We start from the raw sequence: 55,594 nt of genomic DNA on the forward strand, positions 1-55,594 counted from the left end.
CCCTCGACGGACCGCGGCGCGGCTTTTCGGCAGGCACTACCAGGCACTACCAGGTGTTACCGGGTGTCAGCGGCGGCTGGTCACACCCGCTGCCAGAGCGCCGGGACGTTCGACGGCTCCCAGCCGATCTGCGCGGTGTGGCCCTGGAGGCAGCGGTAGCTGACCCCGTTGTAGGTCACCACGTCACCGGCCTGGTAGGTGGTGCCGGCGGCCCAGGTGCCACCCGGGTTCGGGTTGCCGGCGCCGACCGTCAGGCTGTACTGGGCGGTGTGGGTGGTGGAGCCGGCGGTGCCGGTCACGGTGATCTGGTAGGTCCCGGAGGCCGCCGCGGAGGAGGCCGAGAGGGTCAGGGTCGCGGACGAACCCGCCTGCACCGACGAGGGGTTGAAGCTCGCGGTGACGCCCGACGGCAGGCCGGAGGCGGTCAGGCTGACGCTCTGCGCGGTGCCCGAGGTGACGGTGGTGTTCACCGTCGCCGTGGTCGAGGCGCCGGTCTGGACGGAGCCGGAGCCCGGGTTGAGCGAGAGCGAGAAGTCGTTGCTGCCCGGGTTCGGGTTGCCGGAGCAGGTCGGGTCACCGGCCTGGGCGGGCACGCTGACCGCGTCCCAGGCGGCCTTCGTCTGGTTGAACAGGCCGCAGGTCGGGTCGAGGCTCTTGGCGGCCGTCAGGGTGGTGGTGCGGTAGCGCTTGTAGGTCATGCCGCTGGTCTTGAGCAGCATGCCGCCGTAGAAGACCTGGCCGGCCTGCTTGACGCCGATGCCGGTGACGGAGGAGCTGTTGCAGGTCGGGCTGGAGGGCTTGCCGCCGCCCGGGTTGGAGCCCAGGGACAGCAGGTAGAACCAGTGGTTCAGCGGGCCGGCGGCCGCGTGCACCTCGGTGCTGGGGATGGAGGAGGAGTAGCAGTTGGGGTTGTTGCTCACCAGCGAGGGGTTGTACATGTTGCGGATCGGGCCGTTGCCGACCAGGTTGATCTGGCGGCCGACCAGGTAGTCCGGGTAGTCGTAGGGCGCGGGCTGGTTGCTGTACTCCTTGGTCAGCGCGCCGAAGATGTCGCCGGTGCCCTCGCCGAGGCCGTTCTCGTTGTTGGCGCCGCCGGGGGTGTACTGGTCTATGCCGTGGCCGAACTCGTGGCCGACGACGTCCTGGGAGCCGATCCACTCGCCGGCCTGGCTGTGGCCGATCGACACGGAGCTGCCGTCCCAGTAGGCGTTGACGTCGTTGAGGCCGACCTTGATCGGCCAGCTGCCGCCGTTGCCGTCGTGCCCGTTGCGGCCGAGCCAGTCGCGGAGCATGTTCCACTCCTGCTGGGCGGCGTACATGGCGTCGCCGCAGCCGGTCTCCTTGCTGGAGGGGCTGCCGTTGCCCCAGGAGTCGGAGCTCTTGGAGAAGACCTGGCCGGTGCTGTTGTCGGAACAGCTCAGGCCCGGGCGGCTGGGGTCGCGCAGCGAGTAGGAGCCGCCGGAGTTGGTGGTGCTGATGGTGAGCGGGCCGGGGCCGTTCCACTTGCTGTTCACGGTGCCGGCGCGGGAGTCGTCGTAGCTGTCGACGATCTCGCCGGTGGTCGCGTCCACGAAGACGTGCACCCGGCTGGGGGCGCTGCCGTCGTGCCCGGTGAGGACGGTCTCCCAGGCGAGGCGGCTGGTGTCGTCCTTGACCCGGACGACCAGGCGGCGGGACTCCACCGAGTCGACGGCGGCCAGCTTGGTGCGGGCGGTCTTCTCCGCCTTGTCCGCGCCGATCTTCGCCTTGGTGGGCGCGTTGACCGGGCCGCGGGCGGCCGACTGGAGACCGCGGACCTTGCCCTGCCCGTCGGAGAGCACGACGGCGTCGCCGCCGACCACGGGCAGGCCGTGGTAGCTGCGCTCGTACGAGACGGAGTAGAGGCCGCCGAGGAACGGGGTGACGGCCTTGCGCTCGTACGTCTCGTCCTGGCCCTTGGCCAGCGCGTCCAGCCCGCTCGCGGCCGCGGCGTCGGCGGCGTTCACGGCGGCGGCCAGGGCGCTCGGCGCCGGGGCCGGGGTGGGCGCGGCGGTGGCCGGCCCGGCGGTGGCGGCGATCATGCCGGCCAACACGGTCAGGGTGGTCGCAGCGGTCAGCAACCGGCCGGCGGAAACTCTGTGTTGCATCGAGGCTCCTTGCATGTGGGGGTTCCTCGACGCGGACGGCATGGCTGGTGGCACACCGCAGGGCCGTGTTGTGGGGACGGCCGTGCGGGCCGTCCGCGCTCGGGTTCCCGAACACTCACACGACGTCATGACCGGGTCAATGGTTTGGACCTCTGGGGCCCGGCGTTGGCAAGTTCTGTCAAGTCCGCAGGGTCGGCTCCGCGCCGAGCTGGGCTTTCCTTCGAGTGGTTGAGACCACGTCAGAGGTGGGAGAGCGGCGGCGGGTCCACCGGCCACCCGTCGGCGGTCAAGGCGGCGGTCAAGGCGGCGGTCAAGGCCGGCCCGATGTCGGGACGGAGCGAACAGCCGCGCGGACGGAGCGTCATCCCACCATCTGACAAAGCGATCAACCTATCCGTGGCGGCACAAGGGCGCTAGGCTGCGGGCTTCCGAGCCGGCACCTGACAGTCCGCGCCCGGCTGGTGCTTCGGGCAGCCCCTCACCCGGATCCCGCCAGCCCCGGTGCGTCCCGTCCTCTTTGGTGCCGGGGACTGTGAAGGGATCTGAAGGAGGGGCGGATGGAGTCGCATTTCGCACGGGCGGTGCGGTCGGGCAGACGCCGGACCGAGGCTTTCTCCCGCGGCTACCGGCGGGTGGCCCCCGCGGTCCTGCGGATCAGCGTGGGGCTGGTGTACCTCTGGTTCGGGCTGCTCAAGTTCGTCCCCGGGGCCAGCCCCGCCGAGGACCTCGCCACCCGCTGCATGAGCGTGATGACCTTCGACCTGGTGCCACCCGGCGTCTCACGGCCGCTGCTGGCGCTCATGGAGGTCCTCATCGGGGCCGGCCTGGTCACCGGGCTGCTGCTGCCCCTCACCCTGGCCGTGTTCTTCGTGCACATGGCCGGGGTGTTCGCGACGCTCGCCCTGCTGCCCGACGACGTGTGGGTGGACGGCGTCCCGCCCGTCCCGACGATGGACGGGCAGTACATCCTCAAGAACATCGTGCTGATCGCGGCCTGTCTGACCGTCGCCACCCGGGGAGCCGAGCGGGCCGAGCCCGCCAAGCCCACCGAGCGCGCCGGGCCGACCCCCGGCGAACCCGCCGCCGCGGCCCCCGACCCGGCGCGGCCTCCGGTCGGACACCGGCTGGCGGTCGGGCACCGCCCGTCACCGTAGAGCGGCGCGGGCGGGCGGGCGGCGCGGAAGGTACGGGCCGGACCGGGGCGGCTACTTGACGGTCTTCGCCAGCGGCACCGCCAGCTGCATGATGTTCGGCAGCCGGCCCAGGATGTCGTCGCCGCTGAGGAACAGCGCCTTGTCCCCGATCCGGGTCACGACGATCTCCGAGCTGCTGTACGGGCCGGTGGGCACCCGCTTCATGTCGAAGGCCTCGTCACCGAGCCCCGGTACGGGCTTCAGCGTCACGGTCATCGGGATCGAGATGCCGTCCACGCTCTTGCCGGTGAAGGTCTTGCAGCGCTCCGCGTACGCCCGCAGGTCGGTGAGCAGCTGGGCCGCGTCGCCGGGGCGGTAGGCGCCCAGGTAGACCTGGACCATGTGCTTGTCGTCGTAGACCTCGTTCATCGCGCCCGAGAGCATGTAGCCCTGGGAGAAGATGGTCCCGGCGAGCCGCATCTGGTTGCACGGCTCCTTGATCTGCGGCGGGTCGCCCCGGTAGTCGTTGATGGCGGTGCCGGTGTCGTGCTCGTTGCCGTCGCCCTTGATCGTCCACCCGGCGGGCAGGACCGCGGCGGTCGGCAGGAACGCCTTCAGGTCCACCCCGGTGAGCGGCGGCGGGCCGCTGGGCGTGCTGCTGGGGGTGCCGAACGCCGGGGCGCCGGAGGTCCCGAGCGTCGGTGCGGCGGCCGGGCCGGTGCCCGTGGAGGTGCTCGGGGCGGCCGTCGGGGAGGTGGGGCCGGCCGCGGTCCCGGTCGGGATGTCGTAGATCGACCCCGAGCTGGAGGAGCATCCCGTGACGGCGGCCGCGGCCATCGCGGCCGCGCCCACCGCGAGCGGGATCCTGACGGTGGATCGGACCATGGACACAAGGACCCCCGTGGGTTCGTAGTCGAATGCGGTGTTTCGTACACAGGGGTGTCACCCCCCGGCAGTGACCATACCGTCGGCCCGGCGCGACGCCCGACCGGGTTTCCGCCCCGGCGCCCTGACGGGCCGCCATCTCCCGGCCCGGCCACCGGACAGCCGTGTGCACGGTGGGAATCGTGCCCGATCCACCCGGCCGACGACATGAGTATCCGTACTCAACCCGCTTCCGGGGCTGGGCCGGGCAGAGCGCCCGGACCCGCGGCAGGCGCCCCTGTTAGCCTGATTGGCATGTTCAGGAGGGGATCCGTACGGCAGGCGGGCGGCGGGGCGGGTACCGGACCGCAGCGAGCGCTGATCATCGCCACTTTCGTCAGCAGGGTCGGCAACGGTCTCTTCAACACCGCCGCCATCCTCTACTTCACGCTCGTGGTGCACCTGCCCGCCGCCCAGGTGGGAGCGGGCCTGACGATCGCCGGTCTCTGCGGCCTGGCGGCCGGGGTGCCGGCGGGGAACCTGGCCGACCGGTACGGGCCGCGCGCGGTCTGTCTGACGGCCCAGAGCCTGCAGGCCGTCACCACGGCGGCGTTCGTCCTCATCGACAGCTGGTCCGCCTTCGCGCTGGTCGCCACCCTGGACCGGCTGGCGGCCACGGCGGGCAGCGCCGCGGGCGGCGCGCTCATCGCCAGGGTCGGCAGCGAGAACCCGGCCGCCTTCCGGGCCAGACTCCGGACCTTCGTCAACCTCGGCTTCGTCGTGGGCTCCCTGGGCGCGGCCCTCGCCATCCAGATCGACACCCGCGCCGCCTACAGCGCGCTGATCCTCGCCAACGCCGCCAGCTTCGCCGGCGCCGCCATGGTCGCCTTCCTGGGCATCCCGCGCTACCGACCGCTGGAGCGGCCCGAGGAACACCGCCAGTGGGCCGTCCTGACCGACCGGCCGTACGTGTCCTTCGTCGCCCTCTACGGCGCCATGGGCCTGCAGTACCAGAGCATCTCCCTGCTGCTGCCGCTCTGGCTCAGCGCCCACACCGGCGCGCCGCGCTGGACGGTGGCCGCGGTCTACGCGGTCAACAGCGCCGTCTGCGTGCTGCTCCAGAGCAGGCTCGGCTCCACGGTGGAGACCCCCCTGGAGGGCGGGCGCGCCCTGCGCCTCGCCGGGATCCTGTTCCTCGTCAGCTGCCCGCTGATGGCGCTGACCGCCGACGTTCCCACCTGGGTCGCGCCGGTGCTCGCCGTCCTCGCCGTGGGCGTCCACAGCGTCGGCGAGGTGTGGGAGTCCTCGGGCGGCTACGCGCTCGGCTTCGGGCTCGCCCCCGGCCACGCCCAGGGGCAGTACCAGGGTTTCCTCGGCATCGGCTTCGACGCGGGCCAGGCCCTCGCCCCCGTGATCCTGACCGGCGTCGTCCTCGCGCTCGGCCACACCGGGTGGCTGCTCCTCGGCGTGTTCTTCGCCGCGCTGGGCGCGGCCGGCCCTGCGGTGGCCGCCTGGGGCGAACGCACCCGGCCCGGGGAACCCTCGGCCGCCGTGACGGCCCGGAAGTAGGCGGCGGATTGTCGATTCGTGGTCGAAGTTGCCATGGAATTATCGATAGGTATGTTGATCTCCAGCCGGTATCCGGTACGACAGACCGGCACCGATGAACGGGAGATTTGGTGAGCAGCGCAATGGAATGGCTTGAGGAGGTGTTCGACAACGGTTTCTCCGTGACCTTCGCGGAGGGCCTGGAGGCGCGGGAACTCCTGCTCAGGCTGGGCTGTGACGCCGAGAGCCTGGAGATGATCGACCAGGAGGACGCCGAGGAGCGGCAGCTCGAGGACGACGACGTCACGATGATCCGGGCCGGGGTGCACGACGGGTGGGCGTTCGCGGTGCAGGCCTGGGGGGCGCGGGTGTTCGGCGACGGGGTCCTGGAGAAGGTCTCCGCCGGGACGCGCGCTCTCGCGGTGGTGAGCACGGCGAGCATTCCGTGGTTCACGTACTGCGAGGACACGGACGAGGTGTGCGGCTTCGATCCGGGCATGCCGTGGATCCGTCACGGCAGTGACCCCGACCGGTTCGACTCCGTGATGGCGGAGGTCGGTCTGAACCCCTCCGCGCAGACGCCCGAGCCCGGGTCGGTCGCCGGGATGCTGAAGCTCGCCGAGCGGGCGTTCGGGGTCGGCCTGCCGTACGAGGACGTGGTCACCGAGGAGCTCCTCGGCGGGGTGGTCCCCGAGTAGGGGCGCGCCCCGAAGCGGTCGTGCGGGCGGGAGTCGGGCCCCCGCCGGGTCAGGCCTGCCGCTCTCACGGAAACGGGCGAATGGGAACTCGTCGCACGACGGGTTGTTCTCCTTGCCCGCGACACCCGCCGGGTACGCGACGAACGAACTGTCGCAGATCCTCCTGCGGTTCAGCTCGAAGACGGTGGGGTCGGACACCCGATGGAGCGGGCTGTTGTGCCGCTTGCTGCCGGGGTAACTGTCGAGCTTCTCCTGGAGGACCCAGTAGAAGACGCACCCCGAGTCGGGAATAACGCTCGAATATCCTTCGTAATCCAATCATGTGTCAGTCCCATCAAATTTCGGGGCACTTACCCCTCCGGACGGCATGGATCGAGCGTGTACGGATGATGAGCAGGTAAAGAAGCCTTCGGACGCCGCCGCCTGGCGGCCGCCGTCGACCAGCCGCTCGGCCTACGGGGGCCGCGGACGCCGGCCACGGCGGTGGGCGGCCCGGCCCGCGAGAGGCCCGCACTCCCGCCGAACCGTCACCTCGCGACCTCCCGGCCGACCTTGACACCCTCCCGCCGCCAAGACCATGATTCCATTAATTGACTAGTGGAATTGAGGGTGTGCGCATGTCAGACGCATTCGCTCCGCACAGCTCGCCCGGCGCCTGGGCCCTGGAGGCCCGAAGCCTGGGGAAGCGCTACCGCCGCGGCTGGGCGCTGCGCGACTGCTCGTTCCGGCTGCCGGCCGGGCGCATCTGTGGACTCGTCGGCCCCAACGGGGCGGGGAAGAGCACCCTGCTGGGGCTCGCCACCCAGCAGATCCGGCCGACGGAGGGCGAGCTGCTGGTCTTCGGGGTTCCGGCGGGCGACGCGGCGACGAGGCCGAGGATCGCGTTCCTCGGTCAGGACAAACCGCTGTTCAAGGGGTTCACCGTGGCGGAGACGCTGCGCCTGGGCGCCGAGCTCAACCCCGCCTGGGACACGGCCTCGGCCGAGCGGATCGTCCGGGCCGGCCAGGTGCCGATGGACGCCCGGATCGGTACCCTCTCGGGCGGCCAGCACACCCGCGTCGCGTTCGCGCTCGCCTTCGGCAAACGGCCCGACCTGCTGATGCTGGACGAGCCGATGGCCGATCTGGACCCCCTGGCCCGCCACGACCTGAGCTCCCTGCTGATGGCGGAGGCCGCCGAGCGCGGCATCACCGTCGTGATGTCCTCGCACCTGCTGGCCGAACTGGAGGACATGTGCGACTACCTGCTGGTCCTCGCCGGGGGCCGGGTCCGGCTGGCGGGTGACACGGAGGCACTCGTCCCGGCCCACGCGCTGGTGACGGGACTGGTCACCGACGGGGACCCGCTCGCCCCGCTCGCCCCGCACACCGTCGTCGAACACCGCGTCCAGGGACGGCAGTTCCAGGCGCTGATCCGGCCCAACGGCCCGCTGCGCCCCGAGTGGGAGGCTGTCGAGCCGACCCTGGAGGAAGTGCTGCTGGCACACCTGCGCTCGCCGGACGCGCCCGCCCTGTACACACCCGGCGCCCGCCACGAGGCCGAAGGGACCCGCGCCGCATGAACACCACCCTGACCGACACCCCCCTGACCGACACCCCCCGGACGGCCGTCCGGCGCCCCGGACGCCGACTGCTGGGCGGGGTGAACTGGCTGGTCGTGCGCCAGCACCGCGCGGCCCTGCTCACCGTGGCCGCCGCGGTCGTGCTCGGTTCCGCCTGGATCGTCTACCAGCGCGACCGCATGGCCGGAAACCTCGCGGCGATCGGCTGGCCGGACAAGCAGCCACCGCTGCCGCTGCCCGGCGCGCAGGACATCAACCTCACCATCACCGCGCTGGGCACGCTGCCGATCCTCCTCGGCGTCTTCCTCGGCGCCCCGCTGATCGCAAGCGACCACGAACGCGGCACCCTGCAACTGGTCACCACCCAGTCGGTGTCCCGCCGCCGGTGGCTCGCGGCCAAACTCGGCTGGAGCTACACGGCGGCCCTGCTGGCCGGCGCGGTGCTCTCGGCGTTCTTCACCTGGTGGTGGAAGCCCTACCGCGCCGTGTTCCCGAGGCCGTGGTACGAGGGAGGCATCTTCGACCACACCGGACCGATGCTCCCCGCGATGTGCCTCTTCCTCGCCGCGGCCGGGATCGCCATCGGCACGCTGACGCGCCGGGTCATCCCGGCGATGGCGGTCACCTTCGGGTTCTCCATGGCCGTCCAGATCGTCTGGGACCGGCTGTACACGCACCTCGCGCCGGCACGGATGTTCAGCTCTCCCTACGGTGGATCCATCCACGAGAAACTGGACGCTCCGATCGAACTCGACCGCTGGGTCGGTACCGCCGACGGCCGCCTCTACGGCTGGGGAACGTGCGCGAAGGAGACGGCGGCGGCGTCCGACGCCTGCCTGAAGGACCACGGGATCGTCAACGACGTCATCAAGTACCTCGACTTCGGCCAGATGCCGGCGATGCAGTGGACCGGGGCGGGCATCCTGCTCGCGGCCACCGCGGTCGTCACCGTCGGCACGGTGTGGTGGGTGTCCAGGAAGCTGTAGGGGCACGGCACCGTGCGTGACACGCGTATCGTTTCCACAGCACGAGACAGGGGGTGAGACGAGTGGTCATGTTCCGCATCAACAAGCGCAGCGGAGTGGCGACGTACCTCCAGATCGTGCGCCAGGTCGAACAGGCGCTGCGGATGGGCGCCCTGGAACCCGGGGACCGGCTGCCGACGGCCGCCCAGGTCGCGGCGGACACCAAGGTCAACCCGAACACGACCCTCAAGGCGTACCGCGAGCTGGAGCGCGCGGGGCTCGCCGAGGTCAGACAGGGGGCGGGCACCTTCATCACCCGCTCCCTGGCACCCGCGCAGGAGGGCCCCGCCTCGCCGCTGCGGGCCTCGCTGGCCGCGTGGATGGACGAGGCGCGGTCCCAGGGGCTCGGCGGCGAGGAGGTCACCGCCCTGTTCCTGGCGGCGCACGCGGCGGCCTTCCCCGCCGGGACGGACGGCTGACAGCCGGGGCGGCCCCGGGAGCCCGGGCCGTCGGAGCACGGGCTGTCGGAGCACGGGTCGCCCGGCCCGGTCAGCAGGCCCTGGTGCTGCGCCGACGGCGCAGCACCAGGCGCAGGGCGAAGCGCAGCCGGCCGGTGGTGGGACGGCCCGCGAGGACGGCCTCGAAACGGCGCTGGTCACGGGCCGCGCGCAGCACCGCGACGTCGTGGGTGCCGGGGGCGGGCGGGGCGGGCTCGTCGCGCTGGGCGGCCCGGTAGCTGTCGAAGAGGTGCTGCTGCAGTGCGTTCATGCGCTCACCTTCCACCGGGGCCGCCACGCCGGTCCCGTCGATTGACGGCCCTCGTCAAACGGCGTGCGAGCTCCCCCGCCCGGCCCGGCATCATTGGGGAGTGAGCGTGACCATCGACATCACCGGACTGCCGCACGAGCGGATCACCTTCTGCCCCTCGCCGCTGGCCGAGCTCGGCAACGCGCTGCACGCGCTCGCCGAACCCGCCCACCACGCCAGGCTGCACGCCTGGACGACGGCGACCTCCGCCGCGCTCGAAGCGGAGCTGGCCGACCGGCTGCTGGAAGCCGACTTCATGTGGCGCTCGACACGCTCCGACTTCCTGATGCCCGCCCAGCCGCGGGACACCCTCGCCGAGGAGCTGGACGACCTCGACCGCATGGACGACGAGAGGTTCGTCGGCGCGGCCCTGGAGATCTCGTGCAGCACCAGCCACTACCCCAAGGGCCTGCCGTCGCCGCTGGTCGACGCGTGGGCACGGCGCCGCGCGCTCGACCTCGCGGCGGCCCGCGGCCCGCGTCAGGCGGCGTTCGTCGAGCGGATGCTCGCCGAGCCCACCGCCACCCGCGCCTGGATACGGCGCCTGCTGGAGGACTGCGACCAGGCGTTCTTCGCCGACACCTGGCGCCGGGTCGGCGTCCAGCTCGCCGCCGACGCCCGGCACAAGACCGAGCTGCTGCGCCGCAAGGGCCTGGCCGAGGCCCTCGCGGCGGCGTCCTCGGCGCTGAGCCTGGAGGAGGACGGGAACGGCAGCCGCATCGTCGTCGACAAGCTGGTGCACGGGCGCACCGATGCCCGCGACACCGCCGTCACCCTGCTGCCGACGGTCTTCGGCTGGCCGCACCTCTTCTCCCTGTACTCGCCGGGCTGGCAGCCCGTGATCCAGTACCCCGTCGCCTCCCACGAGGTCGGCGGCACCGAGCCGGTGGAGACGGTCAGGCTGCGCCTGGAGGCGCTGACCCACCCGATGCGGATGAGCATGTGCCGCAACCTGGCGCGCAGCGCGTACTCGACCAGCGAGCTGGCCGACGCGTACGGCATCACCGCCCCCGAGGTCTCCCGCCACCTCGCCGTCCTGCGGAAGGCCGGACTGCTGATCACCCGGCGCCGGGGCCGCTACGTCCTGCACCAGCTCGACCTCTCGGTGGTCGTACGGCTGGGCAGCGACTTCCTGGAGTCGGTGCTGCGGTAGGGGGCTGATCACACGGTGAGGCCGTCACCGTTCCCGCGCCCGGCCCCGGCACCGCCCGTACAGCAGCCCGCCGATCGGTGTACGGCGGGGCTGCTGTACGGGCGGTGGAGCCCCGGGGGTGTCAGCCCAGCGGCAGCTCCAGCCGGGCCTCACTCCCGCTCACGGAGCTGACCGTGGTGGTGGTGAGGGCGGGGAGGTCCGAACCCGCGTAGGAGTAGAGCGGGTCACGGCTGTTGACCACCAGGGCGAGCCGGTGCCCGACCGGCAGGTCGTAGGAGACGGCCTGGAGGAGCCAGGCGACGGTGGTGTTGACGTTCGGGGTCAGGTCGGTGGCCGTGTACGGCTCGTGGGTGATGATCCGGGCGGTGCCGTCCGGGGCGACGTCGTACAGGTAGGCGACCACCGTGGCGGCGTCGGTGCTGCTACGCACGGTGAGCCGCACCGTGGCGGCGCCCCGGATCCGGCGGGCCACCTCGCCGGATCCGGCCAGCGGGTCGGTCGACCAGACCAGCAGCTGGTCGCGCTCGAAGTTCGCCGGCTCGTACACCCTGGGGTTGCCGAACCACTCCTGCTGCCCGGTCTTGAGCAGCTCGCCCGCGACGGAGGAGGTGAGGGCGCCCGCCGCGAAGTCCCGCGACCATCCGACGGTCGGCTTGTCGGTCAGCGCGCCGTCACCGGTGTCGCCGGCGCCGGTGAGGTGCCAGTTCTCGCTGCCGGTGGTGACCTCCTGCCAGGCCTGGTACGTCTCGCGGCGCGCCGGGACGGTGATCAGCTTGGTGCCGCCCGGGATCGCGACCGTCTGGTAGGTGAACATGCTCTGGCTGCTCACCGCCGGCCAGTTCGGCACGTCGTTGTCCACGCCGAGCAGGTGGTGGTCCAGCCACTCGTAGGCCTCCCGCGTCGGCTCCGCCAGCCCGGGGAACGGCAGGCCGGTCACCAGCCCGGCCAGGCCGGGGCCCTCGGGGGCGCCGTGGTCGCCGATCCAGAGGTTCAGCCGCTTCGGCACGGTGAGCCGCTCGAAGAGGTCGAGCACCGGGTTGACCGGGAACAGCGTCTCGTGCCAGGTGTTCGAGATGAACGTCGGGATGCCCCGCGCGTTCGTCTGGTCGACGTAGGCCTGCGGGGAGCGTTCGGTGCCCCAGGCGACCACCTCGTCGAGGTTCCGGCCGTTCAGGAAGTCCTTGAGGAGCTGCTGCGTCTCCTCGTCGAACTTCTCCTCCAGCGGGCCGCCGGTGAAGTCGATCAGCGCCTGCACCGCCTCCAGGTGCCGGGTGCCGTTGTTGTACAGGCTGGTGGCGAGGTTCCCCCAGGTGCTCAGCGCGACCACGGCGTCGACCCGGCCGGCCGGGTCGTGCGCGGCGACCAGCTGGCTGATCCCGGAGCCGTAGGACTCGCCGAGGAAGCCGATCCGGCTGGGCTCCAGGGACTCCTGCGCGTAGTCGATCACGACCGAGCCGTCGGCCCAGTCGTTGGGCCCGGCCACGTCGATGAAACCCTCGGAGGTCGACGGCCAGCCCTTGATGCCGATGCCGCGCGGGGAGTAGGCCAGCACGTGGTAGCCGCGCTGCGCCAGCTTGAGGTATGCGTAGAGGAAGGGCAGCCAGCCGAACGGGTTCCAGCCGGCGGGCACGATCACCACGGGGTGCGGGGCGCCGTCGTTCAGCTTGATCGTGAACGACGACAGCCGGACACCGTCGTGCGAGACGATGCGGGGCAGTGCGATCGTGGCGATCCGCTGGACATCGGCCACCAGCTTCGAGAGCTCCGACGGAAGTTCGACGCCCTCCTCACCCTGGAGAGCAGCGAGCAGCGCCCGGGACACGTCGACGACAGCCTGGCTGACGCTGTGGCCTGGGCCCCAGACGCCGTTGGTGGCGATGTCGGTGAGCGTCGCTTCGGTGACCGACGGAGTCTGGTCACTGGTCATTCGGAACCACCTTCTCTGTGAACGGATGCCGACCGGAATCATGATCAGATCAGAGGAAGAACAGAACTGATACGCCATCAACATTCATCAGAACCAGTGATGTTGCTGCGATATCCACTCCCATCCGCCTCATCTGCGCTATGCACCGCGAAACCCGGCACCCCACTGCCTCGCCGCGCACAGCACACCCGCCCACTTGAACCGGGCGCTCGAACAGCGTCATCATCGGGATGCCGCCCGCCGGGCCGGCACTCCCGCGAACTCGGAGCCCGCGAGGGTGACTTGGGAGACATCGGAAGTGTCCGGCCGTGACGTCCGCCCGAGCGAACAAGGAGCAGCCCCGGTGATCGACTTCGACGTGCTGACCGACCTGGCCCTGCGCGAGGGCGTCGAGTGGATCGGCGTCGGCGTGGTCGTCCGTGACGCCTCCGGCCGGATCCTGATGATCCGCCGGGCCGCCCACGACGTCCTGCCCGGCCTGTGGGAGTACCCCGGCGGCGGCCGGGACGACGGCGAGGACGTGGTGGCCGGCGCCGCCCGCGAGCTGGCCGAGGAGACCGGGCTGAGCGGCCATCCGCTGGAGTACGTACGGCACCTGGACTTCACCGGCCACCACGGGACGCGCGGGCGGCAGTTCGTCTTCACCACCGTCGTCCCCGACGGCACCCCCGTCACCCTCTCCCCCGACCACGACGCCCACCGGTGGGCCGCCCCGGACCGGCTGCCGCCGACCGCGAACGACCGGCGCGAGGTGATCCGGTGGCTCACCGACCGCCTGGCGCGGCCCGGTTGGCGGCCGGCCGGCAACTACCTCACCGGCATCGCCCGGCCCAGCGCGTACGGCTGCTTCCTGGTCACCGACCCGCGGGGCCGCGTGCTGGGGATGCGTTCCGCCCTCGACCCGGACGTGTGGAACTTCCCGGGCGGCAACGTCGAACGCGGCGAGACCCCGTTCACCACCGCCCTGCGCGAGGCCGAGGAGGAACTGGGCCTCGACCTCGCCGCCGAGAACCCCGAGGCCGTCGCCCGCCGGCGCCTGGTCACCGTCGTCCACGAACAGGCCGGCGGCCCGTCCCCCGTCCCGGCCTGCGGCTACGTCTTCGACGGCGGCGCCCTCACCGAGGAGCAGCAGGCACGGATCCGCCTCGATCCGGCCGAGCACACCGAGTGGCGCTTCGAGAGCGCCCACGACTGGCGCTCCCTGATGACCCCCGACCGCTACCAGCGGCTCCGGCAGGTGCTGCGCGCCCACCGCTCCGGCGTCCCGCTCTACCTGGAGCGCCCCACCCAGGACGGCGACGACTTCGAGGGCGTTCTGGTCTTCGTCACCGACCGCGCGGGCCGGCTGCTGATGCACCAGCGCGAAAACCGGCCGGGCATGCCGTGGCCGGGCCACTGGACTCCGATCGGAGGCTGGCGCGAGGCCGACGAGACCGCCGAGGAGAGCGCGGTGCGCGAGGTCCGCGAGGAGGCCGGGATCGACATCAGCGGCCTGCGACCCCTCCCCGACCCGCACCACGACCTCGGCCTCCCGCTCACCCGCGTCCTGCACGCCGTCTGGGACGGCACCGAGAGCGAGCTGCGGCTCGGCGACGAGGGCCTGGCCGTGCGGATGGTCCCCCTCGACGACGTGCTCGACCTCAAGGTCCCTCCGTACCTGCGCCACTACCTGCCGCTGCTGGCCGAGGCCGCCCGGAGGCCCGCGTGAGCCCCGGCAGTCCAGCCCCCCAGGTCATCGGCGTGCACCTCGTCCTGGTCGAGGAGGGCAGGGTGCTGCTCGGGCACCGCAGGAACACCTCCTTCGCCGACAACCAGTGGCACACCCCGGCCGTTCACCAGGCAAGCCGCGTGTCGTGTCCGTTCCGATTCCGGGCTGGTAGGCGCGTCGGTCCGCCCAGCCGCATCCGGGCGTTCACCAGGGCTCGAGAGCGCTCCGGGACGAAGCGCCAACCGCCGCGTAACGAGAGCACGGAGGTCAGGTCGTCGACCGGACACGGTCAGGCCTGGACCAGGCGAAGCGATCGTGTTCTGTCTGGTTCATCCGGACCGGCCAGTGACCGGGCGGTTCCTCGGGGTGAAGAAGGACCCCCGAAGTCCGGCGCCACGTTGTCCAGCAGGTCGGCGGCCCGGGTGAAGCCCGGGACGTGGCGCATGTCCTGCCGGGCCCGCAGGGTGTCCGGGTCGTTGTCGCAGACCGCGACCAACTCGGCCCGGTTGGAGGCGAGCAGGCCGGGAAGGTGGTCTTCGAGTGCCTGGTGTCCGAGGCCGATGACCGCCGCGCGTCGTTTCATGGGCTGACTCCTTCCGCTTCGTGAGGGAGCTTGTCGATGCGTGTCGAGTACAGCGCCAACTTCGCTTTCCTGGAAAGGCATTGTCTGTAGTCCCGGGGTTGTCCCGCGCTCGCGCGCAGTAGGCTTCCTGTCACTGTCGATGATGGAATTGGCCCCGTGGACGACCCGATCCGGCACCCCCTCGCCTACGCCCGTGAACTGCGCGGGTGGTCGCAGAGCGACCTCGTCGTGTTCCTCGACCGGGCCGCCCGCAAGCGCGGGCTCCGCTCCGGCGCGGACAAGACGGCCGTCAGCCGGTGGGAGAACTGGCGCAAGCAGCCGAACCTGGACTCCCAGATCCTGATCGCGGAGGCCTTCGACGTTCCGATCGCCGACATGGAGCTGTTCGGGTGGCCCGATTGGCTGCCCGGCCGTGAGGTTCCACTGCCGCTGGGATCGGCGTACACCGTCCAAGCACTTCGAGATGCACAGAGAGCCGCCATGGACCGCCGCAGCTTCATGACCTTCAGCGCCGTCTCGCTGGCCGGCCTCGCCGCCCAGTGGGCCACGATCGAGCCCGATCGCCTGACTTCCGCCCTCGAGGGCAGGACGGCCGTGGACCCCGGGCTCGTGGACTGGCTGGAGGAAACCAGCGCGAAGCTGACGACGCTGCCCACCGAACAGCGCCAGCACACGATCAAGCTGATGGACTCTCATCTCGCCACCGTCACCGACCTGATCGAGGGCGGCGGCCACGCCGAGCCCGTCGCCAAGCGACTGCACCTCCTGACCGCGTCACTGGCCACCACCTGCGGCTGGTACCGCTTCGACCAGGGCAAGCACTTCGCTGCGGGAAAGCTCTGGGCAGCGGCCCTGCAAGCCGCCAACGCCGCAGGTGACCGCGACTTCGGCGCCGGTGTGCTCTCCGACTTCGCCTACCAGTCGAACTGGATCGGCCAACCGAACATCTCGGTGGACCAACTCGGCCACGCACTGTCCGGTACCAAGCACCCCACCGCCCGGTCGCTGCTGTTCCTCCGGCGGGCCAGGGCCTACGCCGCGCTCGGCGAACGCTCCGCGTGCTACCGCGACCTGTCCGACGCCGAGACTGCGCTGTCGACGCGGGCCACCGACCCCGCGCCAGGCTGGTGCGCGTGGATGAGCCCCGCGGACCTCGCGGTCGACTCCGGCCAGTGCCTGCTCGATCTCGGCCGGGCCGACGAGGCGCACGTCAGGATGGCCGAGGGCCTGGCCCTCCTACCCAAGGCCCGGGACAAGACGCGCGGCATCTTCCTGACCTACCAGGCCAAGGGCTTCCTGCAATCGAACGACGTCGAGCAGGCCCTCGCCGTCACCACCGAATCCCTCGATCTGGCCACCCGCATCGGCGCCGAGCGGTGCATCACCCTGGTCCGCGAACTCTCGCCGACGTTCAAGCCGTACCGCCAGGTTGACGGCGTCGCCGATCTCATCGAGCGTGTCCGGTCTGCGTGACGGACACTCATATCGGAGTCACAAGTGATCAGCGGCCCGGCGAGGATGATCCGAGCCGCCGTGGGGCCGCCGAGCGCCGATCTGCGAAGCCCGGCCCCATGCGTCCCCCTACCGGTCGGAGTACCGTCCATGGAGTCCCTGCGTCAGGCCGTCTGCGTCATCGTCCACGACGAGGCCGCGGCCCGGATCCTCTGCGTCCACTACGCGGCCAACGGCTGGCCCGTGACCCCGGCGTGGACGATGCCGGGCGGCAAGGTCGAGGAGGGCGAGCGCCTGGACGAGGCCGCCGCCCGCGAGCTGCGGGAGGAGAGCGGCCTCACCGTCGACCCCGAGGAGCTGCGGCTGGTCCACACCGTGCAGGTCAGGGCCGGCTGGGACGGCGTGACCCCGTTCCTGCTCTCCGCGTTCGCCACCACGCGCTGGCGCGGCGAGCCGGCCAACACCGAGCCGGACAAGCACCTCGCCGTGGAGTGGCGGGACGCCGACGCGCTGCCGACTCCGATGTTCCCCACCGCCCACGCCGCCCTCACCGCCTACCTGAACGGCGGCCGGGGCTTCTCCACCCACGGCTGGGAGCCCGGCACGGGCCCCACGGTCCCCACGGGACCCACCGTCCCCACGGAGCCGCGCGCCCTGGTCGGGCCCGTCGAGAACGCCGGGGCCTGACGTGCCCGGCCGCCACCGCCGCCCGCCCGCACCCGACCAGGCCCGCCTGCTGCCCGACACCGACCTGCGGCTGCGCGCCATCGCCGAGGGCCGCACCCTCACCGACGAAGGCGTCGCCGCCCTCCCCGGCGCCACCCACGCATACGCCTACCGCACCCTCTACCGGCCCGACGGCAGGGTGGACGAGATCCTGGAACGCCTCGCCCCCGGCCCGCTCCACCCACCACCCGGCCTCCACCCCACCGACTGAACCCGTCGGTTCGGTCGTCCGGTCAACGGTGCACCCAGTCCGGCACCCACACGTCGCGCGGGGTTCGCGGGCAATCGGAGCGGCTGTGAGGAGAGCACGCTCGACGGGCGGCTCCGGTCGAGCGGGCGGTGCGGAGGACCTACCCGTCTGCACGGGGGCGCGGAGGGCGTAGGTGATGAATCCGCCGCGCTCACCGGTCGGTTCGAAGCCGGTCTTGCGGAGGACGCGGCCGGAGGCGGGGTTGTCCGGGCGGTGCTTGGCGCGGACCTCCGGCAGGCCGAGGTGGCCGAAGGCCAGGGCGAGGATCCTGCGGACCCCCTCGGTGGCGTAGCCCCGGCCCCAGGCGTCCGCGCGCAGGATGTAGCTGACGGCGGCGACGGGGCGGTCGCGGTGGAGTTTGACGACGCCGAGGAGGTCTCCGTCGACGTCGAGGCCGAGCACGTACAGCGTGCGCGGCGACTGTGCCGCTGCCGCCGTGATGTCGCGCAGGCAGGAGCGGGCTTCGTCTGCGTCCATCGCTGCCCGGCCCAGGTGCCTGGTCGACTCCGCGCCGTAGATCCGCAGCAGGGCCTCGGCGTCACCGGAGCCGAGTTCACGTAGCTCGATCACCCGTCCACCGCTTCGATGAGCCTGGTCAGTTCGGCGGCGGTGGGCCGGTCGTCGGGGGCGGCCAGCAGGGCGTAGCGCAGTCGGGCCTGGAGGGCGGGCCAGGGCATCGCGGTGGACATAGGGATCGCGCGGTGTGCGATGGCTTTGCGGATCGCTTCCACGGGCGCGTCCTTGTCGAGGCCGGCGGTGTCGTAGTCCAGGGGCCACGTGCCGGTGGCGCAGGTCCACAGGGTTCCGGCGAGGGCGTAGACGTCGGCGGTCTGCGTGGTTTCGACGGGCTGGGGGCCGTTGATGATCCGGGCGGCGAGTTCGGGCGCGGTGAGGTGGATCATCGTGCCGCCGAACGTCGGCCACGGGGTGCTGTCGAGCCTGCGGGACCAGGCGAAGTCGAGGAGGCGCACCGTTCCGTCCTCGCCGTGGATGCCGTGCGCGGGCTGGAGGTCTCCGTGCACCCACCCGTCGGCGTGGAAGTCCGCGACGGCGCGGCACAGTCCGGCGGCGGCGGTGAGGGCTTCGCTCTTCCCGCCCTTGCCCTTGCGCAGGGGCCGGAAGACCTGCCAGGTGGACGGCCCGCTCAGCCATGGGGTGACGTACCAGACGCCGTCGGCGAAGCGGCCTGCGGTCACGGTGTAGCCGGGGAGCTGGTCGAGGACGGAGGCTTCGCGGGCGGTGACCTCGGCGGCCTCGCCGGTGCCGAGTTTGATGCTCGCCGCACCGTGCGGACCGGTGGCCTTCCATACCGCCGAGCCCCGGCGGTCACTGACCGGTGCCAGCGTCAGCGGGCCACAGATCGCCGTAGCGGCCTTCACCGCTTCTCGGGCCTCGGCAGGGAACTCGCCCATTCTCGAACCGCCTTCCATTCGCAAGGGATGTGCTCGAAGACGTCGCGGCCGTCGTCGGCCGAGACCGCCAGGGCCGCCGCGAGGTCGGGGGTGGTCTCCAGGAATCGCGGGTCCATCTGCCGGACGCCCGCTCGAACCGGGAGGAACGAGAAGGGCGGCGGCGGGATCCGCTGCCCGCGTCGGCCGGACTCGACGGTGCCCTGGGGGAACTTGCCGAACATGACCCCGACCGGGGCGTACAGGTGTTTCAACGCCCAGTGCGGCCAGGCCATCAGCTCCCCGTGGCCGGTGCCCTGGCAGTGCCCGCGCAGCACGACGTTCTCGCACACGAGGACGCCGAACGGCCGGCGCATCAGCGGGCGGACCCACTCCGCGGCCTGGACTCCGGCGTGGAACAACTCGGCTTCCACGGCGTACCGGTGGCTGCCCGGGGTGATCTCGTAGACCGTCCACCCGGTCATGCCGCGCGAGGTGGACGGGCGAAGGAACGGGCAGTGCCCGTACAGCCCGGCGAGGTAGGCGTCCACGTCCACGCTGACGGGGTTCTCCGTCCGGGCTTCGGTGAGGCGCAGCGCCCCGGCGGTCGGCCGGGACGCTCCGTCGGATTGTGCGGTGGTCACCGGGTGGTTACCGGTGGGGTCAGGTCGTCGCCGTCGCCGTCGCCGGGCTCGGGCGCGCAGTTCCACTCGGCCCACACCTCGCCGGTCTCGCGGTAGCGGGCCAGGGCCTCGGTGTCGAGCGTGCCGTCGGCGTTGGTGAACCAGATCTCGGGCAGGGGGCCGTAGGCCTCCTCGTACGCGCTCACCCAGGGGATGAAGCCGGTGCCGGCGCCCTCGGTGTGGGCCAGCCTGCGGCCGGCGTGCCGGAACGCGAACGCCTCGTACGCGGACGGGGTGGCGGTGAGCCGGTGCCACGCCGCGTCGACGGCGGTGGAGAACATCTGCGGCGCGGCCTGGCCCGCGTCGATCCGGCGCGCGGCGATCGTGAAGAACCTGCCCAGCTCGTCCAGCGCCGGCGCGGGGCCGGGCGTGGGGGTGATGCTCATGGGCTTCTCCCATCAGGGTTGGCGCTGCCTATCCGAACGGGGACGGGCAGCGGTGAGGGTGGTGCGGACCCGGCCCGCCATGACCCATTCCGAACGGGCCGGGAGTTCGTGGCGCGCAGCTCGGTAGGTGCTACGTCCGGGCGGGGGCGAGCGCGGCCCGCAGCGCGGCGCGGCGCTGGGGCGTCCGAGCGCGGGTGATGCAGTCGTGACAGATCAGGTGGCAGGTGCTCTGTTCGTCACCGGGGGCGTGAAGCACAGTGCCCGCGCAGACCAGCGTCTCGCGGCGGCAGACCCAGCAGGTCCCCTCGCGGTAGCCGTCGGGCCGGTCCACGGACGGGGCACTCGCGGCTGCGTCGGCCGCTCGGTAGTCCTTCAGCGGGCTCCAGCCGGCAGACAGCCGAGCCAGCTCGAACTTGGCCGGGCCGGTTACGACTTCGCGATACACCCGTGGGGTGGTGCGTCTCGCCATTGATCCTTCCTCCGACCCCGGGGCCGCCTCGGAGGGGGGCACCCGGAACTGCTGACTCTCTGTTGGGGGGTGAGGGCTGCCGCACCCGGTCTACGGCAGGCATCAAGGTTGTTCGCAGGAGACCAAGTGGGCACTAGGCTTCCGCTGTCACCGCCGATGCCGTAGTCATGAAGTTACGGCCGGTGAAACCAGGGTTCGACGGACTGCCAGTACGAGTTACCCGGACGATCGAGGCCAAGGGGGCCCGGAATGGCCGCTCGGACACCACCGAGGCGCACCGAAACACTGACTGGCAGTCAGCCCGAGCCCGCGCGGGTCCCGGAAGGGGTGATCTCCGGCTTCCTGTTCAAGGTCATCCGGGAGCAGATCCCGAGGACTCAGGACGAGCTGGCCGTGGACCTGGGCATGGACAAGAGCACCGTCCAGGGCTGGGAGTCCGGCCGCCGCCCGCTCTCCTCCACCAGGGCCGGGAACCTCGTGGTACTCCGCCGGAAGCTGATCCTGCTCGGCGCACCGACCGGACTGGTGGACCTGATCAGCCTCGCGATGGACGCGGACTTCGTCCTCGGCGAGATACTGCGGTCCCGGCCCGCGAAGGCCGACGTTCTGGAGCACCCGCTGGCCGGCTGGGTCCTGACCCGGGACACCACGCACATGATCGGCTGGGCCGTCAGCGGGGTTCTGCCCGGAGCGGTGGCCGCCGAGTTGAGCATCCCTGCCGCCCGACGCGGGCCGGTCTCCGCTGCGCCGCTCCTCGGGCAGGACGTGCGCTCGCGCTTCTTCGACAACCTCCGGCACACCGCCGATCTGGTGGAGGCCGGGGGCGAGGACACCGCCTTACTCCGGAGACAGGTCTGGTACCTGTCCTCCTACGACCGGACTCGCGACGTGGTCGAGTGGTTTGGTGGGATGCGGCGCCGAGGCCGAATTCCCTCAGTCGGTTCGGGGTGGTCACCCCGCTGGGCCGAGGCCCGGTCGGTCGCGGCAGCATTGGCGCGGCAGGGGGACCCCGAGCTACTCCGGGACTTCATCGCCCGCTCGATCACCGACAACGACGACTTCGAGACCGCGAACCTGAACTACTGGGCTCACTGGCTCGGGCTCGACTCACGTCCCCAGACCAGCGATGACTTCATGGCCGAGCAAGAACGCCCGGCGTGGGACGCCTCCTCGCTACTGCGGCAGTTCGCCATCCGGCTGGACCGCGCGGGCGAGTACACCGACCTGTACGTCCATTCGATCTGGGCGCTCATGCTCACCCGACGCGGCCTCGCCGATGCGGACCCCCGAACGGCCTGCGGCCTGGCGGCACGAGTGCGCACGTTGCTCGATGGTGACGGCCTTTCACAGCAGTCCCGTCGCGAGTTGGAGTCTGTGCACTACGGTCTGCGGGTAGGCGGCTACAGCAACAGTCGATCCAACAGTGAAGGACAGCAATGACGGACGACAAGCAGGCGAGGGGCACCGCGAGCTACCTGTTCGAGGCGGGAATGCTCAAGCGGGCGAAGCGGTCCGGCTGGTGGATCGCTGGGGTCAAAGACCCTGAGACGATCGCCGAGCACTCGTTCCGGACGGGCGTCGTCGGCGCGGTGCTCGCGATGATGGAGGGCGCCGACCCGGCCAAGGTCGCCCTGCTGTGCCTCTTCCACGACACCCAGGAGACCCGGGTCAGCGATATCCCGCACATCGGTCGGCGCTACCTCACCGCCTCCTCGAACGAACGCGTGACCGCCGACCAGGTCAGCGCCGCTCACCCGGCCGTCGTTGCCGGGGTGCAGGCCATCGTGGAAGAGTACGAGAACGCCGGGAGCCTGGAAGTCACCGTCGCCCATGACGCGGACAAACTGGAGTGCCTGATCCAGGCCGTGGAGTACCGCGAGCAGGGATACCAGAACGTCCAGCCGTGGATCGACAGCAGCCTCGGCAGTCTCAAGACCGAGTCGGCTCGCACCCTCGCGGAGGCAGCACTGACCATGACGTCCGTGGAGTGGCAGAAGATCTACCTCGCGTGACGCCACCCACGCGTGTCCTCGAGACCGCCCCCGAAGGCCCCCTGGCCTATCTCCACCTGGTTCGCTTCTCGTCTCCCCCCCCGTCCCTGTCGGAGGCGGGGGGGTATTTCGTTCCGGGGCCTCGTCACGCGTTCACGAGGAGGGGGCTGCTGCCGCCCGACGCCGACCTGCGGCTGCGCGCCATCGCCGAGGGCCGCACCCTCACCGACGAAGGCGTCGCCGCCCTCCCCGGCGCCAGGATCGGGACGGCCGCCGTGATCACCCAGGGAGTGACGGTCGGCGCCGGTGCGGTCGTCGCCGCGGGCGCGGTGGTCACTCGTGACGTTCCCCCCGGCACCGTGGTCGCGGGAGTGCCCGCCCGGGTGATCAAGACGACCGGCTGAGCCCGACCGGCGGTCAGTCCTGAAGGGCGCTCGGCAGGTGGAAGCCGACCTCGGCGCCGCCACCGGGGGCGGCGGTCGCGAAGACGGTGCCGTGGTCGGCGGCGACGAGGTCGTGGACGATGGCCAGGCCCAGCCCCGAGCCCGGGGTGGCCTGGGTGCCGGCGGCGCGGAAGAAGCGCTCGAAGACGGCCTCCCGGTCGCCGGGGGCGATGCCGGGCCCGTGGTCGCGCACGGACAGCCGGGTGCCGGTGACCCGGATCTCCACCGGGGTGCCGTCCGGGCTGAACTTGACGGCGTTGCCCACCAGGTTGTCCACGCAGCGTTGCAGTGCGCGCGGGCGGGCCAGCACCGGCACCGGGCCCTCGATGGTGACGGCGATCTCGCGGCCGGTACGGCGCTGGAAGCGCCGGGCGCTGTCCTCGGCGGCGGTCGGCAGGTCGAGCGGCTCCGGATCCTCCGCGGTCCACTGGTCGGTGGCCAACTCGACCAGCTCGCGCACGATTTCGTCGAGCGCGACGGTCTCGGTGACCAGGGTGGCGAGGATCTGCTCCTCGTCCTCGGGGGCGAGCCGGCCGCGGGCGCGCTGGAGGAGTTCGGCGCAGCCGCGTACCGAGGTCAGCGGGGTGCGCAGCTCGTGGCTGGCGTCCTGGACGAGGCGCTGCTGCTGCTCGCGGGAGCGGCGCAGCGCGCCGACCATCGACTCGAAGGCCCGGGTGAGGCCGCCGACCTCGTCGCGCCCGGCGGCGGGCAGCGGGGTGGCCAGGTCGCGGGTGGTGGTGATGTGCTCGGCGGCGCGGGCCAGGCGCCGCACCGGGCGCAGGATCCGGCCGATGACGAGCCAGCTGAGCAGGGCGCAGGAGGCCGCTGCCGCCGCGCTGGTGGCGGTGATCCGTCGCAGGAACGCCTCGTCGACCTCGGCGGCCCCGGCGTAGGTCTGGCCGACCATCACCGCCCCTTGCCCGTCGGGGCGGGCCTGGGTGAGGACGCCGTAGGGGGTGCCGTCGACGGTGACGTCCTCCTGGTGGGAGCCCTGTCCGGTGCGGGCCACCTCCAGGGCGCGGGCCGAGACCGGCAGGGCGGGGCCGTCCGGGGTCAGCGGGCGTGCGGTGCCGTCGGCGGGCAGCAGCTGTTCGACGGTGTCGGGCCTGGCGAGCGGGAGGCGGCCGAGGTCCAGGGCGTCGAGCACGGTGTGGGCCCGGTCCTGGAGGCTCCGGTCGAGCTGGTCGGAGACCAGGGTGCTGACGCCGCGGTAGGCGGCGGTGACGGGCACGGCGATGGCCAGCAGGACGGAGGCGAGGACCACGAGGCCGATCCTGGTGCGCAGCATCAGGCGGTCCTGACGGTGTAGCCGACGTTGCGCACGGTGTGGATCAGCCGGGGCTCGCCGTCCTCCTCGGTCTTGCGCCGCAGGTAGCCGACGTAGACGTCGAGCGAGCGCGAGTCGGTGTCGAAGTCGTAGCCCCAGATGCGCTGGTAGATCTGGTGGCGGGTCAGGACGGTGCCCTGGTTGCGCAGGAGCAGTTCCAGCAGGTCGAACTCGGTCTTGGTCAGGTCGAGCCGGCGGGTGCCGCGGTGGGCCAGCCGGGCGGCGGGGTCCAGGGTGAGGTCGGCGAGGCCGAGGCCGGCGCCTCCGGCGCCCTCGCCGTCCTCGGCGCGGGGCGGCTCGGTGCGGCGCAGCAGGGCGCGTATCCGGGCCAGCAGTTCCTCGGTGGCGAAGGGCTTGGCGAGGTAGTCGTCGGCGCCCGCGTCCAGCCCGGCGACCCGGTCGCCGAGCTGGTGGCGGGCGGTGAGGACCAGGACGGGCAGGCGGTCGCCGCGCCGGCGCAGCATCCGGCACAGCGCGAGGCCGTCGAGGCGGGGCATGACCACGTCCACCACGGCGAGGTCGGGGCGCCGGTGTTCCAGGAGCTCCAGGGCCTCCTGGCCGTCGGCGGTGGTGAGCACCTGGTAGCCCTCGAAGCGCAGCAGGTGGTCGAGGGTGCGGCGGACGCCGGGGTCGTCCTCGACGACCAGGATGGTGCGCCGGGCGGTGGTGGTGTGATCTGTCATGGCGTCATTTTCGCTGGTGGCGGGCGTGGTCATGCGGGTCGGGGGTGGCGGGTGAGCGGGTTCGCCGGTGCGCGGGTCGGCAGGTCACCGGTTCAGCGCGGGACGGGGACGACGGTGACCGGCGGGACCTGCGCCAGGCAGGAGGTGTCGCCGACCTCGCCGGTGCGGATGAAGCCGCTGGAGATCTCCAGCGCGCAGCCGGTGGACTCCATCTCCGGGAGGTGCCCGCTGTTGGGCACCGAGACGAAGGCGCTGTGGCGGAACTGGGCCGCCGACAGACGGGAGTTGACCTCGGGGGTGTTGGTGTCGAGGTCTCCGGACAGCACCAGGACGGGCACGTCGGGCAGGTTCTTCAGATCGGTCGGCTGCGGGCGGGCGGTGCCCCGGCGCGGCCAGTTCAGGCAGTTGTCCCCGCCGTCGGTCTGGCCCGCTGCCCAGCCCTCGGGGCTGAAGGCCCCGAAGTCGGCCGGGTTCGCGGCGGCCAGAGCGGCGCGGTACTGGCGGCGGCGCTCCGGCACCGGGGCGTCCGGGTCCCAGGTGCGGGCGTAGTCGTTGCAGGTGACGGCCAGGAACGAGGCCTGGTCCTCGGTGCCGGTGCTCTCCATCTCGCCGCGCACCAGGGCGGACAGCGGCTCCTCGTCGCCCACGGCGAAGGCGTGCAGGGCGGCGGGCAGGGCGCCGAGCAGCCCGGGCTCCCCGGGGTGCAGGCCGATGCCGCGGGTGGCCGGCTCGTACATCAGGTCGGCGAGCTTGTCCTCGGTGAACTGCACGGTGCGCCGCTCGCCGTCGACCGTGGCGGTCACCTTCAGCGGGCGGGTGCGCAGCCGCTCGGTGACGGCGGCGAGGTCGTGCACCACGGTGTCCGGGTCGCAGGCGCCGCTGCGCTCGCAGATCCGGCGCAGCGTCAGGGAGACCTGCTGGGCGCCGGGCCGGGCCAGGGAGTCGAAGGCGACCGGGTAGGCGCCGGACAGCACCATCTTCTCGACCCGCTCGGGGTGGCGGTCGGCGTAGACCGGCATCAGGTAGGTGCCGTACGACATGCCGTACAGCACCAGCTTGGGGGCGCCCAGGCGCTCGCGGGCGGCGTCGATGTCGTCGGCGGTGGCGGCACTGGTGTAGCCGCGGGCACGCGGGCCGAGCTCCTCGGCGCACTCGGCGACGGCCTCGCGCTGGCCGGCCCGCGGGGCCCAGCGGTACTCGGCCTCGGTGACGTCGCAGGGCAGCCGGCCGGAGCGGCCGGTGCCGCGCGGGTCCAGCAGCAGCACGTCGTAGTCGTCCAGCACCCCCTGCAGCGCGCCGGCCACCTGCTCGGCGCGGTCGATCAGGGTCTCACCGGGGCCGCCGGGGTTGAGCGCGATGGTGCCCAGCGCCGGGCCGGGGCGGCCGTGGCGCACCACCGCGTAGCTCACGTCGATGCCGCCCAGACGCGGCTCGTCGGCGACCAGCGGGCGGTGCATGGTCGTGCAGTCGACCCGGTGCCCGGGGACGTCCGGGCACCACGCGGGTCGGCCCTGGGTGTCGGCGGAGGAGGCCCGCGCGGCCGGGACGGCCTGGGCGGCCTGCGCGGCGGGGGCGGTGGTGAGGGGCAGCGCGGCCGCCAGGACGGCCAGGGCCGCGGCCGCCAGGGTGCTGCGCCTCTTCGCGCCGTTCGTGCCCGTGCTCGTACTCGTGCCCGTGTTCGTGCTCGTGCTCGTGCCCGTGTTCGTGCTGGTGCTGGTGCTGGTGCTGGTACTCGTCGTCATCGCCGTGCCCTCCGTACGTCCTGCGGTCCGTGTGGGTACGACTGTGCCGGGCGCCCGTCAGCCGCTCGGCAGAGCGACGGCAAAGACGTGTAAGAACCCGCGGGACGGACACGACCCCCGAGCCGGCTCCCCCGGCGGCTCTGCCCGTGGCGAATCTGCGGCGGGCAGAAACAGGGCCTCCGGAGGGCTTCCCGGGCCGACAGTGGAATCGACGGCAACCGCACCTCGACAAGGGAACGCCGATGACTCCACTCACCACACTCCAGCCCCGCGCGGGGGAGGGCGACACCGCGCCCAGCCCCTTCGACGACCACCTCGCGGCGCAGCTGCTCGCGCAGCGGATCGTCCTGCTCGGCACCCAGGTCGACGACGTGTCGGCGAACCGGGTGTGCGCGCAGCTTCTGCTGCTGTCGGCAGAGGACCCGCGCTCCGACATCGGCCTGTACATCAACAGCCCCGGCGGGTCGGTCACCGCGGGGCTGGCCATCTACGACACCATGCGGCTCGTCCCGAACGACGTCTCGACGCTGGCGATGGGATTCGCCGCCAGCATGGGCCAGTTCCTGCTCACCGTGGGGGCACCGGGCAAGCGGTTCGCGCTGCCGAACGCGCGGATCATGATGCACCAGCCCTCGGCGGGCATCGGCGGCACCGCCGCGGACATCGAGATCCAGGCGGAGAACCTGGAGTTCACCAAGCGGGCCATCGAGCGGATCACCACCGAGCACACCGGGCAGAGCGAGGAGACGATCGCGCGCGACGGCGACCGCGACCGCTGGTTCACGGCCGAACAGGCCAGGGAGTACGGGATGGTGGACCGGGTGGTGGATTCGGTCACCGACATCCGCCCGGCCTCCTCCCGCCGACGGATGGGGCTGTGACATGGGGTCGTACACGGTTCCCTACGTCGTCCAGCGCACCGCGCAGGGCGAGCGCTCCTACGACGTCTTCAGCCGGCTGCTGAACGAGCGGATCATCTTCCTCGGCACCGAGATCGACGACGGCGTCGCCAACGTGGTCATCGCGCAGCTCCTGCACCTGGAGTCGGAGAACCCGGAGCGCGAGATCTCGATCTACCTCAACTCGCCCGGCGGATCGTTCACTTCACTGATGGCGATCTACGACACCATGACCTTCGTGCACGCGCCGATCGCCACCTTCTGCGTCGGCCAGGCGGCCTCGACGGCGGCGGTGCTGCTGGCCGGCGGGGACCCGGGGCGGCGCTTCGTGCTCCGCCACGCCCGGGTGCTGCTCGGCCAGCCCGCCAGCGGCGGCAGGCGGGGGACGGTCTCCGACCTCAGCCTCGCGGCCAAGGAGATGGTCCGCGTCCGCTCGCAGGTGGAGGAGGTCCTGTCCCGGCACACCCACCACGAGGTGGCGGCGCTGCGCGCGGACATGGACCGGGACATGGTGCTCACCGCCGAGGAGGCCGTCGCGTACGGGATCGCCGACGAGGTGCTGAGCCGTCGGCACGCGTTCGCCTGACCCCGCGGCGGGGGCGGCGGGGCCGGGCATCCCCTGGAGGCGACCGCCGGGTTGGGTACGATGTGCCCTCCTTGACGCGGGAGTTGGGTGGGGCGAGTGGGATCCTTCATCGGGTACCGGGTCGGGCCGGCACCTCGGAGCGGCGGACGCCCCGAGGGCGGGCCCTCCTCCGACCGGCCCGGATGGGCCGAGTACTCCTACTTCACGGGCGCGGCGATCACCTTCCTCGCCGGTGTGCTGTCCGCGGCGGGCTGGCTGTGGTCCGCCACGGACGGCCGCTTCGACGACATGCCGCTGGGCAGGCTCCTGCTCGTCGCCGTCCTCCTCGTGCCCGCCGTGGCGGCGAGCTTCATCCTCGCCCTCGGCGGCGGCTTCCTCGCGATGACCGCCGTCACCTCCGTCCGTGCCGGCATCTCACCGGCCCGACGGGCCGGGCGGAGGAACGCCCGCACACCCGATTCCCAGGGGGTCGAACCGCACCCGTAGAGCGGTTCAGCCCTGCGGGCTCTCCCCGCGCCACCGCGCGCCGTACGGCCGCACGTCGGCAACGCTCGGGTGGCGGACGGCGTCCAGCCCGTCGTCGGCGAGGAGGTCGGCGATCAGGGCGGCGGGGCCGAAGACCTCGGTGGCGCTGAGGTCCCAGTCGGTCACGACGAACCACGATCCGTCCAGGGGCCACCAGTGGGCGGGGAACTGCGTCCCGGTGGTCCGACCCGGCCACGTGCACGCCTCGTGGTGGGCGGCCGCCTCGTCCAGCCGTCCCCGGCGGGCCGGGATCGGGCTGCCCAGGTCCTCGATCGCCGCCTGAGCCCAGTAGCACTCGGTACGCCGTCCCTCCGGACTGTGACGCGCGAGGACCTCGATCAGGCGGTCCAGGCTGTCGCGGTCGATCTCGCCCACGTCCGGCCGCTCGAAGCCCTCGGGCAGGTCCAGCCCCTCGAAGACCCGGAAGGAGGGGGTGTACAGCCAGTCCTCCAGGCGCTTCCCGGCACGGGCCAGCACGTCGTTCCACCGGACCCGCTCGCCGTCGACCCTGGCGGTGTGCAGGACCCAGCAGCGATCCGGGAAGCCGTCCTGCGGCTCGTGGCCCAGGACGGCCCCGTCCGCTTCCAGCACCGGACGCATTCCGCCCAGCACATCGTCGTCCGCCAACAACTCCACGACGGGCCCCCGACACTTCGCTCGTTCATGCGCGACCACCGCGACCAGGAGAGGTTAGACCAGGCCCCTGAGCCGACATCGGCTCACCAGCCCGCCGCCGCCAACCAAGCAGGGCGCGGGCGCCCTGGTCACCCGAGGTCGAAGGTGTTCGGCAGGCCGAGGCGGTAGCGGGCCTCGTCGGCCAGTTTGAGCGGCTCCAGCTCCGGGGGCCGGAACAGGTCCCAGATCCGGCAGCGCGCGGCGGGCGAGCCGTCGGCGTCCAGCAGGGCGTTGACGGCGCGGCGGGCGGATTCGTTGGCGCCCTCCATGGTGGCCAGGTCGACGTCGGTGCGGACGTAGTCGCCGGCCAGGAAGAAGTTGCCCACGGCGGTCGCGGCGGAGGGCCGGTGGTGGAGGGTTCCGACGGGGTGGACCAGCAGTTGCTCGCGGTTGGCGGGCGCCGGCCCGCCCAGGCCGGTGACGGCCGGGTCGAGGAACCAGGAGTGCACGTCCGCGTCCGCGGGCCAGTCGGCGCCCGGCCGGTCGAGGGCCCGCCGGCACTGTGCCCAGACCTCGCGGGCCACCTGCTCGGGGGTGCACTCCTTGGCCGTCCGGCCGTAGAGGATCCCGGGCCGGTCCCACTCGGAGACGCAGACCGAGAGGCAGTCGCGCACCGTTCCGTCGCCGTACGCGGCCGGGAAGTCCCGGTCCCAGAACTGCGCCTGGTTGACCGTGGTGAGCGACCACGGGGAGTCCAGGCAGACGGCGTGCCCGTGCACCAGCCGCGCCGGACGGCGCAGGTAGAACTGGATGCCCGTCATCCAGTCCGTCTCGATCGCGTCGCAGCGCGCCAGCTGGGGATCGGCGGCGCGCAGCCGCGGGCCCCAGGTGGCGCGGGCGTGCTCGACCGGCAGCGCGCTGAGGTAGTGGTCGGCCCGCACCGTCTCGTCGGCGCCGCCGCCGGCCGGCGCGACCCGGACCCCGGTGATCCGGCCCTCCGCGTACAGCACCTCCCGCACCTCGGTGCCGGTCCTGAACTCGACGCCCAGTGAGGACAGATGGGCCACCCACGGGTCGATCCAGGCCTCGCTGGTGGGACCGTTGAGCACCCGGTCCGGCTGCCCGTCGACACCGCGCCCGAGTGCCCCGTTCAGCAGGAAGGCCTCGACGACGGTCCGGGCGACCGTGCGGGTGCTCGCCTTCTCGGCCCGGGTCGCGACCAGGTCCCGGGTCAGCCCGACCCCGAGGAGGCGCTGGTAGTCGTGGGACATCCGCTCGGCCCTGATGAACTCCCACCAGGGAACCCGCTCCCACTGCCGCTCGCGGCGCAGGTCGCAGCTGGTCAGGTGGACCAGGAGGCGGTCGACGAAGTAGAGCAGTTCGTCGGCGGGCAGGTGCAGCACCTCGTCCAGCACGCCGGCCAGGGTCCGCCGCAGGGCGTCCGGGGCGAGGTCGCCCAGGTCGAGCGGGCGGGTGGTGAGGGTCCGGAACGGGAGCAGCAGGCCCGGGCGCGGGGCGTCGTAGGCCAGCAGCGCCTGGGTGGCGTCGCGCAGGTTGTCGTGGACGCCGCCGGGGTTGCCCGGGCACGGGATGCGGCGCAGGGTGTCCGGCAGGTTGCGGTAGAAGCCGGGGAAGAACCGGAAGCCGTGCTCGCCCGGCAGCGCCCGACGGCCGCCGGTCGCGCTGCCGGGCACGTCCATGCTCCGGGCCTTGCCGCCGAGTGCGTCGTAGTACTCGTAGACCGTCACCCGGTAGCCGCGCTCGGCCAGTTCGTGCGCCGCGCTCAGGCCGGAGACCCCGCCGCCGAGGACCGCCACGGTCCGCCCGGAGTCACGGCGGGTGCCGGTTCGACGTGAGCTCGCGACGGCGCCCGCCGCGGGCCCGAGGGCGAGCGCCCCGCCCAGTGCGGCGGCGCCGGCCAGGAAGCGGCGCCGGGCCGGGCCGCTTTCCGCTGTTCTCTTTGCCAACCCCATGCTGCGCACACCTCCGGCTCCCTGGTCCCCCGAGCGGTGAGGGCGACCCCCGGTGTGCAACGACCGGGACCGGTGTCGGTCACGCCGGTGCGACACCGGTTCGTCGGCTCCTCACCAGGCGACCGGCAGGACGAGCGGGCGGGTGAACAAGTTGTCCTCGTCCCACGGGAGTTCGTCCGCGGCGATCGCGAGGATGAGGGTCGGGAACCGGGTGAAGAGCGCCTCGAAGGCGATCCGCAGGTGCGCCCGGGCCAGGGAGGCGCCCAGGCAGAAGTGGGGCCCGGCACCGAAGGTCCTCGATCCGTCGGTGCGGCGGTGGATGTTGAACCGGTGGGGGTTCTTGTAGTGGTCGGGGTCCCAGGTCGCCGCGATCATCGGCGTGACGACCGACTCCCCCGCGCGGATCAGCACGCCGCGGATCTCGGTGTCCTCCAGCGCGACCCGCGGATTGGACAGGTAGCCGTTGTGGTGCAGCCGCAGGATCTCCTCCACGACCGCGGGCCACAGGCTCGGGTCGTCGCGGACGGCCCGCAGTTCGTCGGGGTGCCTGAGCAGGGTGACGATGCCGGTGGACACCGAGGAGACCAGCGGTTCGACCCCGGTGACGAGCAGGTAGCTGACGGTGCCGTGCAGCTCGTCGGAGGTGATCTCGTCGGCCTGGTGGGCCGCGATCAGCGCACCGATCGGTTCGGCCGGGTCGGGGGCGGACCACTTGTCCGCGATGATCTCGGCGGCCAGCGTGCCGATCCGCTCGGTGGCGGTCGAGACGTCCGCCCGGTCCGCGTTCTGGCTGGTCTGCTCGCGGAAGAAGCCGTGCAGTGCCGCGCGCCGGTCCGCCGGGATGCGCAGCAGGCCGCAGCTGACGCGCAGGGCGAGGGGCGCCGTGTAGGCGCCGACCAGGTCCGTGGGGTTGCTTCCGGCGGCCATGGCGGCCAGCAGGTCGTCGACGTGTGCCGCGATGTCGCCGGAACTCCGTTCGGCGGCCCCCCGGTTGAACAGGGGGTTGAGGATCTGCCGTACCCGGGTGTGCCGGGGCGGGTCGAGGTTGAAGATGCCCCCGGCCACGGAGTTGAAGTCCTCGCCGATCAGCCGTGGTGCGCCCGGGTAGACCAGGTTCCTGGAGAAGCGCGGGTCGGTGAGGACTTCGGTGATGTCGTCGTAGCGCGTCAGCAGCCACGTGGTGTGCCCGCTGGGCATGCGCAGCGGGCACACCGGCCGCTCCCGCCGCAGCGTGGCGTACAGCGGGGGCGGGGTGCCGTGCTCTCCGGCGGGCAGCGGCCATTGGAGGACGTCGGTGACGGTGTGCGGGAGGACGTCGGTGTCCGGCGGGGTCACTGCTGGGCTCCACTTCTGTCGGCGTTCGGCGTCGCGTTCGGCGTCGCGGTCGGCATCGCCACCGGCATCACCGCCGGCGTCGCGGTCGACGCCACAGCGGGCCCGGCGGCCAGCGCGACGGTGGCGAAGCCGTGGCCCGGCGCCGGCGCCAGTGCGGGGACCTCGCCGTTCCACAGGGCGAGTTGCAGGGGCCAGGGACGGTTGTAGAGGAGGACGGCGGTCCGGGTCCCCACGATGCCGGGCAGGTCCAGGACCAGCGGGAGTTCGGCGAGGACGTAGCCGAGGTTGAGTTCGGTCTGGGCCGGGGTCGGCTCGCCCCCGAGGACGGTCCGCAGGTAGCCGCGGGAGGCTTCCCGGCACAGTTCCCGCAGCCGGCTGTCCGAGCGGAAGACGCCGTCGACCTCGGCGCGCAGCTCGCGGTAGCGCCTGCGGGTGGTGAGCCGGGTCCAGCTGTTGACCCGGGCGTGCGGGTTCGGCCCGGAGGCGTCGAGGGCGCGCCGCGCCGTGGCGCGCATCCTGCGCACGACCCGGGTCGCGGTCTGCGCCGCCTCCCGGGGTTCCCGTCCGCCGGCGATGAGGCCGAAGGCCGTCTCGTAGCCGGGCAGGACGGCTTCGACGTGCCGGAAGCGGCCGGCGGCCCAGGCCAGCAGGGTCCCGACGGTCGCGGGCCGGTAGAAGCCGTTGAACGGGCTCAGCCCGAACACGGCGGCTTCACCGGTGTCGAGGATCTCCCGCGAGTGCTCGTTGAGGGGGTGCACCGTGACGGCTTCCGCCGGGACGGCGGTCACAGGCTCCGCCGCCAGTACGCGCCGCAGATGTCGATCGGCTGGATCGGGTCGTCGATCCGGTGCTCCCGCCGGAAGTCGTGCACCGCGGCCCGGCACGCCGGGATGATGTAGTCGTCGACGATCACGAACCCTCCGGTGGACAGCCTGGGGTACAGGTGGGTCAGGGCGTCCCGGGTGGATTCGTAGAGGTCGCCGTCGAGGCGCAGCAGCGCCAGCTTCTCGACGGGCGCCTGCGGCAGGGAGTCCCGGAACCAGCCCGGGAGGAAGGCGACCTGGTCGTCCAGCAGCCCGTAGCGGCGGAAATTCTCGGCGACCTCCTCCTGGGGGACGCCGAGGACCTCGTTGGCCTGGTGCAGGGCCAGTTCGCGGTCCAGGGGGTGCCCGTCGGCCCCCACGTCGGGGATGCCGGCGAAGGAGTCGGCCACCCACACCCGGCGGTCGGTGACGCCGTGCGCCTTCAGGAACGCGCGCATGAAGATGCAGGCTCCGCCGCGCCAGACGCCGGTCTCGATGAGGTCGCCGTCGACGCCGTCCGCGAGGACCCGCTCCAGGCAGTCGTGGAGGTTGTCCAGCCGCTCCAGCCCGATCATCGTGTGCGCGGCGGCGGGCCAGTCCAGCCCTCCGTGCCGTTTCTCGGCCTGGTAGCCGGCCGGGCCGTCCGTGGTGAGCGCACCGTCCTCGTAGATGACGTTGGTCAGGACCCTCTTCATGAGGTCCAGGTAGAGATGCCCGTCGCTGTCGTCCACTAGTGTCGTCTCCATGGCAGGTCGGTCTCGGTGTGAATCGGTGCGGAGGTGCGGGGGCCGGGGGGCCGGAGGTGCGGGGGGCCGGAGGTCCGGGGGGGCCAGGGCCTGGGTTCCACAGGACTTGGGGGAAGGTCACGCCGGGGCCGGGGAGCACCCGCGGTCGATGAAGGCGGGCGCGCCTTCCTCGGCGTTGACGCCCTTCTCGATGAAGGCGAGGTTGTGGTGGACGGTCAGGGCCACGGCGTGGCGGTCGGCGTAGGACGGCCGGGGCGCCGCCGCCGGTGTCACCCACTCCTGGTGGTGCAGGCCGTCGATGAGCTGTTTGAGCAGCCCGACCGAGGTTCCGGGCCCGGCGACGGGGCCGGCGGTGCCGCCGAAGCCGGGCCAGTAGGCGGTCTGGAGGTCCTCGATGACGTACAGCCCGCCGGGGCGGACGTAGGGGAACAGGGCGTCGAAGGAGGCTCGGACGTGGGCGTTGAGGTGGCTGCCGTCGTCGATGACGATGTCGAACGGCCCGAACCGCCGGCCGAGGTCGTCGAGGAGGCCGGGGTCGCCCTGGTCGCCGACGGCGGTGGCGATGCGCGGGCCCCGGACGCCGGGCTTGGGCACGATGTCGAGCCCGAGCACCAGCGCCGCCGGGAAGTAGCGCTGCCACATGCGCAGGGACGCACCGCCCTGGTCCGGCGCGTCGTAGCCGCCGATCCCGATCTCCAGCAGGCGGATCGGCGCGTCCCGGAAGCGGGCGAAGTGCCGCTCGTAGTGCTGGGTGTACCAGTGGAGGTCGGCCCACTTGTCCGAGCCGAACCGGGCGGAGAGCCGGCCGAGGTCGACCGGGTGCCGCCCGCAGGCGGCCACCACCGCCTGGACCGCGCGCGCCAGCCGCTGGCGCTCGCGGACGATCGCGGCGAGTCCGTCCCGGTCCGGGCCGGGGGCGTTCAGTTCGGGGCGGGTGGTCACCCGCCGACTGGTCTGGTGGTCGGCGTCGAAGCCGGGGCCGAGGCCGGGACCGGGGCCGTAGAGGCTGCGCAGGAGGTCGACGGCGTCGTAGCTGATCCGCACCGGCGCGTCCTGCCACCCGTCCCGTTGCGAGGTCAGCCCGTCGCGGTCGACGGTGACGAGGCGGCGGGCCCGGTCCCGGCCCGAGGTGATCTCGAAGGAGAGGTGCGCGGCGTGCTCCACCTCCACGGGGTCGCACCGCACCGCGAGTTCCTCGGCGACGACCGTCGCGACCCGGTCGAGCCCGAGGTCGTCGACGGCCTGGGCCAGCAGGCGTTCGTCCACGACCGCGCGCAGCAGCGGGGCGATCGTGGCCCAGCCGGAGCCGGCCTCGACGGTCTCGGCGGTCTCGACGCTCTCGGCGGTCTCGACGCTCTCGGCCGCCGGGGCGTCGTCTGGCAGCAGGCTCGGCGCGGCGACCGGCTGCGGGCCCGTGCGGGTCATGACGCGACCTCCGACAGCCGCCGGACGACCCGCTCGGGGCCGGGCATCGCCCTGATCTCGTCCCGGACCTGCCGGCACGCCTCGCGGATCCGCTGGTCGGTCAGCGCGCGGCGGACGCCGTCGGCGAGGGCCCCGCGGTCGACGTCCCGGTCGGGGAAGGCCAGCCCCGTCCCGCGCTCCACCACGGCCTGCGCGTTCACCGGTTGGTCCGCCGTCTGCGGCAGGACGAGCTGCGGCACCCCGTGGGCGAGAGCGGTGAAGGTGGTGCCCGACCCGCCGTGGTGGACGACGGCGGCGCAGCTCGGGAGCAGGGCGCTGAGCGGCACCCAGTCGACGGCGCGGACGTTCGGCGGGAGCGGCCCCAGGCCGGACAGCTCCGCCTCGCCCGCGGTGAGGACGACCTCGGCGTCCTCGGCGGCCACCGCCTCGACCACGTCCCGCAGCATCGAGGTGCAGCCGACGGCAGGGAGCACCGACCCCCAGGTGACGCAGACGCGCGGGCGCCGTGGCGCGGCGCACAGCCAGTCGGGGAGCACGGCGCCGCCGTTGTACGGCACGTAGCGCATCGGCCATCCGGTCGCGCCTCCCGGAGGGCGCAGGCTCTCGGGGCACAGGCTCTCGGGGCACAGGTCGACGGTCGCCACCGGCGGGGTGAGCGCGCCGGTGACCCCGTGGCGTGCGCAGACGTCCGCCATGGCGCTCAGCACCTCGGCGAAGGTCGGGTAGGGCAGCCCGATCCCGTGCATCACGCAGGGGATTCCGGCGGCCTCGGCGGCGAGTTGACCGCCGGACAGGAAGGTCGTGAAGACCAGGAGGTCCGCGCGCCAGCGGCGGATCAGGTCGACGGTGCGGTCCACCATCTGGCCTCCCACCCCGTGGGCCAGGGCGACGGCGTCGTCGGGCGCGGCGCCCGGCGGGTCGTCGGGCGCGGGCTGCGGCGGGTCGTCGGGGGCGGGCCCGGGTGGTGAGTCGGCCGTTGCCGGGTCCCTCCGGACCGACGCGCCACCGACGAACCGGTGCCAGGCGCCGGGGAGGTCGTACCGGTCGGGCCTGTTCTTCGCGACCCAGACGCCGAGCCGGTGGTAGGTGTCCGCGGCGTCGCCGTCGGAGACGTCCACGGCGGCCAGGCCCGAGCGCGCGGCCATCTCCAGACTCGGCCCGGTCGTGGCCACCAGGACCGTGTGACCGGCCTCCTGCGCGGCCCACAGGGTGGGAACCGCCGGCATGAGGTGGCCGACCCCGGGCGCCGCCACGAACAACACGCGCACAGACTGCTCCTAACCGGATGAAGGCATCGAGGATCGCCAATGCGGCGAGATTTGCTGGGGATTGTCCAGCCCGGCCGAACCGCTTTCAAGCACGCCGGGCCGGACCCGTCACTCCGAGGTCAATCGCGCCGAACGTTACACCTGTTTCACCGGCCCGCATCGCAACCGCATTCCGGCGGCGACTTGACCGGGAAACGACGGACACGAGAATGTGTCACGCGACGTCCATTCCAGCGGAGTTCGAAATGGATTTTATGTGATGAGCACATTTCTAGACCCCCGGGTCGGCAGGAAAACCGATTCGGCCGCACTGGCCGAAGGCCTCCGACTGGCCGGCGAGGACACTCGGACCCTGCACTCCGTCGTCCACTCCTACGAACTGGCCGACATCACGGCCGTATTGGTCGACGAAATCCTCTTCCGCTGCGATCCGCCCGGCAACGCCGACCCGGTCACCATCACCATGGACGTCACACGCGGCGAAGAACGACACCGCGTCTCCTTTCTGGTACAAGCCGGCCGGCCGGTCCACCTGAACGACACAAAAGACCCGGCCGCACTCCACATCGAATTCGACGTCATCGACCTGGTACGGGAACTGTTCGGGCCCACCGGACCCGGCGGACCGGCAAGCCGCGGGACCGCCCTGCAATTCGTCCCGGAATCCATGACGGCGGAGGGCATCCGCCCACTCGGCCCGATCATGGCGGCGGCCAGCACGGTCCTCACCGGCTGCTCCTCCGACCACCCCGGGCTCGCCCGGCTGGCGGTGCGCCACGACTCGGACAAATGGGGCGGCCTGCACTGGTTCGCCCCGCTCTACGAACGCCACCTGCACCACCTGCGCACCCAGCCCGTCCGGGTACTCGAAATCGGGATCGGCGGATACGACGACCCCGCCCACGGCGGCGGGTCGTTGAAGATGTGGAAGCACTACTTCCCACGGGGCCTCGTGTTCGGCGTCGACCTGTTCGACAAGAGCGGTCTCGACCAGCAGCGCCTCCACACGCTGAAGGCCGACCAGAGCGACCCCGCCCAGCTGCTCGACATCGCCGAGCGACACGGCCCGTTCGACATCGTCATCGACGACGGCAGCCACGTCAACGAACACATCAGGACCACCTTCCGGGCCCTGTACCCCCACGTCCGCCCCGGAGGCCTGTACGTCATCGAGGACCTGTGGACCTCCTACGCCCCGGGCTTCGGCGGGAACGAGGACCCCGAGGCCTGCGGCACCACCACGCTCGGCCTCGTCAAGCAGCTCGTGGACGACCTCCACTACGAGGAGCAGCCGGCGAAGCCCGCCGACGGAGTCGGCGCGTCCCTGGCCGGCCTGCACCTCTACCGCAACATCGCGTTCCTGGAGAAGGGCCGCAACGCCGAAGGCGGGATCCCGGACTGGATCCGCCACGCCGCCGGCAACTGAGCCCCCCTTCCCGGCGGCTGGGCCGTCAACTCCGTTGCGGGGCAGGATGGTTCGTGGAGTCCAGCCTCATCGGTGCCCGGGTCCTCGTCGAGATCGGCGACGGCCGCACCCGCTTCGCCGACGCCAGGGCGCTCAAGGCCTACACCGGATCAGCGCCGGTCACCCGCGCCTCCGGCAAGAGCCACGCGGTGATGGTCCGCCGGGTCAAGAACCAGCGTCTGGCCGCGGTCGACGACGGCTCGGCATCGGCGGCTCGTACCCAGTTCCGCAGGGTCTCGTGGTTGACCCCGATCTCCTTCGCGACAGCCGCGAACGTGCGCCGGCCCTCCGAGGCCCGGTACAGCGCGACGGCATCACGACGGAACTCGTCCGAGTACCTCGATGGACGTCCCACCTGGGCTTCCCTTCCCGGATCGTCAAGATCCAAGTGTCAGGGTGTCCACGTCACGGGGCAAAGCTCACGTTGCCCGTCGGTGTCGGGCTGCGACAGGCGCGGCGGCCGCGGTGGATGAGTGGTGATGCCGGGTCAGTGTGGCGCGTTTGGGACGGCGAAGCCGTGCAGGAGGGCTCCGGTGGTGTCGGGGTCCTCGAACATGGGTGTGTGGCCGACACCGTCGAGGATCTCGATTCGGGCGTGGGGGATTCGGCGGTAGTCCTGGGCGGAGGACGGCTGCCATCGCCGGTCCTGGGAGCCGAAGATCACCAGGGTGGGCAGGTCGAGGCCGGCGAGTCGGTCGGGAATGGACCGTTCCTTCGTGTACGCGGTGGACGCATCGTCGGTCGCGGTGAGGCTGCGGTAGGTCATGCCCCGGATGTCGGTGACCATCCGGTCGGGGATCCGCACCTGACGGGTGAACGCGGTGCTCAGCGCGTCACGGATGGTGCCGTCGGTGCGCAGCCGCCAGAGCAGTTCCCCCACCACCGGCGTGGCCACCAGGCGGCCGGTGAAGCTGTCGCCGATGTACGCGTCCAACCGCGGGCCAGTGTCGATCAGCGCGATCGCCGCCACCAGGTCGTGGCGCTGTTCGGCCAGCGACGTGGCGACGTCGCCGCCGGTGGAATGCCCGACGACGGTCGCGCGGCGCACCCCGAGCCGATCGAGTACGGCCCCGACCCGGCGTGCCTGCTCCGCCATGCCGTAGCCATCGGCCGGTTTGGCCGATCCGCCGTGCCCGAGCAGGTCCACCCGCACCACGTGCAGGTCCCGCAAGGCCGGCAGCACTGGATCCCACCATGCCGTCGAGCCACCCAGGCCGTGCAGGAGCACCACCGTGGGCGCGTCGGGCGGCCCATCCTGCACGACGTGGATGTCCCCGCCGGGAAGGCGGACGATCTGCCCGCCGGAGGCTTCGGCCGTCTGCGTGGACACTGCCAACGTGTTCACCGTGAGGAGGGCGGCCAGCACGCCGACGGCCAGCAGCGTGATCCGCCATCGTCGACTCCACGCCCGCCGTCCGCGCGGGGTGCGCGGCGCAGCGTCTGCGCGGCTGCGGGTGCGTGGGTGTTGCGGGGTGGTCGTCTCGTCCATAGTTCCTCCGTCGCTCGGTCCGTGGCACCACCACCCTGCCGACGGCCGGCGCGACGCGGCTTGGAGAAATGTCCGCGCCTCACGCATGGTTGATCCCGCCGCCGAACCGCTCGTACAGTCGGGACGTGCTACCAGTTCGCCGGAAGGCAGACCCCACCGCGGCCTGGGAGATCGCGCGACCGTCGCGGGCAACCGCGCTGCCCGGTGTCGACATGGCCGGATTCCGCATTCGCGACGACAACCCGATCGAACTACGAGCCATCCCCCACCCCGCCGTCACCGTGGCTGTCGAGTTCGGTGACCGCCCGTTCGGCATCTACGGCGCCGGCGGCGGAATGCGGTCGGCGAGCCTGGCCGCCGGGCTCGCCTTCAGCGCGTTCCAGGTGCGCGCCGAAGGCATCGAGTGCGTGCAGATCCGCCTGTCTCCGCTTGTCGCGCACCTCGTGCTCGGGCTCCCGCTCGCAGAGTTGCGCGGGAGCGTCATCGCGCTCGACGACCTGTGGGGCCGCGACGCGCCGCGTCTGCGGGAGCGGCTTCACCATGCGCGAACCTGGCCGGAGCGCTTCGCGCTGATTGACACAGAACTGCTTACCCGGCTCCGTGCAGGCAGGCCGGTCGATCCCGAGGTGGCCTGGGCCTGGCGCCAGATCGCCGCCAGCCACGGCCAAGCCCGCGTGAGCGACCTCGCGGCCCGCACCGGGTGGAGCCGCCAGCGCATGTGGTCACGCTTCGGCTCGCAGATCGGCCTGACACCCAAACGCGCCGCCATGCTGGTCCGCTTCGATCACGCCATCCATCGCCTGGTCTGCGGGCACACCCCCGCGCGAGTGGCAGCGGACTGCGGCTATGCGGACCAGTCCCACCTCCACCACGACGTCCGCGCGTTCACCGGGAAACCCCCCACCGCCGCCGCGAACGAGCCATGGCTGGCCGCCGACGACAGGGCCTGGTCGGCACACGGCGGCGCGGCCTGACCGGCACCACGAGTGACTGGTCTGCCGAAAGAGATCCGAGTCTCAGGTGAGCGTCAGGTTGAGGGGCTAAACGTTCGTCCACTGCCTGACCGGTAAGGACGGATGTGACATCGCGTCACATACCGCCCTCCCAGAAGGAGCAGGAACGTGCGAGTGGCGCGCGCTGCTGTACCCCGAGGTCTACGACATGGCCCGCTTCCGGGAGGAGCGCAAGGAGTTCCCTCCGTTCGGCGTGCTCTACCTCGCCGCGGTCTGCGAGGAGGCCGGCCTCCACGGCGTCCGGGGTACCCACCTCCGGCCCGACTGGGACGGGAACTGGGCGAAATTCCACATCCACCACAATGACGAAAGGCGGTGGGGAAGCGACCAGCAATGGGCGGAAGTCGAAATGCCGCACACCCGCCTACGGGAATTCGTCGAATCCGGATGGAACTCGCAGGGATGAATTCCCGACACAGAGCGGCATGCCAGGATCCCCGCATGCCGGCGCCTTTCATTTCCGGATTACCGATTCGCACGCTGGACGAAGCGGCGTCGAACAGGCTGTGGAATTGGACTCTGCGACGCCAGGGGCTCGCCGAGGACACCCGGCCCGGTTCGGTGGAAGCGATCGCACGGGCCGGCCCGGGCCTGCACGGCCCCCTCCACCACCGCGACATCGAAGACCGTCTCGCCCAGCGCGGTGTCAGCACCCCGCGAGCGCGCCTCGCCCTCAAGCTGTCCTGGGAACGGGGGGACATCGCCTACCTGAACGCCTCCGACGCCTGGAACCGGGAAGTGCGGACCTTCGCCCTGACCAAGCAGGCCTACCCGGAAGCCGACCTCGGCCTCGACCGGCAGCACGCCACAGCCTTCCTGGTCGAGGCGTACTTCGAGACCCGCCCCCGCTACCTCGGCGGCCTTCCCGCCCGGCGCGCCTTCAACCGGATCGGCGAGGTCCTGCCCACCGTCCTCCACGACGGCCAGGTCATCGGAACCTGGGCCTGGGACGAAGCCGGGCGCCGTGTCACCGCCAGCCTGGTCAGAGGACGCACCACCCCAGAGATCCGAACCACCGCCAAGGCCGACGCGGACCGCCTGACCCGGGTCCTGCGGCAGGGCTGGACTTCCGGCAGGCCGGCCCGCACGACCATGATCCCCGGCCAGATGACGCTACTGCCGGAGCAGATCCAGGCGTAGTCGCTGGTCCGGGAATCCGTACAGGCGATCATGAATTGGCTGCTAGCCTGCTGCCCCGACGTCTCTCAATTCCCGACCGTGCAGCGAGGCTCCTCGTGATTCCCCTCGAAAAGAACCAGTCACTCGAAGACATTCAGCGATACGTCGCCGACATGGAAGTCGAGCGGGGATTCAGCGACAAGCCGCTTATCGAACAATGCCTCCAGCTCGGCGAAGAAGTCGGCGAGGTGTTCAAGGCCGTCCGCAAGAGCGAAGGCATGCGACTCGACCCGAACTCGAAGGTCGGCAAGGTCGGCGAGGAACTGGCCGACGTGCTCATCTACCTCTGCGCCATCGCCAACCGCCTGGACATCGACCTCGCCGACGCCCTCCGGAACAAGGAGGCGGTCAACGAGACACGCACCTGGGTCTCCGCCTGATCAACACGGCTCTCGGTTCGGGGAAGGCCGGACCGTGAACGGCACTCATCGCCGCGGTCACCACTGGTGGGCCGAGACCCCACCCCGGCTTCGGCGGGAGACGGGGCGCCGGGCCTTCGTTCGGCTCCCCGCTGCCGGTGCACCGTCAGGCGGCCCGCGATCAGCACTGGAACCGGTGCCTTACCGGGGGCAGGTCGGGCTCGTTCGCGGCACGGCTCAGCGTCCAGTCCGTGAAGCGCCAGACCGTCCGGAGGCGGGGCGCGGGCGCGTCCCCGCGTGGGGTGGGGAGGTCGTCCGCGCGCTGCCTGACCGGGGCGGTGCGGGTCGGGTGTGCGAGCGCCGGGCCCGCGGGGAGGTCGGTCATGGTGTCTCTCATCCGAAGGTTCAACGCCAGTCGGCGGCGCGGCGGTGCCGCAACTCCCGGGTGCGCTCCCGGAGGAGCCGCATGGTGTCCGACTCGGCGGGCTCCAGGGGCGGGGCGGGGTCGGCCTGGTCGGCGCCCGCCGCCGGGTCCTCAGGCGGTGTGGGAACGGGTTCACCCATGCCCGCCACCCCGGGGGTGCTCGCAGTACGGCGCGTGGCGCTCCCGCAGCACCCGAACGTCGCTCAGGCGCGAGGCATCCCGGTAGCAGTAGCCGGTCGCCGAGTCGGCGACGCGCAGCGCCGCACAGGCGATGGCGTCCAACTCCCGGCACCTGGAACACTCCTGGGCCGTCAGGTCCTTCACCGTCATCACGCCGATTCGCCACCTTTCGCCACGGTGAATCCGTCCGATTCGGCCAACCCCGGAGCGGGCCTCGCCGGTACGGTTCCGAGGGGTGTCGAACCCTGGCGGATTTTCCGGCAGTCGGGATGGGGAGACCATGGGGAAGCAGCCGAACCAGAAGCTCATCGACTGGATCACGCGGTCCGGCCTGAGCCGGGGTGAAGTGGCCCGCCGGGTGCACCGGCGATCGCTCGACCACGGGATCCGGCACATCAACCCCGACACCACCGGTGTCCGTCGTTGGTGCCAGGGCGAGCGGCCCCGCAACCCCCTCCCCCGCATCATCGCCGACATCTTCTCTGCCCACTTCGGCTACCGGGTCACCACCTACGACCTCGGCTTCACCGAATCGCCAGACCTTGACCGTCCGCTGACTTACAGCGCATCGTTCGGAGAGACAGTCGAAGCGGTCACCGAGCTGGGGAGAGCGGACATGGACCGACGGACGTTTCTGGCGGCAGTGCCGTTCGCCGCGACGGCAGGAGTCGGACCTTCCCGCGACTGGCTGCTCAACACCCTTGACCAACAACCCGAACCCGGCCCTCGCGTCCGACTCGAGGACGTGACCAGCGTCCGCAACATGTTCGCAAGCTTCCAGGACATGGACGTGATGCAGGGCGGCGGGTCCGGTCGGCTGATCCTCACCGCCTACATGAACGAGCACGTGTACCCGCTACTCCGGCGCGCCTTCGCCGACGACGTCCGGCGTGCCCTGTGCGCAGCCACCGCCGAGCAGACCTACCTCCTCGGGTGGATGGCGTACGACGACGGGCAACACGGCACCGCGCAGCGGTACCTGATCCAGGCACTCCGGCTCGCCGAGGAATCCCAGGACGCCGCACTGGGGGCCCACGTCCTGGCCGGGATGGCCGACCAGGCGACGCTGCTCGGCAACCCGCAGGAAGGCCGCAGGCTCGCCCAGGCCGGCCGCCAGGGGCTTTCGCGCTCCGACTCCCCCGCGTGCCTCGCGGACCTGTGGACCCTTGAGGCCCGGGCCCTCGCGGCGGCCGGAGACGGCAAGGCGGCGTCGCACGCCGTCACCGAGGCGGAGCGGGCCTTCGCCAGGGTCCAGCCTGAGCGCGAGGCGGAGTGGGCGAAGTTCATCGACGGCGCCTACCTGCACGGGGAGTTCGCCAACGTCTTCCGGGACCTGAGCCGGCCGACCCAATCCGCCGAGCACGCCCGCCGGTCGATCGACTTCGCCAGGGCGCAGGGCAGGGCCCGGCGTGGCGCCATGTCCCAGGCGGCCCTTGCCGTCTCCCACATCCAGCAGGGCGACCTGGAGGCGGCGCACTCGGCCGGGGTCCGGGCGATCACCCTGTCTGCCCGGGTGAAGTCGTCCCGAAGCGTCGAAGCCGTACAGGACGTTCAGCGTCGGATGGTGCCGTTCGGTTCCCACCCGCTGGTCGCGGACTTCAACGAACGGACGCGTGTCCTGCTCGCGGCCTGACGCCTCGACAACGGCGTCCGTCCTGAGCGCCAGGGGCACCCATTCGGCCACAGCAGGGCATGGCGCTACGCAGTCACTTCGTCACACGAGGCTCCGCGCCGTTGCCTCTACGCGCTCCTGCGCACGCCCAGGGCTGGATCGACCATCGGAGGGAAGCCCGTGCCTGAGACCGCCCTGCTCTTCCGCCACATCACCGACGTGGCGGAGGCCCGTCAGGTCATCATCGATCTGCACGTAGAGGTCCGCGGCGACTTCGGCCTGATGGACCGCCCGTTCAACTCACCGGAGCGCTTCGGGGAACGACTGACCGGACACTCGTCCCGGCCCGGTTGGGAGGCCGTGATCGGCTACGACGGCGACGAACCCGTGGGGTTCTGCTACGTGGTCCCACTCGGTCCGGACACCAAGTGGTGGTCGTCAATGACCACACCCCTGCCCGAGGGATACACCGAGGAGGACGGGCGGCGCACGCTGGCGTTCAACGAGGTCGTCGTCCGTGGACCGTGGCGGGGCGAGGGCGTGGCCAGGCAGCTGCACGACGAGGTGCTGGGCGGACGGTCGGAGGACCGTGCGACGCTCCTGGTCAACCCGCAGGCGGGCGACGGCAAGGTGAAGGCCGTCTACGAGTCGTGGGGCTACCGGCAGATCGGCTCTCAGCAGCCCTTCTCGGACTCGCCCGTCTTCTCCGTGATGATGAGGGAGCCGCTGAGGTAGTACGGGCCAGGCCCCCCAACCCTCCGGAGGCCTGAGCAGCAGCCGGACAGCGGGGCCGACCAAGCCGCCTGGCCACAGAGGCTCCGCTGTCCGTCGAACGGTCAAGCCCGTCGAGATACAGACGAGGCTGACGACAGGAACCCGCCCCGGTCTACACGGCTGGAACCGGGCCGGGTCGTAGGTGCCGGGCCCAGATCCAGGCCTTTCGGTACGGGCCACCACCGCTGCTGTCGTACTGCGGTTCGTCGAAGTTGACCCAGTACGCCAACTCTCCGCCCCCGGCCCGAGGAGTCCCGACGGGCTCGGGCGCTCCCGTGGCGTCGATCGTGCCCGGGAATTCCACCTGCCACGGCCCGTCCCACGCCGGGTCACGGACCACCATGACCCGGCTACCTGGTGCCAGCACACCCGCCGGCCACGCATGGTTCAAGGGGCGGCCCAGGATCAGCTCGACAGCCTCCCGGTCCCGGGTCTGTGCCGAGTCGGAAGATGAGTCAACAGTCATGCGCTCAGCTTCCCCCGGCAGACTCCAAGAAGCCACGAATTAAAGAACGAGCTGAGGCTCCGCCATGGGCACTCGTCCCCTCACCGGCCCTGGGAGGACGGCGACGCCGGGGCAGCGAGGCGCCCTGTCCACCCAGTCCGGTGGGCGGACAGGGCGCCTCGCCGTTGCGGGATCAACGGACCCCAGTAGCCTCGGTCCATGCGCTCCGTGGTGTTCGACATCGGCGAGACCCTGACCAGCGACACCCGTTACTGGGCGGACTGGGCGCGCTGGCTCGGCGTTCCGGCACACACGATGTCGGCCCTGGTCGGCGTCGTGCTGGCCCAGGGGCGGGACAATGCCGATGCGATCCGGCTCGTCCGCCCGGGCGTGGACGTCGCCGCGGAGTGGCGGGCCCGGTGTGCCGCGGGCCTGGGCGACCGCCTCGACGAGACTGACCTCTACCCGGACGTGCGCCCCGCACTCTCCCGGCTGCGCGAGGCCGGACTGTGGGTGGGTGTCGCGGGCAACCAAAACGCCGCCGTGTCCGGCCTGCTGAGCGAGCTCAACCTGCCGATGGACGCGATCGCGACCTCGGCGGAGTGGGGCGTGGCGAAGCCGTCGCCGGGGTTCTTCGAGCGGGTCATCGCCTGGGCCCCGGGCAAACCGCAGGAGATCCCGCACGTCGGCGACCACCCCGCCAACGACGTGGTTCCGGCCCGGGCCGCCGGGCTGCGCACCGCACACCTCCCCCGTGGTCCCATCGGGCTGGCCACCACAACTGCCGGCGCCGATCGGACCGTTGGCTCGCTGAGCGAACTGGCCGAGCTGCTGTCCGACCAGTAGCCGAACCGCCTCGGCGGCACGCCCGCGCTGGTGCCGATCCGAGTGCGTCGGCTTCCCCTCGGCCGGTCAGGGCTTGCGGTGCCTCCCCGTTGGCTTCTTCGGGGGCTCGGCGGTCGGCATCGGGATCACCCCGTCACCGTCGATGCCGTGGACGAGGCGCTGCGCGGCCGCGTAGTCCGGGGCGATCGTCTCCGGCACCCACTGGTAGCCGTCCCAGCTGGAGACCAGACGAGGCTCGCTCTGGTGGAGATGGGCCGGGGCGATCTCGTGACCGATCGTCACGGCCTTGAGCTGACCGACCGGCCGACGCCGGGCATCCCGTCGCGCGGCCCACTGCGCCAGCGGTTCGTCCTCGTCCACCTGGTCCTCCTCTGCGGCAGGGACGCCCAGCCTACCGGCGGCCAGGACCGGAGCAGCCGGCCCGGATCTCCGGCTGACGGGCCCTCGCTGCCACGATCGAGGCGGAGCCCACCACGGGCCGGGCCCGCTCGTCCGCGTTGGCCAACCGCCTCCCGAAGGCAGCGGCGGCTCGGGACCTCCGCGACGATGACCCCGGGCCGCCCTGGGGTCGGTGCCGATCAACCGCGCATCTCCGATGTCACCCCGTCGAGGGACGCAGTCGGGCCGGTGACGACCGGGACTGCGATCACCTCCGGTGTGTCAACGGCATCTGAGAGTCCGCCATGGAGACCCCACTCCGTCGCCGGCTGGGCGGGGGCGACGGGGCAAGGGGTGCGGGTTCAGCGGCTGCCCCCCCCCCCCGCTGGCGCGGGGAGGACGCCTTCTGCTCTGGCGTGAGGGACTGCAACAGCGGCTGACCCCCGCTGGCGCGGGGAGGACCACGCCGACACCGTAGGGGGCCAGTGGAACTCGGCTGACCCCCGCTGGCGCGGGGAGGACGGCTACGAACTCGCAGACCCGGACTGCCCGAACGGCTGACCCCCGCTGGCACGGGGAGGACTCCGGCCACGTGACAACCCAGCCCTTGCGCAACGGCTGACCCCCGCTGGCGCGGGGAGGACGCCCCCGCCTCCTCGGACAGGGTCCACGCCCCCGGCTGACCCCCGCTGGCGCGGGGAGGACATACGGGGGTTGATCTGCTGCGCCTGTACCCGCGGCTGACCCCCGCTGGCGCGGGGAGGACTGAACAGCATGTTGATGTCCATGTCGGCTCCCCGGCTGACCCCCGCTGGCGCGGGGAGGACCGCCACTCGGCGAGCGCGCGCTGGGCGTTGGCCGGCTGACCCCCGCTGGCGCGGGGAGGACCGATCCACACCACGATCGGCGCGCTCATTCTGCGGCTGACCCCCGCTGGCGCGGGGAGGACGGCCGTCATCAAGCGCAGCACCTTCCGGAGCTGGGCTGACCCCCGCTGGCGCGGGGAGGACGACGGAGGTGACGTGAGGGTGGTGGGCGACTTCGGCTGACCCCCGCTGGCGCGGGGAGGACGCTGATGGGGTCGCTGTTCATGGTGGAGTGGCCGGCTGACCCCCGCTGGCGCGGGGAGGACCCCAATGCCTTCGCCATGGACTCGCTGGAGTTCGGCTGACCCCCGCTGGCGCGGGGAGGACTCGTAGCACACAAGTTGATCTTCGACGAGCGATGGCTGACCCCCGCTGGCGCGGGGAGGACAGTACCTGTGTGATCACCTGTTCCACCCCCGACGGCTGACCCCCGCTGGCGCGGGGAGGACAGCGGCATACGCTCCGCCCACGACGCCAGCCGCGGCTGACCCCCGCTGGCGCGGGGAGGACTCCGGGGACCTGCGGGTCACCACGACGAACACCGGCTGACCCCCGCTGGCGCGGGGAGGACTCGACCATGGATTCGACCATCTCGCTGCGGGCCGGCTGACCCCCGCTGGCGCGGGGAGGACTTCGAGCGGGTCAAGGCCGGTCCAGGTGACGCCGGCTGACCCCCGCTGGCGCGGGGAGGACGCCGTCCGAGTTCTCCACCGCGCCGGCCCGGGAGGCTGACCCCCCGCTGGCGCGGGGAGGACCCTGGAAGCTCCGGCCGGATGAGCGCCGCCAGCGGCTGACCCCCGCTGGCGCGGGGAGGACGGCCAGGAAATCGGGCTTCTTGATGGTTCTCCCGGCTGACCCCCGCTGGCGCGGGGAGGACACGCGCGGGTCCTGTCTCGGGGAGCTGCGCGGCGGCTGACCCCCGCTGGCGCGGGGAGGACCCGTTCTCCGACCTCTCGGAGGACGCCACCGCCGGCTGACCCCCGCTGGCGCGGGGAGGACCCAAACCCGGGGAGCTACCGGGTCAACCCCCGCGGCTGACCCCCGCTGGCGCGGGGAGGACCCTTCACGACCTGGGACGATGCGACGGCTTTACCATTTCTTTGCGCAAAGCTGTTGAGATGTCAAAGGGCTTGCGAAGCATCCTATGCGCCCCGCCACACCCCCGGAGCCGCATCCGCTGGCCCCGTCACCGGCCGCCGACTGCCCCGCACCGCCTGCTCGGCGGCCCAGGTCTCGGGCCGACCGAAGACGAACTCGCTGCCGTGCTTGGCCGGCCGGCCGCCGGGCTGTAGACCCGGGGCGGGGTGGGTCGGCGCATCACGCGGTCCGAGCGGATCCGGCCGAGGATCTGCACCGGCAGGCCGTCCAGCAGGTGGGCGATGCGCGGAGCGTCGTAACCGGCGTCGAGGACCACCAGGATCTCGGGGTCGCCGTCGCGCCACTGGCCGACGCCGACCAGGCGCTCGACCATGTCGCGGATCTGGGCGGTGGTGACGGTGGCGAGGACGGCGCCGGGCTCCAGCCTCACTGCGTCCAGGATCGCGGTCCAGTACGTGCGGCCGGTCTCCATCGCGGCGACGACCGAGTACGGCCAGCCCGGGATCATCTGGTGCTTGGCGTCGCCGCTGCCGTAGGTGTGGCAGAACGAGCGGTCCGGGCAGGTCACGGCGTCCGGCCGCAGCCACGGCGACGGCGACGGCGAGGACCAGACGGCCGTCTGCGGCGCGCGGCAGCGGTAGGCCGGCGAGCCCGGTCCTAAAAACTGGTCGGCATCCAGGCGGCCCCTGTTCAACGCGCCGTACAGGGTGCCGTGTCCGCGGCGGTGCTCAGGGGCGAGTGCGAGGTCCACCAGGGTCTTCACCGGGCCCTCGGTGCACAGCAGCGCGTCGGCCAGCTCGAACAGTGCGCCACGTCGTTCGCGCACGCAGTCGTAGAAGTCAGCTCGGCAGCGTGACAGTTCCGCGAACGGATCACGCTGGACGCACAGTTCCACCACACTCACAGCTACAGCCTTCGCGTTAAGTCCTGGATCTCTTGGTTGAGTTCAGGGTCACGCGAAGGCCGCTCCGCCGTCCGGTGAATCCCCGTGTGGGTGACAGAGCCAGCGGATCGCCAAGTCCTCTATAGCCAGCGATACTCTGGGTCCTTGTACTTGCGCTCCTCAGGGAAGGGGGAGGACATGGGCTCGATCGTCGTTCTCAGCGCCGCGGCCAACTGGCCCCCACTGGCGCGGGGAGGACATACCGGTGCGGTGCAGTGGGCGCGGGCGGCCCGGCCAACTCCCGCTGACGCGGGGAGGACGATCTCGTCGAAGGCGGCACGGAAGATCTCGACGGCTGACCCCCGCTGGCGCGGGGAGAACTGTAGGGGCCCGGGCCTTCAGCCGTTTCTGGGCGGCTGACCCCCGCTGGCGCGGGGAGGACACCGGTCCTGAGGGCGTCGGCCAGTACGTGAACGGCTGACCCCCGCTGGCGCGGGGAGGACGACCCGATCGTCCACAACCTCCTGTTCGAACGCGGCTGACCCCCGCTCGCGCGGGGAGGACAGGGACGTGAACGCCCCCGCGCCCGGCGCGTTCGGCTGACCCCCGCTGGCGCGGGGAGGACCCGCCGAGGACGCGCTGACGATCCGTCGGCCGCGGCTGACCCCCGCTGGCGCGGGGAGAACATCGGTGACGGACCAGTAGCCGTCTCGATCGGCGGCTGACCCCCGCTGGCGCGGGGAGAACGGCCATGGTGCGCTCCAGCGACGTGCGGCCGTCGGCTGACCCCCGCTGGCGCGGGGAGAACTGGTCGAAGACCACGCTCAACCTCGGCTCGGGTGGCTGACCCCCGCTGGCGCGGGGAGAACACCTGCTCGACCCAGGGCACGAACGGCATGTCCGGCTGACCCCCGCTGGCGCGGGGAGAACCTGGCGGTTGGTGGTGGTGAGGGCGGTCTCGGCGGCTGACCCCCGCTGGCGCGGGGAGAACGGGCTGGTCAGGCAGATCACGCAGGCCGAGTACGGCTGACCCCCGCTGGCGCGGGGAGAACATGGGGACCGGGGTGGCGATGGCAGCGTCGAGCGGCTGACCCCCGCTGGCGCGGGGAGAACCAGACCACCCTCAGCGGCGGCACCCGCGCCGTCGGCTGACCCCCGCTGGCGCGGGGAGAACGTGGTGCCACAAATGGCTCGACGTGGCATCACGGGCTGACCCCCGCTGGCGCGGGGAGAACGAAATCGCATCGGTTTCGGGTCGCGGGTCGGCCGGCTGACCCCCGCTGGCGCGGGGAGAACGGCCGCTGACACGATGCGGAACCCCGGGGCGCCGGCTGACCCCCGCTGGCGCGGGGAGAACGTGCCGTTGACGAAGCCCAGCCGGACCTTCCACGGCTGACCCCCGCTGGCGCGGGGAGAACTCGTCACCATCGCCGCCGTAGCAAGCTCCCTCCGGCTGACCCCCGCTGGCGCGGGGAGAACGTGTACGGCGCCCACAGCGGCAACGTCGAGTTCGGCTGACCCCCGCTGGCGCGGGGAGAACGAGGCGTTCCAGCGGCTCCACGCCGACGCGTACGGCTGACCCCCGCTGGCGCGGGGAGAACCTCGACGAGCGCGAACGCCGCCTCCGCGCTGACGGCTGACCCCCGCTGGCGCGGGGAGAACCGGAACCGTTCCCGAAATTGCGGCGGCCAGTCCGGCTGACCCCCGCTGGCGCGGGGAGAACGGGCCGACGTCGTCAGCCGGGGCCGCGCACGACGGCTGACCCCCGCTGGCGCGGGGAGAACCCTTCGCGACCTGGGACGATGTGACGCCTTTGCTATTTCTTTACACAAAGCTGTTGAGGTGTCAAAGGGCTTGCCGAGCATCCTATGCGCCCCACCACACCCCCGGAGCCGCATCCGCCGACCCCCGTCACCGACCGCCACCCACCCCGCCCTCGCCCGCCGCGCGCCTCAGGCGGTCGAGCGTCCGCGCGTCGCTGAGCAACGGTTCGTCGAACTCGCGGGAGCCGGTGCGGACGGCGCTCACCACCCGGCGCAGGAACAGCTCCATGCTGTCCGCCGACGGCAGCCGGTGGACGTGCTGCGCCCCGTCCCGCTGCACCGTCAGCGTCGGCCCGGTGTCCGGGGGCAGCGAGAACGGGCGCTCGACGTCCACCACCTCCTCCCGTCCCAGCAGTTGCAGCGCGTTGCGGTAGGCGCTGGTGAAGCCGAAGTGGCCGACGGCCGTCCGGCCGCCGGCGTAGCGAACCAGGGCACTGTAGGAGAGGCCGAGGCCGTCCGGTGTGCGGTCGGTGACCATGACGCTCACCTCCTCGGGCTCGTGGCCCCACAGGACCCGGCCCAGGGAGGCGAGGTAGGGGCCGGTGTCGAGGAGGGCGCCGCCGCCCCGGGCCCGGTCGTGGCGGAAGTCGTCGGGTGGGACCGGCGGGGTGAAGACGGCGACCGCCTTGGTGGCCGCTGCCGCGTGGCGGGCGATCACCGAGAACATCGGGTGGAAGGCGTAGCAGGTCGCCTCCGCGATCACCAGGGAGGAGCGGCGGGCCAGTTCCACCATCCGTACGGCGGTAGAGAGTTCCGGCAGGGCGGGCTTGTCGACCACCACGTGCCAGCCGTGTTCCAGTGCCTGCCGTACCGCGTCGGCGTGTTCGTCGTTGGTCAGCGACACGTACGCCAGGCCGGGTGGGCACGTCTCCAGGGCGCGGCGCCAATCACGGTGGAGCGGGACATGGCCGGTGGCATCGGCGTTGCCGGTGACGTCGCCATGGCCGGAAGCATCGCAATGGCCGGTGGCGCCGGCATGGCGGCTGGCGACGGAGACGGCCGTGATGCCGGGCACCGCCGCGACGGCCGGCAGCACCCGGCGGCGGGCGAAGCGGGACAGTCCGATCAGCAGCAGGTCCATGGGGCGTCAGCCGTCCCCGTAGATGCGCTCGGCCACGGCGAGCTTGGCGGCCCGCATCCGTGCCAGCCGCTCGGCGCCGAAGCCGCCGCCGACGGGGCGTTCGGGGACGGCCGGTTCGTGCAGCAGCTGCCAGGAGGAGCCGCCGTCGATCAGCGACTGGTGTTTGACGTCGTAGTAGCCGGGCCGTACGACCAGGGCGAGGCCGTGTGCTCCGGCCGCGGCGGACACCGCGTGCGGGTGGAAGCGGGTGCTGATCCAGCACTGGCCGGGCCGGGCGGGCAGGCCGTGGGTGAGCACGTCGTCGAGCGTGTAGCGGCGCGCGCCGGGCAGCAGTTCGCGGGCGGCCGCCAGGACGTCGCGGTCCTTGTCCGGCGAGCACTCCAGGAGGCCCACGTCCGTCACCCGCCAGGCGCGCAGTACCTCGGCGACGCGGCGGACCGTCTCCTCGGCCGAGGCGGCGAGCAGCGACTGCACGCACACCATGACCTCCGGCACGTCCTCGTCCGCGTCGCGCACCAGGTGGGGCCCGAAGTCGAGGAAGACGTCGTCGCAGTGGTCGGCGGAGGCGGGGAGCCCGGTGAGCCGCGCGGAGGGGGCGTCCCGGACGTCGACCACGTCGAAGCGCTCGGCGAGGGAGCGGGTCAGCCCTGGGTCGCCGGCCGGCGGCCAGAGTCCCTGGCCGGTCATCGCCGTCCGCGCGCCGCCGGTCTCGGCGGTGGCGGCGATGCCCGCGAGGAGTCCGGTGAAGGCCGGCCAGATGGCGTTGACGAAGCCGCCGCCGACCAGGTGCAGGACGTCCGCGCGGTGCAGCAGCCCGATCCCGTCGGCGAGTTCGGCGGCGCGGGCGGGGGACCGTACGGCTTCCGCCACCCGCTTGCAGGTGGCGGCCGGGTCGTCGTCGGACCAGCAGCGCAGGCACAACTGCCACAGCACGCTGGTGAATCGGGCCCGGGGGTGGACCCCGCCCAGGTGGGCGGCCGCCACCTCGGGGTAGAGGCAGTCCACGACCACGTCGGAGCCGGGGGCCACCCGGGCGAGGTGCCGCAGCCAGGTGAGGGCGATGAGTTCGTCGCCGTAGTTGGGGATGCCGGCCGGGCACACGAGGTACAGGAGGCTGCGGCCGGTCACGGGCGGCCGCCCCGGTGCAGGGCCGTCAGTTCCTCCAGCCGGGCGACGCAGTCCGTGGGCGCGGGGTCGGCCGTCAGGTCGGCGTGCAGGCGGCGCGCGCCCTCCTGGAAGGCGGGTTCGGTGAGCACCCGGACCAGCGCCTTGTACAGGCTCGCGCCGTCGAGGCCCGCCGGGTCGAGGGCGATCCCCGCCCGGTAGTCGGCGACCTGGCGGGCGGTGGCCGCCTCGTCCCACAGCGGCTGCGGGACGACCACCTGCGGTACCCGGAGGGAGGCGGCCGAGGCGAAGGTGCCGCGCCCTCCCTGGTGGACGATCGCCGAGCAGGTCGGCAGCAGCCGGTTGAACGGTACGAAGCCGACGGCCCGTACACGGCCCGGAAGCGGTCCCGGTCCGAGAGCGGCGGACAGCCCCTCGCCCGTCATGGTGACCAGCAGTTCGGCGTCCAGGTCGCCCGCCGCGTCGAGGAAGTCCCGCAGGGGGAACGCGGACCGCCGCCGGTGGATCTCCTGCCGGGTCAGGCCGAGGGTCACCACCACCCTGGGCCGCCGGGGGCGCTCCCACAGCCACGGGGCGAACCCGGCCGCGCCGCTGAACGGGATCCGGCGGACCGGGACGCTCCGTACGGGCGCGTCGTACGGGTGTGGCCGGCCCAGGTCGACGGACCAGTGCCCCAGCAGGGTGTCCTCGCTGAAGGGCAGGCCGTACGGGTCGAGCAGCGGCCGCAGCCACCGCGCGCAGGGGTCCTCGGCGCCCCCCGCGGCGGACGGGCGCAGCTCCCGCAGGATCCGGGCCCGGAGCAGCCCGACGGTGTCCGTGCCCCAGACGATCCGGGCGTGGGCGGCGCCGCACAGGCGCGCGGCCACGGGGGCGGGGAAGGCCAGCATGTCCCACAGCACGAGGTCCGGCCGCCAGGACCGGGTGAACGAGACGAGCTTGCCCAGCAGGCCGCACTGCTCCCCCAGTTCGGAGCCTGGCGCGTACACCTGGGTGTACAGGTACCGCAGTGCCTCGCGGAAGCGGTCCCACTGGGCCTCGTCGGCCTCCTCCGGGTCCAGTGCCAGGAATCCGGAGTCGTTGTGGGTGCCGGGGCGCACCGGGGAGACGTCCCCTTCGCGGCCCAGCGGTACGGCGTCCAGTCCGGCCGCGCCGATGTGCGCGGTGGCGTCCCGCTCCGGCCCCCAGTCGCCGGTCAGGAGGACGTCGTGCCCGGCGCCGCGCAGCGCCCACGCGAGCGGGGTCACCGCGTCGAGGTGCGCTTTCACCGGGAGGGTCACGAAGAGGACGCGCATGCGCAGCTCCGAGAGGGGGGTGGCCGGGCCGGGCTGCCTTCACCCTGGCCGGGCCCGCCGTCGGCCGCACATCCACCTGGGCCAATCGAGTCCGGATCGGGGTAGGTGGCGCGCCGCACGGGTTACACCTCCGTTCTGCCGCCGTCCCGCCCTGCCGGGCGGGGAACCGTGCGGGGCCGGCCGATCGAAGGAGCAGGGGCCATGGACGAGTCGCCGCGCGCAACCGGCGCCACGCGCGTCTGCGTCATCGGAGCGGGGTTCCTGGGCAGCGCCCTGGCCACGGGCGCCGAGGGCCGCGGCTGGGACGTCACGGTCGTCGGACGCTCCGACCCGTACGGTCTGCGTGAGCGGACCGCGCCCGCCGGCGCGCTGCGCCTGGTCCTCGGCGGCGGGGCCGACGAGCTGCCGGCCGTGCTGCGCCGGGGCGTGGGCGCGGTGGTGATCGCCGCGGGCGGCCGCTTCCCGGTGCCCTC

General features: G+C 72.3%; 52 protein-coding genes, 5 pseudogenes and 2 CRISPR repeat arrays (1 of these 59 cut by a window edge). Of the genes and pseudogenes, 27 read left to right on the forward strand and 30 right to left on the reverse strand.

What is annotated here, in order from left to right:
- Window positions 1–98: 98 nt before the first annotated feature.
- Window positions 99–2,126: pseudogene (locus tag ACFRAR_RS16080) on the reverse strand (M4 family metallopeptidase); the annotation flags it as partial.
- A 557-nt stretch (window positions 2,127–2,683) separates the two neighbouring features.
- On the opposite strand from ACFRAR_RS16080, the gene ACFRAR_RS16085 reads away from it, so the two are divergent.
- Window positions 2,684–3,280, forward strand: coding sequence for a DoxX family protein (locus ACFRAR_RS16085; protein ID WP_380698682.1), 597 nt, complete (start codon window positions 2,684–2,686; stop codon window positions 3,278–3,280).
- A 51-nt stretch (window positions 3,281–3,331) separates the two neighbouring features.
- On the opposite strand, the gene ACFRAR_RS16090 is transcribed toward ACFRAR_RS16085, so the two are convergent.
- Complete coding sequence (locus ACFRAR_RS16090; RefSeq protein WP_380698683.1) at window positions 3,332–4,144, reverse strand: hypothetical protein; 813 nt, start codon at window positions 4,142–4,144, stop codon at window positions 3,332–3,334.
- A 294-nt stretch (window positions 4,145–4,438) separates the two neighbouring features.
- Between ACFRAR_RS16090 and ACFRAR_RS16095 the strand changes: the two genes are divergently transcribed.
- The 5 genes from ACFRAR_RS16095 to ACFRAR_RS16115 all read left to right on the forward strand — a co-directional run bounded on the left by ACFRAR_RS16095 (window position 4,439) and on the right by ACFRAR_RS16115 (window position 9,375).
- Window positions 4,439–5,692 carry an MFS transporter gene (locus tag ACFRAR_RS16095; RefSeq protein WP_380698684.1) on the forward strand — a complete coding sequence of 418 codons (1,254 nt, stop codon included), beginning with the start codon at window positions 4,439–4,441 and terminating at the stop codon, window positions 5,690–5,692.
- Between the two features lie 110 nt (window positions 5,693–5,802).
- Window positions 5,803–6,369, forward strand: a complete 567-nt coding sequence (locus ACFRAR_RS16100) for a DUF6461 domain-containing protein (protein ID WP_380698685.1) — start codon at window positions 5,803–5,805, stop codon at window positions 6,367–6,369.
- Between the two features lie 617 nt (window positions 6,370–6,986).
- On the forward strand, window positions 6,987–7,931 hold the full coding sequence (locus ACFRAR_RS16105) for an ABC transporter ATP-binding protein (RefSeq protein ID WP_380698686.1): 945 nt from the start codon (window positions 6,987–6,989) through the stop codon (window positions 7,929–7,931).
- Complete coding sequence (locus ACFRAR_RS16110; RefSeq protein ID WP_380698687.1) at window positions 7,928–8,917, forward strand: ABC transporter permease; 990 nt, start codon at window positions 7,928–7,930, stop codon at window positions 8,915–8,917. Before ACFRAR_RS16105 ends, ACFRAR_RS16110 begins: the two co-directional genes overlap by 4 nt.
- Window positions 8,918–8,985: 68 nt before the next feature.
- A complete protein-coding gene (locus tag ACFRAR_RS16115) occupies window positions 8,986–9,375 on the forward strand; it encodes a GntR family transcriptional regulator (RefSeq protein ID WP_380698688.1) in 390 nt (129 codons plus the stop codon).
- A 70-nt stretch (window positions 9,376–9,445) separates the two neighbouring features.
- Here ACFRAR_RS16115 and ACFRAR_RS16120 read toward each other — a convergent pair whose 3' ends face one another.
- Complete coding sequence (locus ACFRAR_RS16120) at window positions 9,446–9,664, reverse strand: hypothetical protein (protein WP_380698689.1); 219 nt, start codon at window positions 9,662–9,664, stop codon at window positions 9,446–9,448.
- 100 nt (window positions 9,665–9,764) lie between these two features.
- Between ACFRAR_RS16120 and ACFRAR_RS16125 the strand changes: the two genes are divergently transcribed.
- Entirely contained in the window at window positions 9,765–10,856 is a 1,092-nt protein-coding gene (locus tag ACFRAR_RS16125) for a DUF5937 family protein (RefSeq protein ID WP_380698690.1), read from the forward strand.
- Between the two features lie 121 nt (window positions 10,857–10,977).
- Here the strand turns inward: ACFRAR_RS16125 and ACFRAR_RS16130 are convergent, their stop codons facing one another.
- Window positions 10,978–12,783 (reverse strand): alpha/beta fold hydrolase, encoded by a 1,806-nt coding sequence (locus ACFRAR_RS16130; protein ID WP_380698691.1) that lies wholly within the window; start codon window positions 12,781–12,783, stop codon window positions 10,978–10,980.
- A 343-nt stretch (window positions 12,784–13,126) separates the two neighbouring features.
- Between ACFRAR_RS16130 and ACFRAR_RS16135 the strand changes: the two genes are divergently transcribed.
- The gene (locus ACFRAR_RS16135; protein ID WP_380698692.1) at window positions 13,127–14,491 is read left to right on the forward strand and encodes an NUDIX domain-containing protein; all 1,365 of its coding nucleotides are present in this window, start codon (window positions 13,127–13,129) and stop codon (window positions 14,489–14,491) included.
- A 289-nt stretch (window positions 14,492–14,780) separates the two neighbouring features.
- On the opposite strand, the gene ACFRAR_RS16140 is transcribed toward ACFRAR_RS16135, so the two are convergent.
- Window positions 14,781–15,074, reverse strand: coding sequence for a hypothetical protein (locus ACFRAR_RS16140; RefSeq protein ID WP_380698693.1), 294 nt, complete (start codon window positions 15,072–15,074; stop codon window positions 14,781–14,783).
- A gap of 156 nt (window positions 15,075–15,230) precedes the next feature.
- On the opposite strand from ACFRAR_RS16140, the gene ACFRAR_RS16145 reads away from it, so the two are divergent.
- From ACFRAR_RS16145 to ACFRAR_RS16155, 3 genes are all read left to right on the forward strand, one after another.
- Window positions 15,231–16,547 (forward strand): helix-turn-helix transcriptional regulator, encoded by a 1,317-nt coding sequence (locus tag ACFRAR_RS16145; protein ID WP_380698694.1) that lies wholly within the window; start codon window positions 15,231–15,233, stop codon window positions 16,545–16,547.
- A 129-nt stretch (window positions 16,548–16,676) separates the two neighbouring features.
- Window positions 16,677–17,213 (forward strand): NUDIX domain-containing protein, encoded by a 537-nt coding sequence (locus tag ACFRAR_RS16150; protein WP_380698695.1) that lies wholly within the window; start codon window positions 16,677–16,679, stop codon window positions 17,211–17,213.
- Window position 17,214: 1 nt separating this feature from the next.
- Complete coding sequence (locus ACFRAR_RS16155; RefSeq protein WP_380698749.1) at window positions 17,215–17,463, forward strand: hypothetical protein; 249 nt, start codon at window positions 17,215–17,217, stop codon at window positions 17,461–17,463.
- Between the two features lie 261 nt (window positions 17,464–17,724).
- Here the strand turns inward: ACFRAR_RS16155 and ACFRAR_RS16160 are convergent.
- The 5 genes and pseudogenes from ACFRAR_RS16160 to ACFRAR_RS16180 form a co-directional block, all read right to left on the reverse strand.
- Window positions 17,725–18,072, reverse strand: a pseudogene (locus tag ACFRAR_RS16160) (GNAT family N-acetyltransferase); the annotation flags it as partial.
- Window positions 18,069–18,914, reverse strand: coding sequence for a hypothetical protein (locus tag ACFRAR_RS16165; protein WP_380698696.1), 846 nt, complete (start codon window positions 18,912–18,914; stop codon window positions 18,069–18,071). The gene ACFRAR_RS16165 and the pseudogene ACFRAR_RS16160, both read right to left, overlap by 4 nt.
- Complete coding sequence (locus tag ACFRAR_RS16170) at window positions 18,878–19,534, reverse strand: hypothetical protein (RefSeq protein ID WP_380698697.1); 657 nt, start codon at window positions 19,532–19,534, stop codon at window positions 18,878–18,880. Before ACFRAR_RS16170 ends, ACFRAR_RS16165 begins: the two co-directional genes overlap by 37 nt.
- Window positions 19,531–19,959 (reverse strand): hypothetical protein, encoded by a 429-nt coding sequence (locus ACFRAR_RS16175; RefSeq protein WP_380698698.1) that lies wholly within the window; start codon window positions 19,957–19,959, stop codon window positions 19,531–19,533. The genes ACFRAR_RS16170 and ACFRAR_RS16175 overlap by 4 nt, the downstream gene beginning before the upstream one ends.
- 130 nt (window positions 19,960–20,089) lie before the next feature.
- Complete coding sequence (locus ACFRAR_RS16180) at window positions 20,090–20,404, reverse strand: hypothetical protein (RefSeq protein ID WP_380698699.1); 315 nt, start codon at window positions 20,402–20,404, stop codon at window positions 20,090–20,092.
- A 273-nt stretch (window positions 20,405–20,677) separates the two neighbouring features.
- On the opposite strand from ACFRAR_RS16180, the gene ACFRAR_RS16185 reads away from it, so the two are divergent.
- The 3 genes and pseudogenes from ACFRAR_RS16185 to ACFRAR_RS16195 all read left to right on the forward strand — a co-directional run.
- Complete coding sequence (locus tag ACFRAR_RS16185) at window positions 20,678–21,868, forward strand: helix-turn-helix domain-containing protein (protein WP_380698700.1); 1,191 nt, start codon at window positions 20,678–20,680, stop codon at window positions 21,866–21,868.
- Window positions 21,865–22,440, forward strand: coding sequence for an HD family hydrolase (locus ACFRAR_RS16190; RefSeq protein WP_380698701.1), 576 nt, complete (start codon window positions 21,865–21,867; stop codon window positions 22,438–22,440). Before ACFRAR_RS16185 ends, ACFRAR_RS16190 begins: the two co-directional genes overlap by 4 nt.
- Window positions 22,441–22,679: 239 nt before the next feature.
- Window positions 22,680–22,823: pseudogene (locus tag ACFRAR_RS16195) on the forward strand (sugar O-acetyltransferase); the annotation flags it as partial.
- Between the two features lie 13 nt (window positions 22,824–22,836).
- Here the strand turns inward: ACFRAR_RS16195 and ACFRAR_RS16200 are convergent.
- The 3 genes from ACFRAR_RS16200 to ACFRAR_RS16210 form a co-directional block, all read right to left on the reverse strand.
- Window positions 22,837–23,769: a sensor histidine kinase gene (locus ACFRAR_RS16200; protein WP_380698748.1), complete on the reverse strand. Its 933-nt coding sequence runs from the start codon at window positions 23,767–23,769 to the stop codon at window positions 22,837–22,839.
- A gap of 380 nt (window positions 23,770–24,149) precedes the next feature.
- Window positions 24,150–24,872: a response regulator transcription factor gene (locus ACFRAR_RS16205; RefSeq protein WP_380698702.1), complete on the reverse strand. Its 723-nt coding sequence runs from the start codon at window positions 24,870–24,872 to the stop codon at window positions 24,150–24,152.
- Window positions 24,873–24,964: 92 nt separating this feature from the next.
- Window positions 24,965–26,614, reverse strand: coding sequence for an alpha/beta fold hydrolase (locus tag ACFRAR_RS16210; RefSeq protein ID WP_380698703.1), 1,650 nt, complete (start codon window positions 26,612–26,614; stop codon window positions 24,965–24,967).
- Window positions 26,615–26,856: 242 nt separating this feature from the next.
- Here ACFRAR_RS16210 and ACFRAR_RS16215 point away from each other — a divergent pair, with 242 nt between their 5' ends.
- The 3 genes from ACFRAR_RS16215 (at window position 26,857) to ACFRAR_RS16225 (ending at window position 28,585) form a co-directional block, all read left to right on the forward strand.
- Complete coding sequence (locus tag ACFRAR_RS16215; RefSeq protein WP_380698704.1) at window positions 26,857–27,495, forward strand: ATP-dependent Clp protease proteolytic subunit; 639 nt, start codon at window positions 26,857–26,859, stop codon at window positions 27,493–27,495.
- Between the two features lies 1 nt (window position 27,496).
- Window positions 27,497–28,099, forward strand: a complete 603-nt coding sequence (locus ACFRAR_RS16220; protein WP_380698705.1) for a ClpP family protease — start codon at window positions 27,497–27,499, stop codon at window positions 28,097–28,099.
- 96 nt (window positions 28,100–28,195) lie between these two features.
- A complete protein-coding gene (locus ACFRAR_RS16225) occupies window positions 28,196–28,585 on the forward strand; it encodes a hypothetical protein (protein WP_380698706.1) in 390 nt (129 codons plus the stop codon).
- A gap of 6 nt (window positions 28,586–28,591) precedes the next feature.
- On the opposite strand, the gene ACFRAR_RS16230 is transcribed toward ACFRAR_RS16225, so the two are convergent.
- The 7 genes from ACFRAR_RS16230 to ACFRAR_RS16260 form a co-directional block, all read right to left on the reverse strand.
- A complete protein-coding gene (locus ACFRAR_RS16230) occupies window positions 28,592–29,251 on the reverse strand; it encodes a hypothetical protein (protein ID WP_380698707.1) in 660 nt (219 codons plus the stop codon).
- Between the two features lie 137 nt (window positions 29,252–29,388).
- Window positions 29,389–31,212, reverse strand: coding sequence for an FAD-dependent oxidoreductase (locus ACFRAR_RS16235; protein WP_380698708.1), 1,824 nt, complete (start codon window positions 31,210–31,212; stop codon window positions 29,389–29,391).
- Window positions 31,213–31,323: 111 nt separating this feature from the next.
- Entirely contained in the window at window positions 31,324–32,547 is a 1,224-nt protein-coding gene (locus tag ACFRAR_RS16240) for a cytochrome P450 (protein WP_380698709.1), read from the reverse strand.
- Window positions 32,544–33,335: a tRNA-dependent cyclodipeptide synthase gene (locus ACFRAR_RS16245; RefSeq protein WP_380698710.1), complete on the reverse strand. Its 792-nt coding sequence runs from the start codon at window positions 33,333–33,335 to the stop codon at window positions 32,544–32,546. Before ACFRAR_RS16245 ends, ACFRAR_RS16240 begins: the two co-directional genes overlap by 4 nt.
- Window positions 33,332–34,096, reverse strand: coding sequence for a TylF/MycF family methyltransferase (locus tag ACFRAR_RS16250; RefSeq protein ID WP_380698711.1), 765 nt, complete (start codon window positions 34,094–34,096; stop codon window positions 33,332–33,334). The genes ACFRAR_RS16245 and ACFRAR_RS16250 overlap by 4 nt, the downstream gene beginning before the upstream one ends.
- A gap of 117 nt (window positions 34,097–34,213) precedes the next feature.
- Window positions 34,214–35,521 carry a hypothetical protein gene (locus tag ACFRAR_RS16255; protein WP_380698712.1) on the reverse strand — a complete coding sequence of 436 codons (1,308 nt, stop codon included), beginning with the start codon at window positions 35,519–35,521 and terminating at the stop codon, window positions 34,214–34,216.
- On the reverse strand, window positions 35,518–36,789 hold the full coding sequence (locus tag ACFRAR_RS16260; protein ID WP_380698713.1) for a nucleotide disphospho-sugar-binding domain-containing protein: 1,272 nt from the start codon (window positions 36,787–36,789) through the stop codon (window positions 35,518–35,520). Before ACFRAR_RS16260 ends, ACFRAR_RS16255 begins: the two co-directional genes overlap by 4 nt.
- Window positions 36,790–37,048: 259 nt before the next feature.
- Between ACFRAR_RS16260 and ACFRAR_RS16265 the strand changes: the two genes are divergently transcribed.
- Window positions 37,049–38,215, forward strand: a complete 1,167-nt coding sequence (locus tag ACFRAR_RS16265; protein ID WP_380698714.1) for a hypothetical protein — start codon at window positions 37,049–37,051, stop codon at window positions 38,213–38,215.
- A gap of 65 nt (window positions 38,216–38,280) precedes the next feature.
- A pseudogene (locus tag ACFRAR_RS16270) lies at window positions 38,281–38,436 on the forward strand (transposase); the annotation flags it as partial.
- Here ACFRAR_RS16270 and ACFRAR_RS16275 read toward each other — a convergent pair.
- A pseudogene (locus tag ACFRAR_RS16275) lies at window positions 38,433–38,609 on the reverse strand (transposase); the annotation flags it as partial. The pseudogenes ACFRAR_RS16270 and ACFRAR_RS16275 overlap by 4 nt on opposite strands.
- Before the next feature lie 132 nt (window positions 38,610–38,741).
- Entirely contained in the window at window positions 38,742–39,743 is a 1,002-nt protein-coding gene (locus tag ACFRAR_RS16280; RefSeq protein WP_380698715.1) for an alpha/beta fold hydrolase, read from the reverse strand.
- Between the two features lie 125 nt (window positions 39,744–39,868).
- Between ACFRAR_RS16280 and ACFRAR_RS16285 the strand changes: the two genes are divergently transcribed.
- The 4 genes from ACFRAR_RS16285 to ACFRAR_RS16300 all read left to right on the forward strand — a co-directional run bounded on the left by ACFRAR_RS16285 (window position 39,869) and on the right by ACFRAR_RS16300 (window position 42,315).
- Window positions 39,869–40,717 carry a helix-turn-helix domain-containing protein gene (locus ACFRAR_RS16285; protein ID WP_380698716.1) on the forward strand — a complete coding sequence of 283 codons (849 nt, stop codon included), beginning with the start codon at window positions 39,869–39,871 and terminating at the stop codon, window positions 40,715–40,717.
- Window positions 40,718–40,904: 187 nt separating this feature from the next.
- The gene (locus tag ACFRAR_RS16290) at window positions 40,905–41,162 is read left to right on the forward strand and encodes a hypothetical protein (RefSeq protein WP_380698717.1); all 258 of its coding nucleotides are present in this window, start codon (window positions 40,905–40,907) and stop codon (window positions 41,160–41,162) included.
- A gap of 155 nt (window positions 41,163–41,317) precedes the next feature.
- Window positions 41,318–41,896, forward strand: a complete 579-nt coding sequence (locus tag ACFRAR_RS16295; protein WP_380698718.1) for a hypothetical protein — start codon at window positions 41,318–41,320, stop codon at window positions 41,894–41,896.
- Window positions 41,897–41,991: 95 nt separating this feature from the next.
- On the forward strand, window positions 41,992–42,315 hold the full coding sequence (locus ACFRAR_RS16300) for a MazG nucleotide pyrophosphohydrolase domain-containing protein (protein ID WP_380698719.1): 324 nt from the start codon (window positions 41,992–41,994) through the stop codon (window positions 42,313–42,315).
- A 160-nt stretch (window positions 42,316–42,475) separates the two neighbouring features.
- Here ACFRAR_RS16300 and ACFRAR_RS16305 read toward each other — a convergent pair whose 3' ends face one another.
- Genes ACFRAR_RS16305 through ACFRAR_RS16315 form a run of 3 tightly spaced genes read right to left on the reverse strand, consistent with a single transcriptional unit; the run spans window position 42,476 to window position 43,048 of the window.
- Window positions 42,476–42,679 (reverse strand): hypothetical protein, encoded by a 204-nt coding sequence (locus ACFRAR_RS16305; protein WP_380698720.1) that lies wholly within the window; start codon window positions 42,677–42,679, stop codon window positions 42,476–42,478.
- 20 nt (window positions 42,680–42,699) lie between these two features.
- Window positions 42,700–42,858 carry a hypothetical protein gene (locus tag ACFRAR_RS16310; RefSeq protein WP_380698721.1) on the reverse strand — a complete coding sequence of 53 codons (159 nt, stop codon included), beginning with the start codon at window positions 42,856–42,858 and terminating at the stop codon, window positions 42,700–42,702.
- On the reverse strand, window positions 42,851–43,048 hold the full coding sequence (locus ACFRAR_RS16315; RefSeq protein WP_380698722.1) for a hypothetical protein: 198 nt from the start codon (window positions 43,046–43,048) through the stop codon (window positions 42,851–42,853). The genes ACFRAR_RS16310 and ACFRAR_RS16315 overlap by 8 nt, the downstream gene beginning before the upstream one ends.
- A gap of 130 nt (window positions 43,049–43,178) precedes the next feature.
- On the opposite strand from ACFRAR_RS16315, the gene ACFRAR_RS16320 reads away from it, so the two are divergent.
- The 3 genes from ACFRAR_RS16320 (at window position 43,179) to ACFRAR_RS16330 (ending at window position 46,575) form a co-directional block, all read left to right on the forward strand.
- A complete protein-coding gene (locus ACFRAR_RS16320; RefSeq protein WP_380698723.1) occupies window positions 43,179–44,531 on the forward strand; it encodes a transcriptional regulator in 1,353 nt (450 codons plus the stop codon).
- Window positions 44,532–44,690: 159 nt separating this feature from the next.
- Window positions 44,691–45,245 (forward strand): N-acetyltransferase, encoded by a 555-nt coding sequence (locus ACFRAR_RS16325; RefSeq protein ID WP_380698724.1) that lies wholly within the window; start codon window positions 44,691–44,693, stop codon window positions 45,243–45,245.
- A 703-nt stretch (window positions 45,246–45,948) separates the two neighbouring features.
- Window positions 45,949–46,575: an HAD family hydrolase gene (locus tag ACFRAR_RS16330; protein WP_380698725.1), complete on the forward strand. Its 627-nt coding sequence runs from the start codon at window positions 45,949–45,951 to the stop codon at window positions 46,573–46,575.
- A 66-nt stretch (window positions 46,576–46,641) separates the two neighbouring features.
- Here the strand turns inward: ACFRAR_RS16330 and ACFRAR_RS16335 are convergent, their stop codons facing one another.
- The 5 genes from ACFRAR_RS16335 to ACFRAR_RS16355 form a co-directional block, all read right to left on the reverse strand.
- Window positions 46,642–46,935, reverse strand: coding sequence for a DUF6087 family protein (locus tag ACFRAR_RS16335; protein ID WP_380698726.1), 294 nt, complete (start codon window positions 46,933–46,935; stop codon window positions 46,642–46,644).
- Window positions 46,936–47,325: 390 nt separating this feature from the next.
- Window positions 47,326–48,879: a CRISPR direct-repeat array (repeat unit 28 nt; unit sequence GGCTGACCCCCGCTGGCGCGGGGAGGAC).
- 126 nt (window positions 48,880–49,005) lie between these two features.
- The gene (locus tag ACFRAR_RS16340; RefSeq protein ID WP_380698727.1) at window positions 49,006–49,743 is read right to left on the reverse strand and encodes a transposase; all 738 of its coding nucleotides are present in this window, start codon (window positions 49,741–49,743) and stop codon (window positions 49,006–49,008) included.
- Window positions 49,744–50,030: 287 nt separating this feature from the next.
- Window positions 50,031–51,584: a CRISPR direct-repeat array (repeat unit 26 nt; unit sequence CGGCTGACCCCCGCTGGCGCGGGGAG).
- 127 nt (window positions 51,585–51,711) lie between these two features.
- The gene (locus ACFRAR_RS16345; protein ID WP_380698728.1) at window positions 51,712–52,704 is read right to left on the reverse strand and encodes a Gfo/Idh/MocA family protein; all 993 of its coding nucleotides are present in this window, start codon (window positions 52,702–52,704) and stop codon (window positions 51,712–51,714) included.
- 6 nt (window positions 52,705–52,710) lie between these two features.
- A complete protein-coding gene (locus tag ACFRAR_RS16350; protein WP_380698729.1) occupies window positions 52,711–53,832 on the reverse strand; it encodes a polysaccharide pyruvyl transferase family protein in 1,122 nt (373 codons plus the stop codon).
- A complete protein-coding gene (locus ACFRAR_RS16355; protein WP_380698730.1) occupies window positions 53,829–55,121 on the reverse strand; it encodes a nucleotide disphospho-sugar-binding domain-containing protein in 1,293 nt (430 codons plus the stop codon). The genes ACFRAR_RS16350 and ACFRAR_RS16355 overlap by 4 nt, the downstream gene beginning before the upstream one ends.
- A 201-nt stretch (window positions 55,122–55,322) precedes the next feature.
- Between ACFRAR_RS16355 and ACFRAR_RS16360 the strand changes: the two genes are divergently transcribed.
- On the forward strand, window positions 55,323–55,594 hold the 5' end (the start) of the coding sequence (locus ACFRAR_RS16360) for an NAD-dependent epimerase/dehydratase family protein (protein ID WP_380698731.1). Its footprint extends 694 nt past the window's final position; the window shows 272 of its 966 coding nt (coding positions 1–272); its start codon is at window positions 55,323–55,325; its stop codon lies off the right edge, out of view.

It is taken from the genome of Kitasatospora sp. NPDC056651, assembly GCF_042792155.1.
Taxonomy (GTDB): domain Bacteria; phylum Actinomycetota; class Actinomycetes; order Streptomycetales; family Streptomycetaceae; genus Kitasatospora.

Bases quoted from the DNA above. Each gene is read 5' to 3' on its own strand.
- ACFRAR_RS16085 (WP_380698682.1), top strand. From the start codon at position 2,684: ATGGAGTCGCATTTCGCACGGGCGGTGCGGTCGGGCAGACGCCGGACC.
- ACFRAR_RS16090 (WP_380698683.1), bottom strand. From the start codon at position 4,144: ATGGTCCGATCCACCGTCAGGATCCCGCTCGCGGTGGGCGCGGCCGCG.
- ACFRAR_RS16095 (WP_380698684.1), top strand. From the start codon at position 4,439: ATGTTCAGGAGGGGATCCGTACGGCAGGCGGGCGGCGGGGCGGGTACC.
- ACFRAR_RS16105 (WP_380698686.1), top strand. From the start codon at position 6,987: ATGTCAGACGCATTCGCTCCGCACAGCTCGCCCGGCGCCTGGGCCCTG.
- ACFRAR_RS16110 (WP_380698687.1), top strand. From the start codon at position 7,928: ATGAACACCACCCTGACCGACACCCCCCTGACCGACACCCCCCGGACG.
- ACFRAR_RS16115 (WP_380698688.1), top strand. From the start codon at position 8,986: ATGTTCCGCATCAACAAGCGCAGCGGAGTGGCGACGTACCTCCAGATC.
- ACFRAR_RS16120 (WP_380698689.1), bottom strand. From the start codon at position 9,664: ATGAACGCACTGCAGCAGCACCTCTTCGACAGCTACCGGGCCGCCCAG.
- ACFRAR_RS16130 (WP_380698691.1), bottom strand. From the start codon at position 12,783: ATGACCAGTGACCAGACTCCGTCGGTCACCGAAGCGACGCTCACCGAC.
- ACFRAR_RS16140 (WP_380698693.1), bottom strand. From the start codon at position 15,074: ATGAAACGACGCGCGGCGGTCATCGGCCTCGGACACCAGGCACTCGAA.
- ACFRAR_RS16150 (WP_380698695.1), top strand. From the start codon at position 16,677: ATGGAGTCCCTGCGTCAGGCCGTCTGCGTCATCGTCCACGACGAGGCC.
- ACFRAR_RS16165 (WP_380698696.1), bottom strand. From the start codon at position 18,914: ATGGGCGAGTTCCCTGCCGAGGCCCGAGAAGCGGTGAAGGCCGCTACG.
- ACFRAR_RS16175 (WP_380698698.1), bottom strand. From the start codon at position 19,959: ATGAGCATCACCCCCACGCCCGGCCCCGCGCCGGCGCTGGACGAGCTG.
- ACFRAR_RS16185 (WP_380698700.1), top strand. From the start codon at position 20,678: ATGGCCGCTCGGACACCACCGAGGCGCACCGAAACACTGACTGGCAGT.
- ACFRAR_RS16190 (WP_380698701.1), top strand. From the start codon at position 21,865: ATGACGGACGACAAGCAGGCGAGGGGCACCGCGAGCTACCTGTTCGAG.
- ACFRAR_RS16200 (WP_380698748.1), bottom strand. From the start codon at position 23,769: ATGGTCGGCCAGACCTACGCCGGGGCCGCCGAGGTCGACGAGGCGTTC.
- ACFRAR_RS16205 (WP_380698702.1), bottom strand. From the start codon at position 24,872: ATGACAGATCACACCACCACCGCCCGGCGCACCATCCTGGTCGTCGAG.
- ACFRAR_RS16210 (WP_380698703.1), bottom strand. From the start codon at position 26,614: ATGACGACGAGTACCAGCACCAGCACCAGCACCAGCACGAACACGGGC.
- ACFRAR_RS16215 (WP_380698704.1), top strand. From the start codon at position 26,857: ATGACTCCACTCACCACACTCCAGCCCCGCGCGGGGGAGGGCGACACC.
- ACFRAR_RS16220 (WP_380698705.1), top strand. From the start codon at position 27,497: ATGGGGTCGTACACGGTTCCCTACGTCGTCCAGCGCACCGCGCAGGGC.
- ACFRAR_RS16235 (WP_380698708.1), bottom strand. From the start codon at position 31,212: ATGGGGTTGGCAAAGAGAACAGCGGAAAGCGGCCCGGCCCGGCGCCGC.
- ACFRAR_RS16250 (WP_380698711.1), bottom strand. From the start codon at position 34,096: ATGGAGACGACACTAGTGGACGACAGCGACGGGCATCTCTACCTGGAC.
- ACFRAR_RS16255 (WP_380698712.1), bottom strand. From the start codon at position 35,521: ATGACCCGCACGGGCCCGCAGCCGGTCGCCGCGCCGAGCCTGCTGCCA.
- ACFRAR_RS16265 (WP_380698714.1), top strand. From the start codon at position 37,049: ATGAGCACATTTCTAGACCCCCGGGTCGGCAGGAAAACCGATTCGGCC.
- ACFRAR_RS16280 (WP_380698715.1), bottom strand. From the start codon at position 39,743: ATGGACGAGACGACCACCCCGCAACACCCACGCACCCGCAGCCGCGCA.
- ACFRAR_RS16290 (WP_380698717.1), top strand. From the start codon at position 40,905: ATGGCCCGCTTCCGGGAGGAGCGCAAGGAGTTCCCTCCGTTCGGCGTG.
- ACFRAR_RS16305 (WP_380698720.1), bottom strand. From the start codon at position 42,679: ATGACCGACCTCCCCGCGGGCCCGGCGCTCGCACACCCGACCCGCACC.
- ACFRAR_RS16310 (WP_380698721.1), bottom strand. From the start codon at position 42,858: ATGGGTGAACCCGTTCCCACACCGCCTGAGGACCCGGCGGCGGGCGCC.
- ACFRAR_RS16315 (WP_380698722.1), bottom strand. From the start codon at position 43,048: ATGACGGTGAAGGACCTGACGGCCCAGGAGTGTTCCAGGTGCCGGGAG.
- ACFRAR_RS16320 (WP_380698723.1), top strand. From the start codon at position 43,179: ATGGGGAAGCAGCCGAACCAGAAGCTCATCGACTGGATCACGCGGTCC.
- ACFRAR_RS16330 (WP_380698725.1), top strand. From the start codon at position 45,949: ATGCGCTCCGTGGTGTTCGACATCGGCGAGACCCTGACCAGCGACACC.
- ACFRAR_RS16345 (WP_380698728.1), bottom strand. From the start codon at position 52,704: ATGGACCTGCTGCTGATCGGACTGTCCCGCTTCGCCCGCCGCCGGGTG.
- ACFRAR_RS16355 (WP_380698730.1), bottom strand. From the start codon at position 55,121: ATGCGCGTCCTCTTCGTGACCCTCCCGGTGAAAGCGCACCTCGACGCG.